Genomic DNA, 54,715 nt, shown 5'->3' with positions numbered 1-54,715 from the left:
ACCGCGCTCGCCGGCCAATTGCGCACTGAACAAACTGGAGCCGAGCAGCCAGATCGGCACATTGGTGCCGGTGCCCGGCATCGCGATCACCCGCTGATCCGGGGTGCGCGGGCCGAGGAAGCGCACCAGCTCTGCCACGTCCTCGGGGAAGTCATCGGCACTGCCGGAGCGCTCACGGCGCAGGGCACGTGCGGTCATCTGATCAGAACCCGGCGCACGGCCCAGACCGAGGTCGATCCGCCCCGGGTACAGGCTTTCGAGGGTGCCGAACTGCTCGGCGATCACCAGCGGCGCGTGGTTGGGCAGCATCACGCCACCAGAACCGACCCGGATAGTCGACGTGCCGCCGGCCAGGTAGCCCAGCAACACCGAGGTGGCGGAACTGGCGATGCCATCCATGTTGTGGTGCTCGGCGACCCAGAACCGCGTGTAGCCAAACTTCTCGACATGCTGCGCCAGATCCAGCGAATTGCGCAGCGACTGCGCCGGGCTGCCGTTCTCGCGCACCGGCACCAGATCGAGGGTGGAAAATTTTACGTCGGACAGTTGCTTCATAAACCTGCATCTCCGATTGAGGGCGCAGGTGTGTTCTTGGCGAACGCAAACCTGCCCAATTCATAAGCGTGTTCTGTGCAATAAGGGCATATACCCGAGTTTCAATAGCCGATCCGAAATTTCCTACTAAAAAAGTCAACGATTCACTTGGGCTGAACTTTGTTCCGGCGTCTATCCTCAGAAGCCTTGCAGGTAAAAACCACGACGGCGCGGCGTTTCGCGCCCGAATTGAAGGAGGCACACATGGCTATCGTGAAGAAGGCATCCGCGCATTGGGAAGGTGACCTGAAAACCGGCATCGGCTCGATTTCCACCGAAACCGGCGTCCTGCGTGAAGCGCCCTACGGCTTCAAGGCACGCTTTGAGGGCGGCAAGGGCACCAATCCGGAAGAACTGATCGGCGCCGCCCATGCGGGCTGTTTCTCCATGGCGTTCTCGATGATTCTCGGCGACGCCGGGCTCAAGGCCGACAGCATCGACACCCAGGCCGAGGTCACGCTGGATCAGGTGGATGGCGGCTTCGCGATCACCGCGGTAAAACTGATCCTCAAGGCAAAAATTCCGGGAGCGACCCAGGCGCAGTTCGAAGAGCTGAGCAACAAGGCCAAGGAAGGTTGCCCGGTGTCCAAGGTGCTGAATGCGAAGATCAGTCTCGACGCGTCGCTGGTTGGCTGACGGATTGAGCCGGATCAGAACCCGCCAGGCAAAAATGTGGTCGAATAAATGACAGCAGCTTTCGCGCATCTTCGTGCGCGCTGCTTCGATGGAGCTTCAACCATGAAACGTTTTGCCTTGGCGGTTATCTGTGGCGTGCTGGCAACGTCGGCCTTCGCAGCGCCCAAAGACTGCGAAGAACTCAAGCAAGAGATCGAAATCAAGATTCAGGCGAAAGCCGTGCCCTCCTACACCCTGGAGATAGTCTCGAAGGAAGAGGCTAAAAAACACGACATCGCCATGATCGTCGGCACCTGTGACAACGGCACAAAAAAGATCATTTATCAGAAGAACGACCGCTGATACGCCTCAGATGATGCAGTTGACTTCGCGGTCCTCGGCGACGATTTCCCGCTTGTCGTTGTACAGGCGGGCACTCGGGGTAAACGCCAGCGAACGGCCTTCGAGCAAGTAACGCTGGCCCGCCTCGAAATGATCGTAGCGGATGGTCAGATAGCACAACCGCTCAACGGGGCCGGTCATCAGGCTGCCACCTCCGCCGAACACTTCAAAGTCGAAGCGCACCCGCAGTTCGTGGCTGCCGGGCGTGACCTGAAAGAAGCGCCCGTCAGTCAGCCGCCTGTTGTCGAGACGCTCGGCCATCAGCAGTTTCCCACCGGGGGTTGGCGTGGAGAATTCGACCCAGGCCATGTTCGGGTCGACGGGGGGCAACGGTGTCTGGCAACCGGCGAGTACGCCTGCGGCCAGCAACAGCATCAACGTGCGCATGATGGATGTCCGTGAGTTCGGACATCCAGCATAACGCCGATCAGGTTCGCTGGCAGCCCGCCGGCGTGCCTTGGCCCACCACGTTGCGTTGTTGGTCATAGAGCTTGGCCCACGGACGGAAACCGATGCTTCCCGCCTGCAACTGATAACGCTGGCCGGCGTTGAAATCCTTGAATTTCACGTTCAACTGACAATCGCGCCACAGCGGCTCAGCATCCGGGCCGATGTTGGTCGCCTCGACCGGGAATTGATAACGCACCGTCAGCTCATGACTGCCGGGCTGCACTTCGAAGTAACGATGATCGACGGCAGCCTTTTTGTCGACTTCCAGCGCCTGCAACGCCGTGTCCTGTTGCCGTGCATCCAGATCGATCCAGGCTTGCGAGGGGTCAGGGGTCGGCATTCCGAATCCGGCACAACCGGCCAGCGTCAGCACGCTTCCTGTCAGTATCAACATGCGCATAGCGGAGCTCCAATGGGCGGGATAGTCTTGGGCAGACTTTCCGGGGGGATTTCTTATTTTGATCAGGCCGCTTCCAAGCCATGGGTTACTTGATCGCGTTTTGCGGATTTTGTTTCCGGGTGTGATGATTTTGTTGCTCAACGGTTGCTCAAGCCTGAGCTATTACAGCCAGCTGGCCAGCGGTCAGCTGCAGCTTTTGCGGGCGCGGGAGCCGGTGGCCAAGGTGATCGCCGACCCGGCTCGCGATGCCAAACTGCGCACTCATCTCGCCCAGTCACAAAAAGCCCGGGCTTTCGCCAGCGAACACCTGCATCTGCCGGACAACCAAAGCTATCGCCTCTATGCCGACATCGGTCGGCCGTTTGTCGTGTGGAATGTGTTCGCCACTCCGGAGTTTTCCCTGAGCCCACAGAACCATTGCTTCCCGATTGCCGGTTGCGTGGCCTATCGCGGCTATTACAGCCAGAGCGCGGCGCGGGGTGAAGCCGCGATTCAACGCCTGCAAGGCATGGACGTGTCGATCGGCGGCGTCGAGGCCTACTCCACCCTGGGCTGGTTCAACGACCCGATCCTCAATTCGATGATGGGCTGGGGCGACGAGCGTCTGGCGACGCTGATCTTCCATGAGCTGGCCCACCAGCGTTTCTATGTGAAGGACGACACCGAGTTCAACGAGTCTTTCGCCACCTTCGTCGAGCAGGAGGGTACGCGGCAGTGGCGAGCGTTTCGTGGCTTGCCCCCGGAAAACGACTCGAAGCTGAAGCAGCGGGATCAGTTCATTCAGCTGATCCTCGATACCCGTTCACGCCTCGAAAAACTCTATGCACGACCACTCGCAACGGCGCAGATGCGCGAGCGCAAGGCGGCGGAGTTCGAACGGTTTCGACAGGATTATCGAGCGATGCGCGATGGCCAGTGGTCCGGCGACAAACGCTATGACGCCTGGGTCAATGCGCCGTTGAACAACGCACGGCTGTTGCCGTTCGGGCTGTATGACCAGTGGGTGCCGGCGTTTGCGGCGTTGTTCGGGCAGGTGAAGGGAGATTGGCCGCAGTTTTATGCGCGGGTCGAACATCTGGGCGGATTACCGGCGGACAAGCGCAAGACAGCGCTGCGTGAGCTGGCTGCCCTTCGCCCGGATTGATGATCAGCGCTGCAAAAACGCCTGATGCAACTCCGCCAGCGTCTCGAAGTGATACGCCGGCGCTTCGGCGCTCAGCTCTTCATGGCTGCCAAAACCGTAACCCACGGCCGCCGCATCCAGACCGTTGCTGCGAGCACCGATCAGGTCGTGCTTGCGGTCACCGATCATCAGCGTATTGGCCGGATCCAGCCCTTCCTCGGCCACCAGGTGGGCAATCAGCTCGACCTTGTTGGTGCGGGTGCCATCCAGTTCGCTGCCGTAGATCACCTTGAAGTGTCTGGCGAAATCAAAGTGCCGGGCGATTTCCCGGGCGAACACCCAAGGCTTCGACGTCGCGATATACAGCTGACGGCCCTGGCCGCTCAGGGTTTCCAGCAACGGTGTGACGCCGTCGAACACCCGGTTCTCGTACAGGCCGGTGACCTTGAAGCGCTCGCGGTAGAAATTCACCGCCTCCCACGCCTTGGCTTCATCAAAACCATAAAACTGCATGAACGCCTGCAACAGCGGCGGGCCGATGAAGTGTTCCAGTTTGGTCAGGTCCGGCTCGTCGATGCCGAGTTTGCTCAAGGCGAACTGGATGGAGCGGGTGATGCCCTCACGCGGATCGGTGAGAGTGCCGTCGAGGTCGAATAGAACGGTCTGGTAATGCATGAAAAATCCCGGGCAATAGAGAGAAAAATCAGAGCTGGTCGTAGCCTTCAGCCAGATGCAGGTCCTTGAGCTTCACGTAGTTCGCCGCGCTGTAGGTGAAAAAGGCGTTTTCCTTGTCGGTCAGCGGACGAACCTGTTTCACCGGGCTGCCCACGTACAGAAAACCGCTTTCCAGACGCTTGCCCGGTGGCACCAGGCTGCCGGCGCCGATGATCACGTCGTCCTCGACCACCGCGCCGTCCATGACGATGCTGCCCATGCCGATCAACACGCGGCTGCCGACCGTGCAGCCATGCAGCATGACCTTGTGGGCGATGGTCACGTCATCGCCGATCAGCAGCGGGAAGCCATCGGGATTGAACGGCCCGGCGTGGGTGATGTGCAACACGCAGCCGTCCTGCACGCTGGTGCGCGCGCCGATGCGGATGCGGTGCATGTCGCCACGGATCACGGTCAGCGGCCACACGGAGCTGTCTTCACCGATTTCGACGTCGCCGATCACCACCGCGGAGCCGTCGACAAAAGCGCCTTGGCTCAAACGTGGGGTGTGATTCTGGTACTTGCGAAGGGACACGATTAGTTCTCTCTCTGTCGCCGATAGCTGCGGTGGGTGTCGATTGTAATTAAGATGGGCGCATGTTTCTTCCAGCCAAGGTGCCAACCGTGAGCGTGAACAACCCTCTTCTGCAGTCCTACGACCTGCCGCCGTTCTCCGCGATCCGTGCCGAACACGTGCAGCCGGCCATCGAAACCATCCTGGCCGACAACCGCGCCGCCATTGCCGAAATCCTCAAGACCCAGGGCCAGAACCCGACCTGGGCCGGGCTGGTGCTGGCGATGGACGAACTCAATGATCGCCTGGGCGCAGCCTGGAGCCCGGTCAGCCACCTCAATGCCGTGTGCAACAGCGCCGAACTGCGTGAAGCCTACGAGTCGTGCCTGCCGGCATTGAGCGCCTATTCCACCGAAATGGGCCAGAACCGCGAACTGTTCCAGGCCTATGAAGCTTTGGCCAACAGCCCGGAAGCCGCCGGTTTCGACGTGGCTCAGAAAACCATTCTGGAGCATGCCCTGCGCGATTTCCGTCTGTCGGGCATCGACCTGCCGGAAGCCGAACAGAAGCGCTACGCCGAAGTGCAGAGCAAGCTGTCCGAGCTGGGCAGCCGCTTCTCCAACCAGTTGCTCGACGCCACCCAGGCCTGGACCAAGCACCTGACCGACGAAGCCGCCCTCGCCGGCCTGACCGATTCGGCCAAGGCGCAAATGGCCGCTGCCGCACAGGCCAAAGGCCTCGACGGCTGGCTGATCACCCTGGAATTCCCGAGCTACTACGCGGTAATGACCTACGCCCAGGACCGTGCGCTGCGTGAAGAAGTCTACGCCGCCTACTGCACCCGTGCGTCGGATCAAGGCCCGAACGCCGGCCAGAACGACAACGGCCCGGTGATGGGCGAAATCCTCGACCTGCGTCAGGAGCTGGCCAAACTGCTCGGTTTCTCCAGCTTCTCCGAGCTGAGCCTGGCCACCAAAATGGCCGAGTCCAGCGATCAGGTGCTGAGCTTCCTGCGCGATCTGGCCAAACGCAGCAAACCGTTTGCCGCCCAGGATCTGCAACAGCTCAAGGCTTACGCCGCCGAGCAGGGCTGCGCCGATCTGCAAAGCTGGGACAGCGGTTTCTACGGTGAAAAACTCCGTGAACAACGCTACAGCGTCGCCCAGGAAACCCTGCGCGCCTACTTCCCGATCGACAAGGTGCTGGGCGGCCTGTTCGCCATCGTTCAGCGCCTGTACGGCATCGAAATCGCCGAACTGAAAGGCTTCGACACCTGGCACCCGGATGTACGCCTGTTCGAGATCAAGGAAAACGGCCAGCACGTCGGGCGCTTCTTCTTCGACCTCTACGCCCGTGCCAACAAGCGCGGCGGCGCCTGGATGGACGGCGCCCGCGACCGTCGCCGCACCCTCGACGGCGTACTGCAAAGCCCGGTGGCCAACCTGGTGTGCAACTTCACCCCGGCCGACAGCGGCAAGCCTGCGCTGCTGACCCACGATGAAGTGACCACCCTGTTCCACGAATTCGGCCACGGCCTGCATCACCTGCTGACCCGCGTCGAGCATGCCGGCGTGTCCGGTATCAACGGCGTGGCGTGGGACGCGGTCGAGCTGCCGAGCCAGTTCATGGAAAACTGGTGCTGGGAGCCGGAAGGCCTCGCGCTGATTTCCGGCCACTACGAAACCGGCGAGCCGCTGCCGCAGGATCTGCTGGAAAAAATGCTCGCAGCGAAGAACTTCCAGTCCGGCCTGATGATGGTGCGTCAACTGGAGTTCTCGCTGTTCGACTTCGAACTGCACGCCACCCACGGTGACGGCCGCAGCGTTGCGCAGGTGCTCGAAGGCGTGCGCAACGAAGTCTCGGTAATGCGTCCTCCGGCCTACAACCGCTTCCCTAACAGCTTCGCGCACATCTTCGCCGGCGGTTACGCGGCGGGTTACTACAGCTACAAGTGGGCGGAAGTGTTGTCGGCGGATGCCTTCTCGAAGTTCGAAGAAGACGGCGTGCTGAATGCCGACACCGGTCGCGCCTTCCGCGAGGCAATCCTGGCCCGTGGCGGCTCGCAGGAACCGATGGTGCTGTTCGTCGACTTCCGTGGCCGTGAGCCGTCGATTGACGCACTCTTGCGCCACAGCGGCCTGAGTGAGGACGCGGCAGCATGAGTGAGGCACCCGTGAAGACCAAAAAACGCTTTATCGCCGGGGCGGTCTGCCCGGCGTGCAGCGAGCCGGACAAACTGATGATGTGGAGCGAGGACGATGTCCCGCACCGCGAATGCGTGGCGTGCGGCTACAGCGATACGCTGAATGCCCAAGGGCTTTCGGTACCGAAAGAACTGGGCACGAGGGTCAACACCAGCGCGCTCAAGCCGGCACCGGACAAAACGGTTCAGGCGGTGCAATTCTTCCCGAATCCGAAGCTGAAGAAAAAGCCCGACGAGCAGCACTGATCCAGAACCACCTTCCCCGATTCGTCGGTGGAAGGTGGTATTGGCTTAACACCTGTCCCCCGCACTTGCTTCGTAGGCTGGCCCTTTGTGCCACGCCTCGAAGGAAGCTGCCATGCCCGACACCAATCCCCTCCTGCAACACTGGACGCTGCCACCGTGGCCAGCGATTCGAGCCGAGCACCTGCTGCCGGCCGTCAACGGCATCATTGCCGACAACCAGCGAGTCATCGCCCAAGTGATCGCCAGTCAGACCGAACATCCCGGCTGGGATGATCTGGTGCTGAGCATCGACGAGGCCGACGCGCGCCTCGGTGAACTCCGCTCGATTCTCGAAACGTTGTCGATGGTCAGATCCGACGATGCCACCTGGCTCGTGGAAAGCGCCAAGGCGCATCTGGCGATCAATCAGTATCGCTCCGAAAAAGCCCGAAATCGCCCGTTGTACGAGGCTTACCAGCGTTTGGCGCAGAGTTCGATCGCCGGCAGTTTCGATGAGTCGCGCAACATTGCACTGTCGCGGATTCTGCGCCGATTCAAGCAGTCGGGCATCGAGCTTCCTGCTGAACAGCAACAGGAACTGGCGCGGTTGAACCGCGAGATCGGCGGGCTGGAGTACGTGTTTCTCGACAACCTCGAGCGCTGGACCGAGGCGTGGAGCAAACGTGTAGACGATATTGCGCTGCTTGCGGGCCTGTCGTCGGCGATGACGAATCGGCTGGCACTCGCCGCACGCGAGGCCGGCCATGACGGCTGGCTGATCCGGCTGGACCAGAACACCTGCCAGCACATCCTCAAGTACGCCGAGAACCGCGCCTTGCGAGAGGAATGCTACGTTGCCTACATGACCCGCGCCTCCGATCGGGGCCCACTGGCCGGCCGCTTCGATAACGGCCCGGTGCTGAAGAAGCTGCTCGCCCTGCGCCAGCAGAAAGCCCGTTTGCTCGGCCATGAAAACGCCGCGCAACTGAGTCTGGCCAAAAACAGCACCCGGACGACGGAATGGGTCAGTGGCTTTCTCAAGCGTCAGGCGGCGCAGCTGACACCCACCCTCGCGCAGGATGCAGAACAACTGGCGGCCTTCGCGCAGCAACGCGGAATCGACCGGGTCCAGCCGTGGGACGAAGATTTCCTCGCCGAACAATGGCGCCAGCAGCAGTTTCCCGGTGCGCTGGAAAACCTGCGGGATTACTTCCCGCTCGAAGGCACCCTGCGCAGGCTCTTTCTGTTCTGCGAACGGATGTTCGGGATCCGCATCGTCGAGCGGTCCGGTGGCGGCCACTGGCATGACGATGTGCGCCTGCTGGAAATCAGCGAGCATGAACAGGTCATCGGCTACATCTACCTCGATCCGTTTCACCGCGACAACGCGGTGGACTTCCCCGGCACCTCCACGCTGCGCAATCGCCGGATCAACGCCGAAGGCCGCCCGGCGCTGCCGATTGCCCTGCTCTACAGCAATTTCACACCGGCCACCGATACCCATCCGTGCCGGCTCGAAATCGACGATCTGCGGGTGCTGTTTCATGAGTTTGGCCATTGCCTCCAGCACGTGCTGACGCGCTCGCCCCATCACAGCCTGTCCGGCATTCTGCAACTCGGGCATGAAGCGGCGGAGTTTTCCGGACAATTGTTCGAGCAGTGGTGTTTGTCGCAGGAGTTTGTGCTGTGGCTCGGCGCGCATTTTCAAACCGGCGAGCGCTTGAGCCCCGCACGGGTCGACGCGGTACTGTCAACTGCTCAGGCCCACTCCAGCCGCCAGCAGGCCCTGTTACTGATGGGGGCGATGATCGACTTCGAACTGCACCTGACCCACGGCGATGGGCGCTCGGTCGAGGAGGTTTGCACCGATGCGCAGCGCAGTCTGGCTCCTCTGCAACTGCCGGACGATCACCGGTTCGCCAATGGTTTCGATTACATGGTGACCCAGTACGACGCCTCGGTTTACGCCTACGTCTGGTCGGGCGTGCTGGCTGAGGAAGCGTTCAAGCGCTTCAGCCGGGACTGGGTGTTCAACGCGCAAACCGGCCGTGAGTTTCGTGCAACGTTCTTTGCGCCGGGTGCGGGGCGTCCATTGCTGGACGCGGTGGAAGCGTTCATCGGCCGGCCGGTCGCCGGCCTCGTTGACGGAGAGGCCGGACGAGTTACTTCAGATTGACCGTCTGAAACCAGCTCTTCATCGAGCACGTGGCAAACGCGCTGGTGCTGCAATCGCCATTGGCCAGCGCGGTACGCAATTTATCGACATCGGCCTGCATCACGTAGCGCACGCTGTCCCGGAAGTGCCCACTCTCACCAAAGCCGCCCTGGGTCATTTCGTTCAGGGCGTCTTCCTTGCTCCAGCCCTGCACGACGATTCGGTACATAGCCGCCATCAGGCCGGTGCGATCGGAGCCGTGCTTGCAGTGCATCAACACCGGGCCATCGGCTTCGGCGGACTGGATGGCACGCAGGGTCTTGAGCACATCACTGTCGTCCACATGATTGGTGCGATAGGGCAATTGCACCTGATGGATACCGGGGGCTTTCAGCCAGCTGGAATCCGCTTCCGGCAGGAAGTTGATGACCGTGGCCACCTTCAGGTTGTTCAGCAACGGCACCGCGCCGTCATCCGGGAGCGCGCTGCGATACAGCGTGGGCGACATCTGGAAGAGGTTGTATTGCACTTCTACCGGTTGCGCCCACTCGACGGGACGGGAAGCCGGAGTTTCCGCGGCCTGAGCGGGAATCCAGCTGAACAGCGCAAACAGCGACAAACAGAATGCGGAGGAAAAACGCGTCAGGAACATGCTTTACGGCGACCGTGTGGGTTTCGTCAGTGAAGGCCGCAGCTTGCGAGCCTCGCAGTCAAATCCCTGTGAGGCGCTTGTAAAAGAATCGTGAAGACACCGGTTCCCTTGGTCGAAAAGCGGTCTTTTTTTGGCTGAATCGGTTCATCTGGTTGCTTAGCCTGCTACCATTTGTCACATCATGTTGCAGACGCGTCCCCCTTCTCCCGGTCATTCCGGCCACGTCGCAGCCAGAAAATTCTTGAGCCGTTCGCAGAAACGGCTGACAACCATCAATGCCTGATGAGGTGCATCCCCATGTCTGATGAAGATCGAGACAACCCGCGGCGTGAGTTTTTGCGCAAATCCCTGACCCTTATTCCGGTCGTCACCCTCGCCGGCAGCGGTCTCGGCAGCACGGTGCTGCAAGCAGCGCCCGAAAGCGCGCCTGCTACCGCCCCGGCAAAATCGGCCGCGGTTGAAGCCAGCCCTTATCAGCCGAGCTACTTCACTGCCGAAGAGTGGGCGTTCATCAATGCCGCCGTCGCGCAATTGATCCCCAACGATTCGCAAGGTCCAGGTGCACTCGAAGCTGGCGTGCCGGAATACATCGACCGTCAGATGAACACCCCGTACGCCGCCGGTGCGCTTTGGTACATGCAGGGCCCGTTCAATGCCGACGCCGCGCCGGAGATGGGCTGGCAGAGCAAACTGGTGCCAAAAGAGATCTATCGCCTCGGCATCGCCGCCACGGATCAGTGGGCAAAATCCATCAACGGTAAAACATTTGCCGAGCAAGACAGCGCTACCCGAGACGATCTGCTCAAGCAGCTTGAAGCCGGAAAACCGCAATTCGACGCGGTTCCGTCGAAGATTTTCTTCAGTCTGCTGCTGCAAAACACCAAGGAAGGGTTCTTCTGCGACCCGATCCACGGCGGCAACAAAGGCATGGTCGGCTGGACCATGATCGGCTTCCCCGGCGCCCGCGCCGATTTCATGGATTGGGTGGAACGCAACGAGCAGTACCCCTTCCCGGCAGTTTCGATTCGCGGCGAGAGGGCGTGAGCATGGCAACGGTAATGAAGAAGGTCGACGCAGTGATCGTCGGTTTCGGCTGGACGGGCGCGATCATGGCCAAGGAGCTGACCGAAGCCGGGCTCAACGTGCTGGCGCTGGAACGCGGGCCGATGCAGGACACCTACCCGGACGGCAACTATCCCCAGGTGATCGACGAACTCACCTACAGCGTGCGGAAAAAACTCTTCCAGGACGTTTCCAAGGAAACCGTCACCATCCGCCACAGCGTCAACGACATCGCCCTGCCGAACCGTCAGTTGGGCGCGTTCCTGCCGGGCAATGGCGTGGGCGGCGCCGGGCTGCACTGGTCGGGTGTGCACTTTCGGGTCGACCCGATCGAGTTGCGCATGCGCAGCCACTACGAAGAGCGCTACGGCAAGAGTTTCATCCCCAAGGACATGACCATCCAGGACTTCGGCGTCAGCTATGAAGAGCTGGAGCCGTTCTTCGATTTCGCCGAAAAAGTCTTCGGCACCTCCGGTCAGGCCTGGACCGTGAAAGGCCAACTGGTCGGTCAGGGCAAGGGCGGCAACCCATACGCCCCGGATCGCTCGAACCCGTTCCCGCTGGAAGCGCAGAAGAACACGGTTTCCGCACAGCTGTTCGGCAAAGCGGCTACGGAGGTTGGCTACAAACCCTACAACCTGCCTTCCGCGAATACTTCAGGGCCGTACACCAACCCTTACGGCGCGCAGATGGGCCCGTGCAATTTCTGCGGTTTCTGCAGTGGTTACGTTTGCTACATGTATTCCAAGGCGTCGCCGAACGTGAACATTCTGCCGGCGCTGAAGCCGCTGCCGAATTTCGAACTGCGGCCTAACGCTCATGTGCTGCGGGTCAACCTCGACAGCACGAAAACCAAGGCCACCGGCGTCACCTACATCGACGGTCAGGGTCGCGAGATCGAGCAACCGGCGGATCTGGTGATCCTCGGCGCGTTCCAGTTGCACAACGTGCGCCTGATGCTGCTCTCCGGCATCGGCAAACCGTACGACCCGGTCAGTGGTGAAGGCGTGGTCGGGCGTAACTTCGCCTACCAGAACATGGCCACGATCAAGGCGTTCTTCGACAAGGACACTCACACCAACAACTTCATCGGCGCCGGCGGCAACGGTGTGGCGGTGGATGACTTCAACGCCGACAACTTCGATCACGGGCCGCATGGCTTCGTCGGTGGCTCGCCGATGTGGGTCAACCAGGCCGGCAGCCGACCGATCGCCGGCACCTCCAACCCGCCGGGCACTCCGGCCTGGGGCAGTGCGTGGAAACGCGCGACCGCCGATTACTACACCCACCAGGTGTCGATGGATGCCCACGGCGCGCATCAGTCCTACCGTGGCAACTACCTCGATCTGGACCCGGTGTACCGCGATGCCTACGGCATGCCGCTGCTGCGGATGACGTTCGACTGGCAGGAAAACGACATCAAGATGAACCGCTTCATGGTCGAGAAAATGGGCAAGATCGCCGAGGCCATGGGCCCGAAAGCCATCGCCGTGATCGGCAAGAAAGTCGGCGACCACTTCAACACCGCGTCGTACCAGACCACCCACCTCAACGGTGGCGCGATCATGGGCACCGATCCGAAGACCAGCGCGCTCAACCGCTACCTGCAGAGTTGGGACGTGCACAACGTATTCGTCCCGGGCGCCTCGGCATTCCCGCAAGGCCTGGGTTACAACCCGACCGGCCTGGTCGCTGCGCTGACCTACTGGTCGGCGAAAGCGATCCGCGAGCAGTACCTGAAAAACCCCGGCCCGCTGGTTCAGGCTTAAGGAGCGATGACCATGAAGACTCTCGTTATCGCGACCCTGGCGCTGCTCGGCAGCACTGCCGTTCATGGCGCCGAAATTGATCAATCCTTGATCAAACAAGGCGAATACCTCGCCCGCGCCGGCGACTGCGTAGCCTGCCACACGGCCAAGGACGGCAAGCCGTTCGCCGGTGGCCTGCCGATGGAAACCCCGATCGGCACGATCTACTCGACCAACATCACCCCGGATAAAACCGGCATCGGTGACTACAGTTTCGAGGACTTCGACCAGGCCGTGCGCCAGGGCGTGGCCAAAAACGGCAGTACCTTGTACCCGGCGATGCCGTACCCGTCCTACGCCCGCGTCAGCGAAACCGACATGCAGGCGCTTTACGCCTACTTCATGCACGGCGTGGAACCGGTGGCGCAGGAGAACAAGGCCAGCGACATCCCTTGGCCATTGAGCATGCGCTGGCCGCTGATGGGCTGGCGCTGGCTGTTCGCGCCGAAGGTCGAGGACTACAAACCGGCGTCGGACGATGCCGTCGTCAGCCGTGGGGCGTATCTGGTGGAAGGCCTCGGACATTGCGGCGCCTGCCATACGCCACGGGCCCTGACCATGCAGGAAAAATCCCTGAGCGCGGCCGAAGGCAGCAGTTTTCTGTCAGGCAGTGCGCCGCTGGAAGGCTGGATCGCCAAGAGCCTGCGCGGCGACCACAAGGACGGCCTCGGCAGCTGGACCGAGGAACAACTGGTGCAGTTCCTCAAGACCGGTCGCAGCGACCGCAGCGCGGTGTTCGGCGGCATGAGCGACGTGGTCACCCACAGCATGCAGTACATGACCGACGCCGACCTGACCGCGATTGCCCGTTACCTGAAATCGCTGCCGGCCAATGACCCTGCCGACCAGCCGCACCAGTACGACGAAAAAGCCGCCAAGGCGTTGTGGAACGGTGACGACAGTCAGCGCGGTGCGGCGGTGTACATCGACAACTGCGCGGCGTGCCACCGCACGGACGGCCACGGCTACACCCGGGTGTTCCCGGCGCTGGCAGGCAATCCGGTGCTGCAATCGGACGACCCGACTTCGCTTATTCACATCGTGCTCAAGGGCGGCACCCTGCCTGCGACGCACACGGCGCCGTCCACCTTCACCATGCCGGGTTTCGCCTGGCGTCTGTCGGATCAGGAAGTGGCGGATGTCGTGAGCTTTATTCGTGGTAGTTGGGGCAACAAGGGCGCGCCGGTCAAGGCCGCTGATGTGGCCGAGTTGCGCAAGGAAGGCATGACGCACACCTCGACCGATGACCTCGGCCAGGTGACACAACACAACTGACTGTTCGCCCAACGGCACTAGTCAGATCGACAGTGCCTCGATACTGTATATACACACAGTATCGAGGCGCTGCCATGTCCATCCCTCTTCCTCCGCGCGGTCGCGGCACCGCCACCAACCCGCACAACCGCTTCGCGCCGAGTCGTTCGGTGGCCGAAGATGACGGCTGGTTTCAGGAAGTGCCTTTGACCCAGGGCACCGAAGTCAGCTTCGAAACCGCGAAGACCATCATCACCCGCAACACCTCGCCGGACTTGCCCTTCGACCGCTCGATCAATCCCTATCGCGGCTGTGAGCATGGCTGCATTTATTGCTACGCACGGCCCAGCCACGCTTATTGGGACATGTCGCCGGGGCTGGATTTCGAAACCAAACTGATCGCCAAGACCAACGCCGCCCAGGTGCTGGAAGAACAGCTGGGGAAAAAAGGCTATCAATGCGCGCCGATCAACCTTGGCTCCAATACCGATCCCTATCAGCCGATCGAACGCGAACACCGGATCACCCGCCAGACCCTCGAAGTGCTGCTGCGCTACCGGCATCCGGTGACCATTGTCACCAAAGGCTCGCTGATCCTGCGCGATCTCGACCTGCTCACCGAACTGGCACAACAGCGGCTGGTGGCGGTGATGATCAGCCTCACCACCCTGGACGACGAGCTCAAACGCATCCTCGAACCCCGCGCCGCCGCGCCCAAGGCCCGGTTGCGGGCGATCCGGGTGATGCGCGAGGCGGGGATTCCGGTGGGTGTGCTGTGTTCGCCGATGATTCCGATGATCAACGACAGCGAGATCGAAAGCCTGCTGACCGAAGCCCACGCCGCCGGTGCCCAGAGCGCAGCCTACATGATGCTGCGCCTGCCGCTGGAAGTAGCGCCGCTGTTCGAGGAATGGCTTGAGGCGCACTACCCGCAGCGTGCGGCGCATGTGCTGAGCCTGATCCGCCAGAGCCGGGGCGGCGAGCTGTACGACAGCCGTTTCGGTGTCCGAATGCGCGGCGAGGGGCCATTTGCCGACCTGCTCGCCCAACGCTTCGCCAAAGCACTCAAACGCCTTGGGCTCAATCACCGTGAAGGCTTCAATCTCGATTGCACGGCCTTCTGTCCGCCGGGTCGCCAGATGGCGCTGATTTAGGGACAATTGGCCTATGGTTGAGAGGAAGGAATGCTTGGCCCGGTTTACGCCGGTCACGTTTTTTGTGACCTGGAACACACGTTCTAGAGCGCTTGATTCAGTTTGAGTTAAGTTTCGGCGGTTACCTTGTTCATCGAGTGACTGACGGGTCGGGATGACCCGGATGTTCTAAACAGCCACTGGCTTCACACCGGAATACACGGGAACGACTCCCCGAATCCGCCAATGAGGATGAATCATGAGTGACAAGGATAAACAGCCGTTGGCTGCGTCGGCGCAAGCCGCCCCTGTGGCGGAATCCGCCGATGCAGCGTTGAAGCATATCGTTGACGGCTTTTTGCATTTTCATCATGAGGTCTTTCCGCAGCAGGAAGAACTCTTCAAGAAACTCGCCACGGCCCAGTCGCCACGGGCGATGTTCATCACCTGCGCCGACTCGCGCATCGTGCCCGAACTGATCACCCAGAGTTCGCCCGGCGATCTGTTCGTGACCCGTAACGTCGGCAACGTGGTGCCACCCTATGGCCAGATGAACGGTGGCGTTTCCACCGCCATCGAATACGCGGTTCTGGCCCTTGGCGTGCAGCACATCATCATCTGCGGCCACTCCGATTGCGGCGCCATGCGTGCGGTGCTCAACCCGGACAGCCTGGAAAAAATGCCGACGGTCAAAGCCTGGCTGCGCCATGCCGAAGTCGCGAAAACCATGGTGCATGACAACTGCAACTGTACCGACGAAAAAGAAAGCATGCCGATCCTCACCGAGGAAAACGTCATCGCCCAACTGCAGCACTTGCGTACCCATCCTTCGGTAGCCTCGCGCATGGCGAACGGTCATCTGTTCATCCATGGCTGGGTCTACAACATCGAAACCAGCGAAATCAAAGCTTACGACGCGGATCAGGGTTGCTTCCTGCCGCTCGACGGCAGCCATCCGATCCCGGTGGCGACGCCCAAAGCGCGCTTCTAAATCCTCCTAAAAATCTGTGTGGTTTGACGCCGGCCGCTGTTTCAGCGGCCAGGCCTCGCCACGCCTGAAGAAAACTTCGGGAGTATCGCCATGCGTGCGGCTCAATTGAAAGCTGTGTTGCCACGGGAGCTGCTCGCTTCAGTGGTTGTGTTTCTGGTCGCCCTGCCGCTGTGCATGGGCATTGCCATTGCGTCAGGGCTGCCACCGGCCAAAGGCCTGATCACCGGGATCATCGGCGGTCTGGTGGTGGGCTGGCTGGCGGGTTCGCCGTTGCAGGTCAGCGGGCCGGCGGCGGGTCTGGCGGTGCTGGTGTTCGAGCTGGTGCGCCAGCACGGCATCGAAATGCTCGGGCCGATCCTGCTGCTCGCCGGTTTTCTGCAACTGGTGGCCGGACGGCTGAAGCTCGGTTGCTGGTTCCGGGTCACGGCGCCAGCGGTGGTGTACGGCATGCTGGCGGGGATTGGCGTGCTGATTGTGCTGTCGCAGGTACATGTGATGCTGGATGCCGCGCCGAAACCGTCTGGTCTGGACAACCTCACGGCATTCCCCGGCGCGGTGGCGCAGGCCTTGCCGTCCCTTGGCTGGCAGGCCGGGTTGCTCGGGCTTTCGACCATCGCCGTGATGTGGCTGTGGGAGAAATTCCGCCCGCATTCGCTGCGCTTCATTCCGGGCGCGCTGCTCGGGGTCGGGCTGGCAACCGGCGCCAGCCTGTTGTTGGCGCTGCAAGTGAAACGGGTTGAAGTGCCAGAGAATCTGGCCGAAGCCATCGACTGGCTGAAACCGGCGGATCTGCTCAGCCTGGCCGACCCGACGCTGCTGATCGCCGCGTTCGCTGTGGCCTTCATCGCCAGCGCCGAAACCCTGCTGTCCGCCGCCGCGGTGGATCGCATGCACAGCGGCCCACGTTCGGATTTCGACCGTGAGCTGTCGGCGCAAGGTGTCGGCAACATGCTTTGCGGTCTGGTGGGCGCGCTGCCGATGACCGGGGTGATCGTGCGCAGTTCGGCCAACGTCCAGGCTGGCGCCACCACGCGCTACTCGACGATTTTCCATGGCCTGTGGCTGCTGGCGTTCGTGCTGTTGCTGTCGAGCGTGTTGCAGAGCATTCCTGTGGCGAGTCTGGCGGGCGTGCTGGTCTACACCGGTTTCAAACTGGTCGACTTGAAAGCATTCCGTGGTCTGGGCCGCTATGGCCGGATGCCGATGTTCACCTACGCCGCCACGGCGCTGGCGATCATCTTCACCGACCTGTTGACCGGCGTGCTGATTGGTTTCGGCCTGACCCTGGTGAAACTGGCGTTCAAAGCCTCGCGCCTGAAAATCAGCCTGATCGATCTGCCGCAGGACGGGGAAATGGAGTTGCGTCTGGTGGGCGCGGCCACGTTCCTCAAAGTGCCGGCACTGACGCAGGTGCTGGGCAGCATTCCGCCGGGCACGACGGTGCATGTGCCGCTCAATAACCTGAGCTACATCGACCATTCGTGTCTGGAACTGCTCGAAGAGTGGGGCCGGGCGAATGCGGCCAAGGGGGCGAAACTGTTGATCGAGTCGCGCGGGTTGAAACGACGGCTCGAGGGGCGGATCCGCACCACCACCGGGATCGGTGCGGCGGGCTGAAAACATTTGGGGGAACAGAGCAATCTGTTCCCCCAATCGTTTGCGCCGAGATCAAGCCGCAGGCTGATCCAGCTCCAGGCCCACGCCCAGACGGCGACTCATGCACGGCCAGCGTTTCCACGCCGCACCGGTGTCCGGGCTGCTGAGTTTCTCGCGGTAGGCTTCCACCGACTCCAGCGCAAAGCTGTCGTCGTCGAGCATGCTGTCCACCGCGTGATGCACCACTTCGTCGAGTTGGTTGGCAAATTCCTCACCGATCAACTGGTGAGCAATCAGATTGGCGACCGTCATGTCCAAGGGGATCAGTGGCTGGCCGAAATGCTTGATGTACAGGTCGTTGACCTCTTCGACAAAACGGTGCGCCAGATAGGCTTCGTCCAGCAGACTGTCCAAGCCCACGGGCGGCTGGAGGAAGTACTGCTCGGCGATTTTCAGCACCGGTTTGATCTGCGACTCGATTCCCGCTTCCCTGGCGACTTCATTGGCTGCATCCAGCAGGTCTGGCACTTCGTCGATGTAGGCGGCGACAAAACGCGTCAGCACGCCGTTGGCGTCGGTTTCCGGCAACTGGATGGCCGGGTGCAGGTGTTGCAGTTGGGCTTCCAGCTGACGGGTCAGCTTTCCGGTTTCAATCTCGTGTTGTCGGGCTATGTGGATCTGCTCGCGCAATGCGGCGGTGTTCATGAAAACTCCAGGAAACAAGGCAATGAAATAGGGAAGACATAACTTAGCTGGCTTACGAAAAATGCTAAGACGCATTTGTCATAATTATTTCATCCTTGATGCAACGGCGTTATATCGGTTTGCCACCACTCGTCTGCATCCTTCTCCATTCGTGCCCTGGAACGCAAGTGCCAGCTGTTTCATTCGATTTACGTCCGCACATTGCATTTTTCAGCCGCTGTCTATACTCGCCAGTGAATGGAGTTAGCTGATGACGCCCGACTGCACCCGCAGCAAGGCCCGGCGATTCAAGTTCGTAGTCTGATGCAGCCGATCCCTTGCCGCAGGCGAAAGCCGGCGGGATAACAAGAACGATAAGGGGAACCCGCAATGATGCGACATCCACACGTCTGGATGGGCCTCCTGTTGTGGTCGATTTTCAGCCCGGCGCACGCTGCCTGGACTGTGAATATGGCGCCTGGAGCGACTGAAATCAGTCACGCAGTATTCGACCTGCACATGACCATTTTCTGGATCTGTGTGGTGATCGGGATCATCGTCTTCGGCGCCATGTTCTGGTCGATGATGGTGCACCGCCGTTCTACCGGGCAGGTCGCCGCAAAATTCCACGAAAGCACCACCGTCGAAATTCTCTGGACCGTCGTCCCGCTGCTGATTCTGGTGGCGATGGCCGTTCCGGCGACCGCGACCCTGATCAAGATGTACGACACCAGTGAGCCGGATATCGATATCCAGATCACCGGGTATCAGTGGAAGTGGCACTACAAATACCTGGGCCAGGACGTCGAGTTCTTCAGCAACCTGGCCACGCCCGCCGAGCAGATCCACAACAAGGAAGCCAAGGGCGAGCATTACCTGCTCGAGGTCGACAAACCGCTGGTGCTGCCGACCGGCGCCAAGGTGCGCTTCCTCGTGACCTCCGCCGACGTGATCCACTCCTGGTGGGTGCCGGCCTTCGCGGTCAAGCGCGATGCGATTCCCGGGTTCGTCAACGAAGCCTGGACGCGCATCGACAAGCCCGGCCTCTACCGTGGCCAGTGCGCCGAACTGTGCGGCAAGGATCACGGCTTCATGCCGATCGTGGTCGACGTCAAGGAGAAGGCCGACTACGAAAAATGGCTCGCCGAGCGCAAGGCCGAAGCGTTGCAGCTCAAGGAGCTGACCAGCAAGGAATGGACCCTCGACGAACTCAAGGAGCGCGGCGACAAGATCTACCACACCACCTGCGTCGCCTGTCACCAGGCTGAAGGCCAGGGCCTGCCGCCGATGTTCCCGGCCCTCAAGGGCTCGAAAATCGCCACCGGCCCGAAAGACGCGCACCTGAGCATTGTCTTCCACGGCAAGCCCGGCACCGCCATGGCGGCGTTCGGCAAGCAGCTGTCGGAAGTCGATATCGCAGCGGTCGTGACCTACGAACGTAACGCCTGGGGCAACAACAAGGGCGACATGGTCACGCCAAAAGAAGTGCTGGAGCTGAAACAGGCGGAAAGCAAATGAGCCGGTCTATTGCGTACTTCGTGAACCGGTCGGGGCCTTGCGCCTCGGCTTGCCCAGTCCACTCACTTGAAGGAGACCGGCCATGAGCGCTGTCATCGATGACCACGGTCATGCCGACCACGACCACGCCCACGGCCCCGCCAAAGGCCTGATGCGCTGGGTGCTGACCACCAACCACAAGGACATCGGCACGCTGTACCTGTGGTTTGCGTTCTGCATGTTCCTGCTCGGCGGCTCGTTTGCCATGGTGATTCGCGCCGAGCTGTTCCAGCCCGGCCTGCAGATCGTCGAGCCTGCGTTCTTCAACCAGATGACCACCATGCACGGCCTGGTGATGGTGTTCGGCGCGGTGATGCCGGCGTTCGTCGGCCTCGCCAACTGGATGATCCCGTTGATGGTCGGCGCGCCGGACATGGCCCTGCCGCGGATGAACAACTTCAGCTTCTGGCTGCTGCCGGCGGCGTTCCTGCTGCTGGTCTCGACCCTGTTCACCCCCGGTGGCGGGCCGAACTTCGGCTGGACGTTCTACGCACCGCTGTCCACCACCTATGCGCCGGAAAGCGTGACGTTCTTCATCTTCGCCATCCACCTGATGGGGATCAGTTCGATCATGGGCGCGATCAACGTGATCGCCACCATCCTCAACCTGCGCGCCCCCGGCATGACCCTGATGAAAATGCCGCTGTTCGTCTGGACCTGGCTGATCACCGCGTTCCTGCTGATCGCGGTGATGCCGGTGCTGGCCGGGTGCGTGACGATGATGTTGATGGACATCCACTTCGGCACCAGCTTCTTCAGTGCCGCCGGTGGCGGTGACCCGGTGCTGTTCCAGCATGTGTTCTGGTTCTTCGGCCACCCCGAGGTGTACATCATGATCCTGCCGGCCTTCGGTGCCGTCAGCCAGATCATCCCGACCTTCTCGCGCAAACCGCTGTTCGGCTACACCTCGATGGTCTACGCCACGGCGAGCATCGCGTTCCTGTCGTTCATCGTCTGGGCGCACCACATGTTCGTGGTGGGCATCCCGCTGGTGGGCGAGTTGTTCTTCATGTACGCGACGATGCTGATCGCGGTGCCGACCGGGGTGAAGGTGTTCAACTGGGCCAGCACCATGTGGCAAGGCTCGATGACCTTCGAGACGCCGATGCTGTTTGCCGTGGCGTTCGTGATCCTGTTCTCGATCGGCGGTTTCTCCGGGCTGATGCTGGCCATCGCCCCGGCGGACTTCCAGTACCAGGACACCTACTTCGTGGTCGCGCACTTCCACTACGTGCTGGTGCCGGGGGCGATCTTCGGGATCTTCGCGTCGGCCTACTACTGGCTGCCGAAATGGACCGGCCACATGTACGACGAAACCCTGGGCAAGCTGCACTTCTGGCTGTCCTTCGTCGGCATGAACCTGACGTTCTTCCCGATGCACTTCGTGGGTCTGGCAGGCATGCCCCGGCGGATTCCGGACTACAACCTGCAGTTCGCCGACTTCAACATGGTCTCGTCGATTGGCGCGTTCATGTTCGGTGCCACGCAGATCTTCTTCCTGTTCATCGTGATCAAGACCATCCGTGGCGGCGAGCCGGCTCCGGCCAAACCGTGGGATGGCGCCGAAGGTCTGGAATGGAGCGTGCCGTCACCGGCGCCGTATCACACCTTCACCACGCCACCGGAAGTGAAATGAACCCTGTAGCCGTTGAGGGCCGCCACCATGGCTGACTCGATTTCGATGAAGAAGCTGGTCACCCGACTGCTCGGCGTGGTGGTGGCGATGTTCGTCTTCGGTTTTGCCCTGGTGCCGATCTACGACGTGATGTGCAAGGCGTTCGGCATCAACGGCAAGACCGCCGGGCAGTACGAGGGCGAGCAGACCGTCGATGCCTCGCGGCAGGTGCGGGTGCAGTTTCTGTCGACCAACACCGCCGACATGCCGTGGGATTTCTATCCCAAGCATGACGAACTGACGGCCAACCCCGGCGCGGTGAACGAGATGATCTTCATCGCGCGCAATCCCACCGACAAACCGATGAGCGCGCAAGCGGTGCCGAGCATCGCGCCGAGCAATGCGGCGGCGTATTTCCACAAGACCGAATGCTTTTGTTTTACCCAGCAGGTGCTGCAGCCCGGTCAGCAGATCGAGATGCCGGTGCGTTTCATCGTTGACCGCGACATGCCCAAGGACGTGAAGCACCTGACGCTGTCCTACACGCTGTTCGATATCACCGCCCGACATCCTCCGGTGGCTGCAAACACTGGCGGTTAAGCGTGCCCGATAAGGAGAACAATAAATGGCAACTCATGAGCACTATTACGTCCCGGCCCAGAGCAAGTGGCCGATCGTGGCCACGGTGGGGATGTTCGTCACCGTGTACGGTCTGGCGACCTGGTTCAACGATCTGAAGGCTGCGCGTCCGGAATCCCACGGCCCGCTGATCTTTTTCGTCGGCGGCCTGTTGCTGGCGTACATGCTGTTCGGCTGGTTCGGTACGGTGATCAAGGAAAGCCGCGCGGGGTTGTACAGCCCGCAGCTGGACCGCTCGTTCCGCTGGGGCATGAGCTGGTTCATCTTCTCCGAGGTGATGTTCTTCGTCGCCTTCTTCGGTGCGCTGTTCTACGTGCGGCACATTTCCGGCCCGGCGCTGGGTGGCGAAGGCACCAAAGGCATCGCCCACATGCTCTGGCCGAACTTCCAGTTCACCTGGCCGCTGTTGCACACGCCGGATCCGAAACTGTTCCCGCCGCCAAAGGAAGTCATCAGCCCCTGGGGCCTGCCGCTGATCAACACCATCCTGCTGGTGAGCTCCAGCGTGACCATCACCATCGCTCACCACGCGCTGAAGAAAGGTCATCGCGGCGCGCTGAAACTGTGGCTGGCGATCACCGTGCTGCTGGGCTGCGCGTTCCTCGGCTTCCAGGCTGAAGAATACATCCACGCCTACCACGAACTGGGGCTGACCCTCGGCTCGGGCATCTACGGCGCGACGTTCTTCATGCTCACCGGTTTCCACGGCGCCCACGTGACCATCGGCACGATCATTCTGTTCGTGATGCTGATGCGCATCATGAAGGGCCACTTCGACAACGAACATCAGTTCGGCTTTGAAGCGGCGAGCTGGTATTGGCACTTCGTCGATGTGGTGTGGATCGGCTTGTTCATCTTCGTTTACGTGCTCTGAGGAACAGAGCTACCAAGGCGCGTGCGACACCAGTTGGCCGCTGTAGAAACCCCAGGCGATCAGGCCGACGGTGCAAGCGGCCAATGCCACCCGAACACTCAAGGCGATCACCAGCCGATTCGAGCTGCTGTCGTCCTTGACCAGGAAAAACAGGCCGCTGAACAGGCTGACCACCGTGGCAATCAGCATCAGGACGATGGCTGCTTTGAGCATGGGAAGAACTCCGGGGGAACAAGCGATGCAGTTGAGTATAGCGATCGCACTCACTGATTTTCTGGCGCGGCCATGAAGCGCTTCCGGCCGGGCGTGGTGCCGACATTGGTGGTCGGCCTGCTGCTGCCGTTGCTGATTTCGCTGGGCTTCTGGCAACTGGGCCGGGGCGCTGAGAAAACCGCCCTGCTCGCCAGCTACGCCGAACGCCGCGCCGCCGAACCGATGGCCAGCACCGAGTTGCTGCACAGCGCCGATCCGGCCTTTCGCCGGGTGCATCTGCACGGCCAGTTCGACGCCGCCCACAGCCTGTTGCTGGACAACCGTCAGCGCAACGGCAAGGTTGGCGTCGAATTGCTGCAACCATTCCAGGATCAACGCAGCGGCCAGTGGCTGCTGGTCAATCGCGGCTGGCTGCCGTGGCCGGACCGGCGCACGGCACCGCAATTCAACACGCCGGCCGACGCCGTGAATGTCGATGCCTGGGTGTATGTCGCCCCCGGCGCCACCTTCCAGCTGCATGCCGATCCGGTCAGCAGCAGTTGGCCGCAAACCGTCACCGCCATCGAACCCGCGAAGTTGTGGAAAACCCTCGAACGCGATGGCTTCGCCTACGAATTACGCGCCGAACCCGGCCCGGCCAGCTATCAGGCCGACTGGCCGGTAGTCGCGATGGGCCCGGAAAAACACCTCGGTTACGCCGTGCAGTGGTTTGCCATGGCCACCGCCCTGCTCGGTCTTTACCTCTATCTCGGCTGGCACAACGCAAAGGAGAAACACCATGGGAGCGGCCATGAATCCACCCAGCATGTCTGAAGCAAAAGCCCCGGCCAGTCGCCGCCGCGGACGCATCCAGCTGCTGCTGATCGTGCTTGGCGTGGTCGGGCCGATGATCCTCGCCACCGGCATGTACAAGTTGCAGTTCTGGGTGCCGGAAGGTCGCAGCTATCACGGCGAACTGATCGGCAACGGCCAGACCCGCGCCGACCTCGGCATCCAGGCTGACGAAACGCGCTGGCAGATGCTGGTCACCGCGCCGAAGGATTGCGCGGTGGACTGCCAGCAACTGGTGTACCTGGCGCGGCAGATCCAGATCGGCCTGGGCCGCGAAGCCGGGCGCGCCAGTCACGCACTGGCCGCTGCGCAACCACTGGGCGCCGACTACGAAGCCAAGCTGACCCGCGAGTACCCGCAGCTGCAACGCTACCCGCTGGACGCAGCCACCTTCAGCAAGGCCACGGGCGACAAGGCCACGCCGCAACTGTGGATCATCGATCCCCACGGCAACCTCGTGCTGCGCTACGACCCAAGCGTGAAAGGCAAGGATCTGCTCAACGACCTGCGCCACCTGCTGAAACTGTCGAACATCGGATAAGGGCATCGTCATGGCCAAACCTGGATTTCGTCTCGCGCTGTTTGCCACCCTGCTGGCGCTGATCGTGGTGCTGCTCGGCGCCTACACCCGCCTGACCCACGCCGGCCTCGGCTGTCCGGACTGGCCGGGCTGCTACGGGTTCATCAGCGTGCCGAAAAGCGAAGCCCAACTGGCCCATGCCGAACTGCATTACCCCGACTCGCCAGTGGAGGCGCATAAAGGCTGGAACGAGATGATCCACCGCTACTTCGCCGGCACCCTCGGCATGCTGATCTCGGTACTGGCAGGGCGCGCGTGGGTCAATCGTCGTCATCCCGGGCAACCGCTGAAACTGCCGCTGTTTCTGCTGGCGGTGGTGTTCGCCCAAGCCGCGTTCGGCATGTGGACGGTGACGCTCAAGCTCTGGCCGCAAGTGGTGACCGGGCATTTGCTTGGTGGCTTCGCGACGTTGAGCCTGCTGTTTCTGCTGACGTTAAGACTGTCCGGCGTGCTGCCGGCGCTGACCGTACCCAAGCGCCTGCAATATTGGGCGACTGCCGGATTACTGCTGGTGATCGGCCAGATTGCGCTGGGTGGCTGGGTCAGTTCCAACTATGCGGCGGTGGCCTGCATCGACTTTCCGACCTGCCATGGCCAATGGCTGCCGCCGGCGGATTTCGCCAACGGCTTCCACCTGACCCAACACATCGGCCCGAATTACCTCGGCGGGCAACTCGACAGCGATGCACGCACGGCGATTCATCTGACCCACCGCATTGGCGCGTTGCTGGTGACGGTCGTTCTGCTCGGCCTGGCCTGGCAACTGAAAGTGGTCGGCATGACGCGACTGGCCGGGCTGGTGCTGATCGCCCTCGGCGCGCAGATCACCCTCGGCATCAGCAACGTGCTGTTCCATCTGCCGCTGCCGGTGGCCGTGGCGCATAACGCTGGCGGCGCAGCGCTGCTACTGACGATGGTGCTGGTCAACTACCACGCGCGGACCAGCCTGGTTCGGGTCAAACAGCCGATGATCGCGCGCTGGCGCCTTAGCCCGCGCAAACACTCGGCGGCGCCCATCACTATTAAAGGAGAGACGCCATGGCGATTCTGATCGGCGAACGTCCGGCGCAGGCGCTGTGGCGTGATTACCTGGAGCTGACCAAACCGAAAGTTGTGGTGTTGATGCTGATCACCTCGCTGGTGGGCATGTTCCTCGCGACCCGCGCCGGGGTGCCATGGACGGTGCTGGTGTTCGGCAATCTGGGGATCGCGTTGTGTGCCGGTGGCGCGGCGGCGGTCAATCATGTGGTGGACCGGCGCATCGATGCGGTCATGGCCCGCACCCATAAACGGCCGTTGGCCGAGGGCCGGGTTTCGCCCACGGCGGCACTGACCTTTGCGCTGGTGCTGGCGCTGCTCGGCCAGGCCTTGCTGCTGACCTTCACCAATCCGCTGACCGCATGGCTGACCCTGGCTTCGCTGCTCGGCTACGCGGTGATCTACACCGGTTTCCTCAAGCGCGCGACGCCGCAAAACATCGTCATCGGCGGTCTTGCCGGCGCTGCCCCGCCACTGCTCGGCTGGACCGCCGCCACCGGCCACGTCAGCGCCGAACCGCTGCTGCTGGTGCTGATCATCTTCGCCTGGACCCCGCCGCACTTCTGGGCGCTGGCGATCCATCGCAAGGAGGAATACGCCAAGGCCGACATTCCGATGCTGCCGGTCACCCACGGCGAGCACTACACCAAGGTGCACATTCTGCTGTACACCTTCGCCCTGCTGGCGGTCAGCCTGTTGCCGTATGTGATCCACATGAGCGGCCTGCTGTACCTGATCTGCGCGCTCGGGCTGGGCGCGAGGTTTCTGCAATGGGCCGTGGTGCTGTACCGTGGCACTCGGCCGCACGCGGCGATCAACACCTTCAAGTACTCTATCTGGTACTTGTTTCTGCTGTTCATCGCCCTGCTCGTAGACCACTACTTACTGTTGAACCTATGACTCGAACCCAGAAAACCGTCTTCATCCTCGTCGCCGTGATCGCGCTGATCCTCGGCCTGACCGTCAACAAAGTGCTGAGCGGCAAGGGCCAGGGCGACCCGACCGCACTGATCGACGCCGGCATCATCCTGCTGCCGCAGAGCCGCAATCTGCCGGACGTGACGATGACCAATCAGGACGGCCAGCCGGTCACGGTCAACGAGCTCAAGGGCAAGTGGAGCCTGCTGTTCTTCGGCTACACCTTCTGCCCGGACATCTGCCCGACCACCCTCGCCCAGCTGCGCCAGATCAAAAGCGAACTGCCGAAGGATGCTGTGGATAAATTGCAGATCGTGCTGGTCAGCGTCGATCCGAACCGCGACAACCCCGCGCAGTTGAAGCAGTACCTGGGTTATTTCGATCCACAGTTCATCGGCCTGACGCCGAAGTCGATCGACGAGCTGCAGAAGGTGGCGAACGCGGTGAGCATTCCGTTCATTCCGGCGGATACCAGCAAGCCGAATTACACGGTGGATCACAGTGGGAACCTGGCGGTGATCGGGCCTGATGGTACGCAGCGCGGGTTTATTCGGGCGCCTTTGAATAATGCCAAGCTGGTTGCGCAGTTGCCGGTGATGCTTAACCGCAAGTAAAAATGAACGCACAAAAAAGGGGACGCCACTGGCGTCCCCTTTTCGTTTTGATCGTTCCCACGCAGAGCATGGGCACGATCAAATCAGAACGCCGGCAACACCGCGCCTTTGTACTTCTCGGTAATGAATTTCTTCACTTCCGGGCTGTGCAGGGCGGCGGCCAGTTTCTTCATGGCGTCGCTGTCCTTGTTGTCCGCGCGGGACACGAGGATGTTCACGTAAGGCGAGTCGTTGCCTTCGATGACCAGCGCATCCTTGGACGGATCGAGCTTGGCTTCCAGCGCGTAGTTGGTGTTGATCAGCGCCAGGTCGACCTGGGTCAGCACGCGCGGGATGGTCGCGGCTTCCAGTTCACGGATCTTCAGGTCTTTCGGGTTCTGGGCGATGTCCTTGACGGTCGACAGGATGTTGGTCGGATCCTTCAGGGTGATCACGCCGGCCTTGGCCAGCAGCAACAGCGCACGGCCGCCGTTGGTGGCGTCGTTCGGGATCACCACGTTGGCGCCGCTTGGCAGCTCTTCGATTTTCTTGAACTTGCTGGAGTAGGCGCCCAGCGGCTCCAGGTGCACGCCGGTCACGGAAACCAGGCTGGTGCCCTTGGCCTTGTTGAACTCATCGAGGTACGGCTGGTGCTGGAAGAAGTTGGCGTCCAGACGCTTCTCGGCCACCTGGACGTTTGGCTGAACGTAGTCGGTGAAGACCTTGACCTTCAGATCCACGCCTTCTTTGGCCAGTACCGGCTTCACGAACTCGAGGATTTCCGCGTGCGGCACCGGGGTGGCAGCAACGGTCAGGGTTTCGTCGGCGTGGGCCGAGAACGCTGCAACGGCAGCCAGGGCAACGATCAGTTTTTTCATTCAGCTAACTCCTTTTTACGGCGCCCGTCTGGCGCCTGCCAGCGAATGGCCGGCTCATGTCATTACAAAACCGGTTATTTGCGCGAGAAGTGCACGACCAGTCGGTCGCCTACCATTTGCAGCACTTGCACCAGAATCAGCAGCAACACCACGGTCACGATCATCACGTCGGTCTGGAACCGTTGATAGCCGAAACGGATCGCCAGGTCACCGAGGCCACCGGCGCCGACCACACCGGCCATCGCCGTGTAGGAAACCAGTGTAATCGCCGTCACCGTAATCGCTGCGAAGATGCCCGGACGGGCCTCCGGCAGCAAGGCGTTCATGATGATCTGGCGAGTGGTCGCGCCCATCGACTGGGTCGCTTCGATGATGCCGCGATCGACTTCACGCAGGGCGGTTTCCACCAGCCGCGCGAAGAACGGCGTTGCACCCACTACCAGCGGCGGAATCGCACCGGCCACGCCCAGCGAGGTGCCGGTGATCAGCACGGTGAACGGGATCATCACGATCAACAGAATGATGAACGGCAGCGAACGCAAGATGTTCACCACCAGCGACAGCAAGGCGTACACGCCTTTGGCTTCGAGCAACTGACGCGGGCTGCACAGGAACAGCAGCACGCCCAGCGGCAGGCCGAGCAGCACGGTGAACAGCAGCGAACCGCCGAGCATCATCATGGTGTCGCCGGTGGCGAGCCAGATTTCGTACCAGTCGATATTGGTGAAGAAACTCATCAGGTCTTCCATTAGCGCAACACCTCCATATGAACGTCAGCGGCGGTGAAGCGGGCGAACGCCGCTTCCATGTCGCCACCGGTGACGGCGAGGGTCAATTGCCCGTAAGGAATGTCTTTGATGCGGTCGATACGACCGGCCAGGATGCTGTAGTCCACACCGGTTTCCCGGGCGACTGTACCGAGCAACGGCGCGTAGGTCGCTTCGCCCTGGAAGGTCAGACGCACGATGCGGCCCGGCACGTGAGCGAAGTCATCGCGCTGCTCGCTTTCGTCGATCTGCTCGCTTTCCTGAACAAAGCGCTTGGTGGTCGGGTGCTTCGGATGCAGGAACACATCGGCCACCGAACCTTGCTCGACGATCACGCCGGCATCCATCACGCCGACCTGATCGCACACGCGGCGGATCACATCCATCTCGTGAGTAATCAGGACGATGGTCAGTTTCAGTTCGCGGTTGATCTCGGCCAGCAGTTGCAGGACCGACGCCGTGGTCTGCGGGTCGAGGGCGCTGGTGGCCTCGTCGCACAACAGGATTTTCGGCTTGGTCGCCAGAGCGCGGGCGATGCCGACGCGCTGCTTCTGACCGCCGGACAGCTGTGCCGGGTACTTTTTGGCGTGATCGGACAGACCGACCCGCGCCAGCAACTCGGCCACACGCTGGTCGATCTCGGCGCGGGACAGTTCACCGGCCAGGGTCAGCGGCAGCGCGACGTTGTCGGCCACGGTCTTGGACGCCAGCAGGTTGAAGTGCTGGAAGATCATCCCGACCTGCTGACGGAAACGGCGCAGGCCGTTGGCGTCCAGCGCGGTGACTTCTTCGCCGTCGACGATGATCTTGCCGCCACTGGATTGCTCCAGGCGATTGATCAGACGCAGCAGGGTACTTTTTCCCGCACCGGAATGGCCAATCAGGCCGAACACCTGACCGTTCTCGATGGAGAAGCTGGTCGGGTGCAGCGCGGTGATGTCCTTACCGGCGACGCGGTAAGTCTTATGGACGTTTTGAAACTCGATCACGTAGCGAACCTTGTGGGGCGCGTTGGAAAAGGATCAGCGGTTAGCCGGGCGCGCATTTTAGCCTGTCCGTATAGAGGTTATTAGCATTTATTCCGCATTCAACCTTTCATTTGGCAATAACGCGATCAAAGGTCATAAAAAAGGAACGGCCAAAACCCTCATCAGTCACTAAGTAAGCGACTTGAAACTCCGGGCACCGTGCCCGGGAACCACTCAAGAGCCTCGGCAACACCGGGGTCAAACGAGGAGTTTACGTCTGATGAGCAGCAAAAAACCTGTCCCATCCAAAAGTGAGCTGGCCGGAACCGACACTCCGGATCGCGCCAACACCAACGCCAAACTCGACAGCCTGGAAAAATTTCGCTCCGACGCCACCGGCCAGGCCCTGCGCACCAATCAGGGCGTGAAGGTCGCAGACAACCAGAACACCCTCAAGGCCGGTGCTCGCGGGCCGTCGCTGCTGGAAGACTTCATCATGCGTGAAAAGATCACGCACTTTGACCATGAGCGGATTCCCGAGCGCATCGTCCACGCTCGCGGCACCGGCGCTCATGGTTTCTTTCAGAGCTACGAGAACCATTCGACGCTGACCAAGGCCGGTTTCCTACAGGATCCGGGGAAGAAAACCCCGGTGTTCGTGCGTTTTTCCACAGTGCAGGGGCCACGCGGTTCCGGCGACACCGTGCGTGACGTGCGTGGTTTTGCCGTGAAGTTCTTCACCGACGAAGGCAACTTCGATCTGGTCGGCAACAACATGCCGGTATTTTTCATACAGGACGCGATCAAGTTTCCCGACTTCGTTCACGCGGTAAAACCCGAGCCGCATAACGAGATCCCCACCGGCGGCTCGGCCCACGACACCTTCTGGGACTTCGTGTCGCTGGTGCCGGAATCGGCGCACATGGTCATCTGGGCCATGTCCGACCGGGCCATCCCGAAAAGCCTGCGCAGCATGCAGGGCTTCGGCGTGCACACCTTCCGGCTGATCAACGCCGAGGGCAAATCGCGCTTCGTCAAATTCCACTGGCGCCCTACCGCCGGCACCTGTTCGCTGGTGTGGGACGAAGCGCAGAAGCTTGCGGGTAAAGACACCGACTACCACCGGCGCGATCTCTGGGAAGCCATCGAGATGGGTGATTACCCGGAATGGGAACTCGGCGTACAGGTCATCGAGGAAGAAAACGAGCACGACTTCGATTTCGACATCCTCGACCCGACCAAGCTGATTCCCGAGGAAATCGTTCCGATCACGCCGCTGGGCAAGATGACCCTCAATCGCAACCCGGACAACTTCTTCGCCGAGACCGAGCAGGTTGCGTTCTGCCCCGGTCATATCGTGCCGGGGATCGACTTCTCCAATGACCCGCTGCTGCAAGGTCGGCTGTTTTCCTACACCGACACGCAGATCAGCCGACTCGGCGGGCCGAACTTCCATGAGCTGCCGATCAATCGCCCGGTCGCACCGTTCCACAACGGCCAGCGCGACGCCCAGCACCGCACGGTGATCGACAAGGGCCGCGCGTCATACGAGCCGAACTCCATCGATGGCGGCTGGCCGAAAGAAACCCCACCGGCGGCGCAGGACGGTGGGTTCGAGAGCTATCCGGAGCGTATCGACGCCAACAAGATCCGTCAGCGCAGCGAGTCGTTCAGCGACCACTTTTCCCAGGCGCGACTGTTCTTCAAGAGCATGAGCAAGCACGAGCAGGAACACATCATCTCGGCTTACAGCTTCGAACTGGGCAAGGTTGAACGCGAGCACATTCGGGCGCGGGAAGTGAACGAGATCCTGGCCAACATCGATCTGGAACTGGCCAAGCGCGTGGCGCAAAACCTGGGGTTGCCAGCACCGGCCAAAGGCACGGTCGACGTGCCGAAAACATCACTGGATCGCTCGCCATCGCTGAGTCAGGCCAACCTGCTGCCGGAGAATATCAAGACGCGAAAAGTCGCAATCCTTGCGGCCAACGGCGTCGATGGTGCGGCCATCGATGCGATGAAGAAAGCGCTGTCGGCAGAAGGTGCGCACGCCAAATTGCTCGGCCCGACCTCAGCGCCGGTGAAAACCGCCGATGGCAAAAGCCTGGCGGTGGATGCGTCGATGGAAGGTTTGCCTTCGGTGGCGTTCGACGCGGTGTTCGTGCCGGGTGGCGCGGCGTCGGTCAAGGCATTGAGCGGTGACGGCGTGGCGTTGCATTACCTGCTGGAGGCGTACAAACACTTGAAGGCGATTGCGCTGCATGGCGAGGCCAAACAGTTGCTAGATGTGCTGAAGCTGGAGGCGGATGCGGGGTTGCTAGAAGGCAAGGATGTTGGCGCGCTGACCAAGCCATTCTTTGCTGCGATCGGGCAGCATCGGGTTTGGGATAGGGAAGCCAAGGCCAAGGCGATTCCGGCCTGATAGTTTTGTAATGCCTGAAATAGTCATCGCGAGCAGGCTCGCTCCCACAGGAATCATGTTGTACCTGTGGGAGCGAGCCTGCTCGCGATTTCTTATGGCTTGCGAGGACTCAAGACTACTTGAGCAGGAACGCTGCGCAGAATCTGCTTTTTGATTTGCAGATCGAAATCCGGATCGAGCTTCTTCACGCGCTTGGTGATCAACGTCGCCAGCCAAGGGTAATCATTGGTGCGCGGAGCCTGAATGCTCACCGCACAGTCGTAATTCACCACATCGGCGGCGATCGCATCCAGTTGACGGCGAAGTTTGCGGCTATCGGTGATGTTCAACGCAACCGTGGTGCTCTCGGCGGTCGGATCGATCACCTTGGCTTTCGGCTTGGCTTCAGCGGCTTGCAGCGCTGCTTCGGCTTTCTCCAGCTCGGCCTTGCGCGCTTCGGTGATGGCGCCATTGACGCCACCGGTCAGCGCCGGGGCCTTGGGCATCAGCACGCGGGCACGAGCCAATGCGGTTGCGGCCGCATTCACATCACCCTTCTGCAGAACGATCTGGCTACGACGCAGATAGGCTTCGGCCAACTGACGCTGGTATTGCTCAAGGGATTGATCGTTGGGTGTTTCGGCCTGCAAGGCTGCCAATTGGTCTTCGGCAGTGGCCAGTTCGCTGCTGGCCAGGCTTTGCTCCAGCTGTGCGAGGGCCGTAGCCCGCGCATCGGGGACTTCGGCCACCGGCGGCGTGCTTTGGCAGGCGCCCAGCAGCACTGAAAAGGCCACAAGGAGCAGATAACGGGAGGCGAACGGCTTCATTCCTGCGACTCTCTATTTGCGCAAAAAACGAGCAAGTCTACACCCCTCGACGGGGCAGAACAAAACTCAGCAGAAACAGTGCGGCCGCCGTCACAACGATTGACGGGCCCGCCGGGGTGTCCTTGAACCAGGACAGCGCCAGCCCGCCACACACGGCGAGCATGCCCAGCACGCTCGCGCCCAGTGCCATCTGCTCCGGCGAACGGGCGTGACGTTGTGCCGCAGCCGCCGGGATGATCAACAGCGAAGTAATCAGCAACACACCGACGATTTTCATCGCCACCGCGATCACCACTGCGATCAACAGCATCAGCGCCATGCGCAGACCGGCCACCGGCAGGCCTTCGACTTTGGCCAGTTCTTCGTGCACGGTGATCGCCAGCAGCGGGCGCCACAGCGTCACCAGCAATATCAGCACCGCCGCGCTGCCGCCGAGGATCCACGCCAGATCGGTCGGGCTGATCGCCAGCAGGTCGCCGAACAGATAGGCCATCAGGTCGATCCGCACTTCATGCATGAAGCTTAGTACCACCAGCCCGAGAGAGAGCGTGCTCGGTGCAAGAATGCCCAACAGCGTGTCGGAGGCCAGCGGCTGACGCTGCTGCAAGGTCACCAGCAGCACCGCCAGCAACAGGCAGCCAACGGTCACCGCCACGGTCGGGCTGACATCCAGCAGAAAACCCAGCGCCACGCCGAGCAATGCGGCGTGAGACAGCGTATCGCCGAAATAGGCCATGCGCCGCCAGACTACGAACGAGCCCAGCGGCCCCGCGACCACCGCCAGCGCCAGACCTGCAAGCAGGGCGTAGAACAGAAAATCAGCCATGCTTGCAGCTATCTCCGTGAACGTGAGGTTGAGCCGACAGGGGCCCTTTGACCACCGAACCGTGCAGGTCGTGGGCGTGGTCATGATGGTGGTGATAGATCGCCAGGCTCGGCGCATTGTTGCCGAACAGCTCGACGAAGGCCGGATCGCCACTGACCTGCTCGGGATGCCCGGAGCAGCAGACGTGACGGTTGAGGCACACCACCTGATCGGTAGTGCTCATCACCAGATGCAGATCGTGAGACACCATCAGCACGCCGCAGCCGTGACGGTCACGCAGACGGGTGATCAGGCTGTACAGTTCGGCTTGCCCGGCGACATCGACGCCTTGCACCGGCTCGTCGAGCACCAGCAGCTCCGGCTCGCGCAACAAGGCACGGGCCAGCAGCACTCGCTGCATTTCACCGCCGGAAACGCTTTGCACCGGGCTGTCGATGACGTGCTCGGCGCCGACTTCCTTGAGTGCCGCCAGCGCACGCGGGCGATCGACGCCCGGCACCAGGCGCAGAAAGCGCAGCACCGAAAGCGGCAAGGTTGGATCGACGTGGAGTTTTTGCGGCATGTAACCGACGCGCAGTTTCGGCTTGCGCCAGACGCTGCCGCTGTCGGGCTTCAACAGCCCGAGCACGGCGCGCACCAGCGTGGTCTTGCCGGCGCCGTTGGGGCCGATCAGGGTGACGATCTGCCCCGGTTCGACGCTCAGGTGAATGTTGTCCAGCACGTTCTGCCCGGCAAACCGGACAGCCACCTGCTCCAGACGGATCAGCGCATCGCTCATCAAGCCCCCCGGCAACCGGAGCAGAGGCCGACCACTTCCACGGTCTGGGCCTCGACGATGAAGCCGACATCCTTGGCGCTGTGAACGATGGCGTCGCTGATGGTTTTTTGCTCAAGCTCGATGGCGGCATGGCATTCGCGGCAGATCAGGAATTGGCCCTGGTGCGAATGTTTCGGGTGAACGCAGCCGACGAAGGCGTTCAGCGAGGAGATGCGGTGCACCAGACCGTTTTCCAGCAGGAAATCAAGCGCCCGGTACACGGTCGGCGGCGCAGCGCGGCGGCCGTCCTGCTCGCTGAGCACCGCCAGAATGTCGTAGGCACCCAGCGGCTTGTGGCTCTGCCAGACCAGTTCCAGCACCCGCCGGCGCAACGCGGTCAGGCGCAGACCTTTCTGTGCACACAGGGCATCGGCCTCGGACAGCGCGCTGTGAACGCAGTGCGAGTGGTCGTGGGGACGGCTGGCAATCGGTGTAATAGGCATGAGCGGCGACGAGTTTGGTTAGAGACGTTATTATGTTACCCGTTCTCGCCTCATTGAGTGGTCATCGTGTCCCGACTTTTTTCTGTTTTTGTCGTATTCATCACCGGTTTTCTGCTGATCGGTCCGGCTCAGGCCGAGGTCAGAGTCCTCACCAGCATCAAGCCCCTGCAACTGATTGCCGCTGCGGTGCAGGACGGCGTGGCGATTCCGGAAGTGCTGCTGCCACCGGGGGCTTCGCCGCATAACTACGCGTTGCGTCCGTCCGACGTGCGCAAGGTGCAATCGGTGGACCTGCTGTACTGGATCGGCCCGGACATGGAAGGATTCCTGCCTCGCGTGCTGAACGGTCGTACGCTGCCGAGCGTTGCCGTGCAGGATCTGCCGGGCATGAAACTGCGCCGCTTCGCCGCAGACAGCCATTCCCATGCCGAAGAAGCCGACGAACACGATCACGACCATCGCCCGGGCAGCCTCGATGCGCATTTGTGGCTATCGCCGGTGAACGCGCGGGTTATTGCCGACAAAATGGCCGCTGACCTGAGCGCCGCCGACCCGGCCAATGCCGAGCGCTATCAGAGCAATGCCAAAGCGTTCGATGAGCGTCTGGATGCACTGGATCAGCGTTTGAAGAAACGCCTGGCCAGTGTTGAAGGCAAACCCTACTTCGTCTTCCACGAAGCCTTCGACTACTTCGAAGACGCCTACGGCCTGAAACACACCGGCGTGTTCAGCGTCGCGGCGGAAGTGCAGCCCGGCGCCCAGCATGTGGCGGCGATGCGCGCGCGCTTGCAGGAAGTCGGCAAGACCTGCGTGTTCAGTGAGCCGCCGTTGCGCCCACGCTTGGCCGAAACCCTGGTGGCAGGCCTGCCGGTGAAGCTGGCGGAACTGGATGCGTTGGGCGGGTACACGCCAGCGACGGCTCAGGGTTACGAGCAAGTGCTGGAGAAGCTGGGGAATGATCTGGCGGGTTGTCTCGAATCGCTCTGATACAAAAAAACCGCAGCCTGCACAGGCTGCGGTTTTTTCTTTTACAGGGCGAAAGGTAGCGGCGTACTGACCGTCTGACGCTGCGCCAGACGATGCTCGAACTCTTTCGGATCGTGAATCAACACGTCCTGCCCGGCGAACGATTCCGCCGCAATCAGACGGGATAGCCAGAACCGCACGCACGCCACTCGCAGCATGGTCGGCCACAGCTCGGCTTCGGCTGCCGTGAACGGTCGCAGTGCCGCGTAGGCACCCAGGAACGCACGCGCACGCGGGCCGTCGATCAGGCCGTCATCGTCCGAACACCAGTCGTTCAGGGCAATCGCCACGTCATAGAGCATCGGCCCGGAGCAGGCGTTGTAGAAGTCGATCAGCCCGGTCAGGTGCGTGCCTTCGAACATCGCGTTGTCGCGGAACAGGTCGGCGTGGATGTTCGCCCGAGGCAGCGCGAGAATTTTCTCTTTCTGTTGAGTGATTTCGTCCAGCGCCTTCTGCAGCAGCGCCCGCGGCTCATCGCTCAGGTGCGAAAGAAACTGCGTGCCCTCTTCCAGCATCCAGTCCAGGCCACGATCGGTCTTGCGCTTGATCATGTTGTCGCCTTGGGTCGCCAAGTGCAGGTGCGCCTGCAACTCACCGACCTGCGCGCAATGCTGGGCGTTGGCCTGCTTGATGTGCTTGCCGGCCAGGCGCGGTTGCAGCAGCGCTGGCTTGCCTTTCAGCTCGCGCAGGGCCTCGCCGTCAGTGGTGCGCAGCGCGTAAGGCACCGGCAGGTCGGCTTCGTGGAGGACGTCGAGCAGGTCGATGAAGAACGGCATTTCCTGCACCGGGCCGCGCTCGACCAGGGTCAGGACGAACTCGCCCCTTTCCATGCTGATGAAGAAATTGGTGTTTTCGCTGCCGGCGGCGATCCCCTGGAAATCGAGCAGACGGCCGAGCCCGTAAGGGGCGAGAAAGGTTTCCAGCTCGGGCCGAGCCAGGGGGGTGAACACAGACATGGTTAAAAACTGCTCAGTTCTGGCGCCGCCATCAAACGGCGCCGATTAAAAGTCAGGAAACTTACTTCCAGGTAAAGATTTCCCACGACGGAATCAGCATATCCGGCTGGTCGGACCGGATGTAGTTCGCGTCCGTACCATCGGCGCGCACCAGGAAATAGGGCTTGCCGCCCTTCGGTGTGACCTTGATCGCATACACGAATCCACTCCGGCTGTATTCCTGAATGACCTTGTCGCCTTCCGTGTGCGTGCTAATGGTAACTTCCGGCTCCGACGACGGCGCATCATCCGCCGCGATCGCGGCCAGCGGTGAGACAGCAATCAGACTGACCAGCAGCAAGCGATTTAACGTACGCATGATAACCTTGTCCCTTTGTCGTCAACGGTCCCGCTATTCTAGCGCCGGGCCCGCCGAAAAGGTTGATTCTGCTCATGAGCCAAGCCCCCCTCGTCCTGGTGGACGGTTCGTCTTACCTGTACCGCGCCTTTCACGCGCTGCCACCGCTGACCACCTCCAAAGGCCTGCCGACCGGTGCGGTCAAAGGCGTGCTGAACATGCTCAAGAGCCTGCGCAAGCAGTATCCGGACAGCCCGTTCGCCGTGGTGTTCGACGCCAAGGGTGGGACATTTCGCGATGAGATGTACGCCGAATACAAGGCCAACCGCCCAAGCATGCCCGACGACATGCGCGTGCAGATCGAGCCGCTGCACCAGAGCGTGATCGCCCTCGGTTTCCCGCTGCTGTGCGTCGAAGGCGTCGAGGCCGATGACGTGATCGGCACCCTGGCCCGCAGCAGCGCGGCCGCCGACCGCCCGGTGATCATCTCCACCGGCGACAAGGACATGGCGCAACTGGTCGATGGCCACATTACCTTGGTCAACACCATGTCCGGTAGTTCGATGGACGTGGAAGGCGTGAAGGAGAAATTCGGCGTCGCTCCGGAGCAGATCATCGATTATCTGGCCCTTATGGGCGATTCTTCCGACAACATCCCCGGCGTTCCCGGCATCGGCCCGAAAACCGCTTCCGGCCTGCTGGTGGGCGTCAACGGCGGCCTGACCGAGCTGTATGCGCAGCTCGACATCGTGCCGACCCTGCCGATTCGCGGCGCCAAGACCCTGCCGGCCAAGCTCGAAGAGCACAAGGAGATGGCCTTCCTCTCCTATCAACTGGCGACCATCAAGGTCGACGTGCCGCTGGATATCGGCCTCGACGACCTGCAAATGGGCCCGGAAGATTCGGCCAAACTCTACGAGCTCTACACCCTGCTGGAGTTCAAGAGCTGGATCAACGATCTGGAGCGAGACGCCAAGCGTCTGGAGCTGAGCGCTGCCACCGAGCCTGCGCCGGCCGGCGATCTGTTCAGCGCGCCAGCCGAAGAAGAAGCGCCTGCCGCTCCGGCTGAAGCCGCGTACGAAACCATCCTCGATCAGGCGCGATTCGACGTCTGGCTGGAAAAACTGAAGAACGCCAAGCTGTTCGCCTTCGACACCGAAACCACCGGGATCGATGCGCAGCAGGCGCAACTGGTCGGCTTGTCCTTCGCGGTGCAGGCCAACGAAGCGGCCTACATCCCGCTGACCCACTCCTACATCGGCGTGCCGGAGCAACTGGATCGCGACACCGTGCTGCGCGCACTCAAGCCGATCCTTGAAGACCCGAACAAGCTCAAGGTCGGACAGCACGCCAAGTTCGACATGAACATCCTGGCCAACTGCGCCATCGGTGGCGATCTGAACGAAGGCATCACCGTGCGCGGAATTGCCTTCGACACGATGCTTGAGTCCTACGTGCTCAACTCCACCGCCACCCGTCACGACATGGACAGCCTGGCGCAAAAGTACCTGGATCACACCACCGTGAGCTTCCAGGACATCGCCGGCAAAGGCGCCAAGCAACTGACCTTCGACCAGATCGCCCTGGAACAGGCTGGCCCATACGCCGCCGAAGATGCCGACGTGACCCTGCGCCTGCACCAGACGCTGTTCGAGAAGCTGAGCGCCATCCCGAGCCTGGCCAGCGTACTGACCGATATCGAGATCCCGCTGGTGCCGGTGCTTGCTCGCATCGAGCGCCAGGGCGCGTTCGTCGACGCTGAGCTGCTCGGCATCCAGAGCATTGAACTGGGCAACAAGATGGTCGCGTTGGAGCGTGAAGCGTTCGAGATCGCCGGTGAAGAATTCAACCTCGGTTCGCCGAAGCAACTGGGCGTGATCCTCTACGAAAAACTCGGCCTGCCGGTGCTGAAGAAGACCGCCAAGGGCCAGCCGTCCACCGCCGAAGAAGTGTTGGCGAAACTGGCCGAAGACGATCACCGCTTGCCGAAAGTGCTGATGGAACACCGCTCCATGAGCAAGCTGAAAAGCACCTACACCGATCGCCTGCCGGAGCAGATCAACCCGCGTACCGGGCGTATCCACACTTCGTACCATCAGGCTGTGGCATCGACCGGTCGCCTGTCGTCGAGCGATCCGAACCTGCAGAACATTCCTGTGCGCACTGCTGAAGGCCGACGCATCCGCCAGGCGTTCGTCGCGCCGAAAGGCTACAAGCTGCTGGCAGCGGACTACTCGCAGATCGAACTGCGGATCATGGCCCACCTGTCTCGCGACGAAGGCTTGATGAACGCGTTCCGCAACAATCTGGACGTGCACACCGCCACCGCGGCCGAAGTGTTCAAGGTCGAACTGAACGAAGTGTCGTCCGACCAGCGCCGTGGCGCCAAGGCAATCAACTTCGGCCTGATCTACGGCATGGGCGCGCAGAAGCTGGGCAAGGACATCGGCGTCGACACCAAGACCGCCAAGGCCTACATCGACACCTACTTCGCGCGTTATCCGGGCGTTCGTGAATACATGGATCGCACCCGCGCCCAGGCAGCAGACCAAGGCTTTGTGGAAACGATCTTCGGTCGTCGCCTGTATCTGCCAGACATCAACTCCAACAAGCCGCAGGAACGCGCTGCCGCCGAACGTACGGCGATCAACGCGCCGATGCAGGGCACCGCAGCAGACATCATCAAGAAAGCCATGGTGGCGGTGGATAACTGGCTGAGCGCTTCCGGGCTGGACGCCAAAGTCATCCTGCAGGTGCACGACGAACTGGTGCTGGAGGTTCGCGAGGATCTTGTCGATCAGGTTCGCGAAGAAATTCGTGTGCACATGAGCGAAGCGGCAAAACTGGACGTGCCGTTGCTGGTGGAAGTGGGAGTTGGCAACAACTGGGACGAGGCGCACTGAGGCGTCTGGGACGGGGCTTTGCCGCGACGGAGCGTCGCGGCAAGGGCATCGAAAAGCGCTTAGGCCTGATCGTTCTTGAGCTTATTCCAAAGTTTTTTGAAAAGATTCTGAACTAATCTTGCGACAGGACACTCAGAGATAGTGAATGGCTGGTGAAGCCCTTCGATGCTCCTATGTTGTGTTAAGTGTTGGCAGATATCTGAACCCCGCCCTAGCGGTTCGGAACTTAAACCCCGGAACTTCTCCCTCCCCATATGAAGTCCGGGGCTTTTTTTTGCCTCAAAACTGCCTGTGGCGCCGCCAGACTGCGTTAAAAGCATCGCTAAAAATGCTCATTTAGGTCCCCTAAACTCCGCTTTTTAGCGATGCTTTTGCCTTGCCTGACAGCAACACAGACAGTTTTGAAATCCCCTTATTCTGCCTCTGTCGCCGCTTCGGCGCCTTTGTCCGCCAGTTCCATCCAGCCCGCCAACACAGTGTAGGCCTCTTCCAGGCCCATGCGTTTTGGTGCGGAGAAGAGCTGGATCGTCACCAGATCGCCCCAACCCTTACGGATTTCCGACTGCACCTTGAGCAGCGTGTTCTTGGCTGCGCCGTAGGTCAGTTTGTCGGCCTTGGTCAGCAGGATGTGCATCGGCATGCCGGCCGCGACGGCCCAGTCGAGCATCAGCAGGTCGAAGTCGGTCATTGGATGACGGATGTCCATCATCAGAATCAAACCCTTCAAACTCTCGCGGCCACCGAGGTAGGCCTCAAGGTGACGCTGCCAGTGTTGCTTGAGCGGGATCGGTACTTTTGCATAACCGTAGCCCGGGAGGTCGACCAGACGCCGTTCATCGTCTAGCTTGAAGAAGTTCAACAGCTGTGTGCGACCCGGGGTTTTCGAGGTGCGCGCCAGGCTGGCGTGAGTCAGAGTGTTCAGCGCGCTGGATTTACCGGCGTTGGAACGACCGGCGAACGCCACTTCGAAGCCTTCGTCGTCGGGGCACTGATCGACTTTGGCGGCACTGAGCATGAACGTGGACTGTTGGCACAGGCCGAGGATGGGATTCTTGAGTTGCATGGGATTTCCGATGTGGGCGGCGCCGGGATTAGGCGCGGAACGCGGTGTCGCTTCCGTTTCAGTGACGCCAGTATATAATGCCGCAGATTTTGTGTGTGCTTTGTCCCAGCGAAGGATGAAGTTCACGAGAGCGACAGACCTTGATTGCGCATTAGAACGCAGAACGCTCTCAACCCTGAAAAGGTCGTTTTATGACGAAATGGCTGCTGGCTGCCGGAGTCTTGATGCCGCTTTACAGCGCACAGGCTACACAGGATCCGGAAGCCGTGTACAACCGTGTTTGTGGAGCCTGTCATTCCGGCCAACTACCCATGGCGCCCAAAAGAGGCGATCAGGAAGCTTGGACGCCGAGGTTGGCGAAAGGTATGGAGACGCTGGTGCAACACGTGACCCAGGGTTTCAAGGCGATGCCGCCGCGTGGTTTGTGCATGGACTGCAGTGCCGAGGATTACCAGGCCCTCATCCTCTGGATGAGCGAGAGTAAGCCCGGTCCATAACTCTTAACCCTTAGCCGTAGTTGGATTAGCTGATGAACAAACTGATCGTGAGTCTGCTGTTGACCGTGGGAATCTCAGGCTTCGCCCATGCTGCCGGTGATGCAGCCGCAGGCCAGGCAAAAGCCGCCGTATGCGGCGCCTGCCATGGCCCGGATGGCAACAGCATGGCGCCAAACTTTCCAAAGCTGGCCGGACAGGGTGAACGCTACCTGACCAAGCAATTGCATGACATCAAGTCGGGCAAGCGCACCGTTCTGGAAATGACCGGCCTGCTGACCAACCTGAGCGATCAGGACCTGGCCGACATCGCCGCTTACTTCGCCAGCCAGAAAGGCAGCGTCGGCGCCGCCGATCCGAAGATCGTCGCTCGCGGTGAAGCCCTGTTCCGTGGTGGCAACCTCGAGAAAGGCCTGCCAGCCTGCACCGGTTGCCACTCGCCTAACGGCGCCGGCAATGCAGCCGCCGGCTTCCCGCACCTGGGTGGCCAACACGCTCAGTACATCGCCAAGCAACTGACCGATTTCCGCAAGGAAGAAGCCGGCCGCAGCAACGACGGCGACGCGATGACCATGCGCACCATCGCCCGCAAGCTGAGCGACGAAGACATCGCGGCAGTCTCCAGCTACATTCAGGGCCTGCACTAAGACGCGCGATTCGAGCGTTGTGTGCAATGGCCAACGCCTGTCACGTTAACGCTCGATTAATCCGTCGCGGCAAGTATAAAAAGGGTGGCTTTGGCCGCCCTTTTTTGTGGCCGCTGCCGTTACACTACAGAACTCATGCCCGCCAGGATCTGTCTGAAAACAGGTCGCGCGAGGCGACCAAAATTGTCCAGGAGTAAAGCATGCGTAATCTGATCATCAGCGCCGCCCTCGTCGCTGCCAGCCTGTTCGGCGTGACCGCCCAGGCCGCCGAAGCCCCTGCTGCCCCTTACGTCGAACTGAGCAACCCGGTACCGGTCGCCGTGCCTGGCAAGATCGAAGTGGTCGAGCTGTTCTGGTATGGCTGCCCGCACTGCTACGCGTTCGAGCCTGTGATCAATCCGTGGGTTGAAAAACTGCCGTCCGACGTCAACTTCGTACGCATTCCTGCGATGTTCGGTGGCCCGTGGGACGCTCACGGCCAGATGTTCCTGACCCTGGAAGCCATGGGCGTCGAGCACAACGTGCACGCTGCCGTATTCAACGCGATCCAGAAAGAACACAAGAAACTGACCGACAAGAACGACATGGCCGACTTCCTCGCCACTCAAGGCGTGGACAAGGACAAGTTCCTGGCGACCTTCGATTCGTTCGCCATCAAGGGGCAGATCGTGAAAGCCCGCGAACTGGCCAAGAAGTATGAAATCTCCGGTGTTCCAACCATGATCGTCAACGGTAAGTACCGCTTCGACATCGGCTCTGCCGGCGGTGCCGAACAGGCGCTGAAACTGGCTGACCAACTGGTGGCCAAAGAGCGAGCGACCAACAAGGCAGCCGCCAACTAAGCGCGGCAATCGCCATGCGCCGCTGGGGAACCGAACGCGTCGTTGGCCTGCATGATCCGCAGGTCAACGAGCATCACCTGGAATCGACGGGCCTGCCCGCAGACAGCCGTCTGCGCTTGCTCAGCTTCAATATTCAGGTCGGCATCAGCACCGAGCGCTATCGGCACTACCTGACCCGCAGCTGGCAGCATCTGCTGCCGCACCCCGGGCGCTCCAGCAATCTGCAAAAGATCGGCAATCTGCTCGGCGACTTCGATCTGGTCGCCCTGCAGGAAGCCGATGGCGGCAGCCTGCGTTCAGGCTACGTCAATCAGGTCGAACACCTGGCTCAGCTCGGTGCCTTCCCCTACTGGTATCAACAACTCAATCGCAACCTTGGCCGACTGGCCCAGCACAGCAATGGCGTGCTCAGTCGCCTGCGGCCGTGGGCGATCGAAGACCATCCGCTGCCGGGTCCGAAGGGACGCGGAGCGATTCTGGTGCGCTTCGGCGAAGGCCCGGAAGCGCTGGTGGTGGTGATGATGCACCTGGCGCTCGGCGCTCGCGTGCGCAGCATGCAACTGGCCTACATCCGCGAACTGATCGGAGGCTACAAGCATCAGGTGCTGATGGGCGACATGAACACCCACGCCAGCGATCTGCTGCAACACTCGCCGTTGCGCGACCTCGGCCTGCTGGCCCCGCAACTCGAAGCGACATTCCCCAGCTGGCGCCCCCAGCGCTGCCTGGACCATATTCTGCTCAGCCCGACCCTGACCCTGGAAAAGGTCGAAGTGCTGGCACAACCGATTTCCGATCACCTGCCGGTCGCGGTAGAGATTCGTCTGCCGGGTTCGCTCACGGCCGATGCATTGCCCGCGTTGAGCACTGCCCTTCGCGGAACCCCTGAATGAGCGACGAAGCCCAGCGCTGGAAAGAGAAATACCTCAAAAGCATCGAACAACAGGAAAAGCTCGAACGTCGATGGGACGCCCGGCTCGACCTGCTGCGCCGTGGTCTGGTACGCAGCACCCTGGCGGCGGAAGGCACTGATCGCGTGGTCGATCAGTGCATGAAAGAGATGCGCGACGTAGTGCGCACCGATGACATGGACGCTGGACTCGCCGCCCTGCTGCCGCGCCTGGAAAAGGCCGTGCTCGATTCCGAGCAGCGCCGGGAAACCCGGATCGAACAGGTCAGCACTGCACTGACTGCGCTGGTCACTCAGTTGCAATCCCTGCCCCTGCCCCGCGATGTGGCCCAGCCGCTGAAGAAATTCGCCAAGCAGCTGGACGGCCGGGTGAGCCAGGCCAGGGAGATGCCGCTGCTGCTCAGCGAACTCAGCGGCTTGCAGGGCAAGGCCTTGAGCCAGCTGGAGGCCCCGACAGAAACGGGACGCCCCGGATTGTTACAGCGTCTGTTCGGCAGCCGCGACAACGAGGAAACGCCTGCGACGGCGACCCAGCCTGCCGTGGCCGCACCGCCCGCACAGCCAGAGCAACTGCCCGCCACGCACGAAACCGCGCCCTTGCAGGAAGCGCCTGTCACGACCGCCGAACCAGTCGCCACTGCGCCCGTCAGCCAAGCACCGGTCGCCGCCCCCGTGGCCGAACCAGCGAAAATTCCGGAGCCAACCCCCGAGTATCATGCGGAGCCGGAGGTGGTGGCCTTCGAGGCGGCCAGAATCCTCACCGAATCACCCTCCGCCCCCAGCGAGCCAGAACCCGCCGAGCCTGAACCGGAGCCCCAAGCCTTCACGCCTCCTCCGGTTTTCGCGCCGGCAGTGCCAACAGCCATCAACCCGGACGAACTGATCCACCCCGGCGATACCCCGCCGCCCGTGATCCTCGACAGCCTGCCCCTGCCCGAGCCCATCGCCCAGGCATTGGCCGCAATCGATCCCGAGCAATCCGAGCACGACATCCTTTACGCCCTGCCGGACTCGCCGGAACCGTCCTACAGCTCGGTCGCCAAACACATCGAAGACACGCTGATCGGGTTGCTGGACGACCTGACCCTGCCGGAGCGCCACCGCCCGCAAGCCGAAGCCATGCGCGATCGCCTGAAAAACGGTCTGAACTGGTACGAACTGCTGCCGATCCTCGACGATCTGGCGACCTTGATGCTGGCGATTACCGACAGCGGCCAGCACGAATTCGAAGCTTATTTGCAGCAACTCAACGAACGCCTCGAAGCGTTCCAGAGCAACTTGCAGGCCGCCAGCGAAGGCCACGCCGACAACAGCTCCGCGGCGCGGGCGATGGACACGCAGATCCGCGAACAGGTCGACGGCTTGCAGAACAGCGTGCAGGAAGCGGCCGATCTGGATGATCTCAAGCAAGTGCTGGAAAACCACCTCGAAGGCCTGCTCGGCACGATGGATCAGCACCAGAAGCAGCGTGACGCCCGAGAACAGGAAGTCGCCGGACGCCTGAAAAGCCTGGCCGAGCGCGTCGCGCACATGGAGCAGGAAGCGCTGGGCTATCGCGAACACCTTGAAGAGCAGCGCCAGAAAGCCCTGATCGATCCGCTCACCGGCCTGCCCAACCGCGCCGCCTGGACCGAACGGCTCGAACATGAAATCGCCCAATGGCAGCAGCACGGCAACACCCTGAGCCTGGCCATGCTCGACCTCGATCACTTCAAACGGATCAACGATAACTACGGCCACCTCGCCGGCGACAAGGTGTTGAAGATCATCGCGACGGTGCTGCGCAAACGCCTGCGTGGCAGCGACTTCATTGCCCGATTCGGTGGAGAGGAATTTGTATTGCTGCTGCCGGCCACTCCGCCGGCCGTCGGTGCCAAACTCCTGGAAAGCCTGCGCGCCTCCATCGAAGCCTGCCCGTTTCACTTCAAGGGCGAGCGCGTCACGATCACGGTTTCCATGGGTCTGGCAGCGTTCCGGCCGGGAGAACACAGCGATCTGGTGCTCAAAAGAGCCGATCAGGCGCTTTACCGGGCGAAAAACGCAGGGCGTAACCGGGTGGAGCTGGGCTGAGGCAATTGTTCCATATTGTTTAAATCAGCCCTTTAAGCGTCGAAGCGCAAGGCGATACGTTACACTGTTGCATTATCGTCTTGCGTGTACTGCCCTCTGCCATGAAATTTTTTACCCTGCTCGCGTCGCTGATCCTCCTGGCCGGTTGTGCCAGCGGCCCGCGTTTTGACACCAGCCATCCTTCGGTCAATCACGACAGTCGCGTGCAGTTCGTGATCGTGCACTACACCTCCGCCTCGCTCGAACGCTCATTGCAGTTGTTGACCCACGGCGAAGTCAGCAGTCATTACCTGATCGGCGACGACAAGAACGCCACCATCTACAAACTGATGGACGAAAACCTGCGGGCCTGGCACGCCGGCGAAAGCGAATGGCAAGGCCGTACCTGGCTCAACTCCAGTTCGATCGGCATCGAGATCGTCAATCCGGGCTTCAAGGACACTCCGACCGGTCGCCTCTGGTATCCCTACAGCGAAGCCCAGGTGCAATCGCTGATTGTTCTGCTCACGGACATCAGCAAACGCCAGGGCATCAGCCCGCGCCACATCATCGGCCATAGCGACATCGCCCCGCTGCGCAAGCTCGACCCGGGACCGCTGTTCCCCTGGAAGCGTCTGGCGGCCGAAGGGCTGGGGCTCTGGCCCAACGAACAAGCGGTGACACGCCAGCAGGCGCAGTTCGACGCCGAGCTACCGAGCATCACCTGGTTCCAGAGCCAACTGGCGCGCCTGGGCTACTCGACGCCGCAGACCGGCGAGCTGGATGTGGCGACCCGCCATGTGCTCGCGGCCTTCCAGATGCACTACCGTCCTACGCGCTTTGACGGCACGCCGGATGCGCAAACAGCAGCGTTGCTGCTGGTGTTGAATCAGACAAAATAATGACGCCCGCCCGACGGTCAGGGCGAAAGTGCAATCAGCAGCTATAACTCATTGGTAATTCTTCGGATATCCATGATGGTTGCTACCCGAGAGACGCTGCGTAGCTGGTTTTATCGCCCCTGGTTTCTGGCGATGATCGCGGCTGTCCTCAGTGCGAGCCTGCTGATCACCGGCGGGTTGTTCGTGGCCATGCGCCAGGTCGAACAAAGCGAGAGCCAGGAAATGAACGCCCAGGGCGAGCGGTTCCTGGCGCGTCTGGAGCAACTGTTCGGCCAGCTGCGCGAAAGCCTCGACGACCTCGAAGCCCAACCCTTGCGCAGCTGCGACGACGAAATGATCGCCACGTTGCAGCAAGTGACGTTCAACTACCGCTTCGTCTATGAAGCGGCCTACATGGACGCCACGCGGATCTGCTCCAACCGCCCCCGCCAGGAAGGCCTGTCGGTGATCCGCCCGCCGGACATCAAAGGCCCGACCTACAGCTATTGGCTGAACACCACCACCGAACCCGATGAAAACCGCGCGGCGCTGATGCTCGGACGCGGCAACTTTCGCGTCGCCACCTCGCGCGGGCATTTGACCGACATGGTCGACCTGTCGCCCGGCAGCAGCCTGTTGGTGGTGCTGGATCACGGGTCCCGGGCGATTCCGGTACTCGGTATTCCGCAAGCTTGGCCACCGACTGAACCCTGGCCGCCGAAAACCCCTGATGCGCTGCAAGTTACCCAGTCGCACCTGATCTACCGCATGCCCACCGATAACCCGGAATACCAACTGGTACTGATCAGCCCGCGCTCGGGCATGCACATTCCGGAGCTCTGGTGGTGGATGGTGCCGTTCTGTCTGGTGCTCGGTGCGCTGGTGGGGGTTCTGGTGTTCTGGATCGTGCGCCAGCGCCAGTCGCTGGATGCCGAGCTGCACGGCGCGATCCGCCGGGGCGAGCTGCAGGTGTTGTATCAACCGATCTTCGATCTCGACAGCCGCAACTGCGTCGGCGCCGAAGCCCTGCTGCGCTGGCGCCGGCCGGACGGCACGCTGACCAGTCCCGACCTTTTCATCCCGATGGCCGAGAACACCGGGCAGATTCGCCAGATGACCGACTTCGTCCTGCAACGCTTGCTTGAGCAGTTGGGCCAGTTGCTGCGAGCCAATCCGCAGCTGTACATCTCGGTGAACCTGGCCGCCTGCGACGTGATGGTGCCGCGCATCGGCCAGGTCATGGCGCGGCTGCTGACCCTGCACCGGGTGGCGGCGCGGCAGATTGCTTTCGAGGTGACCGAACGCGGCCTGATCGATGTGGTGGTGGCCCGGGAAAACCTGCAAGCACTGCGGGATGTCGGCCATCAGGTGCTGATCGACGACTTCGGCACCGGCTATTGCAGCCTGGCGTACCTGCAAACCTTGCCGGTGGACTGCCTGAAGATCGACAAGGCCTTCATCGACGCCCTCGGCCATGACGCTGCCAGCAGCGGTGTCGCACCGCACATCATTCACATGGCTCAGGCGCTGGACCTGAAGGTGATCGCCGAAGGGATCGAATATGAATCCCAGGCCGAGCTGCTGAGCAGCGAAGGGGTGAAGTTCGGTCAGGGCTGGCTGTTCGCCCACGCTTTGAGCGCGGTGCAGTTCATCGAACTGATCACCCGTGGTCGGCGGCTAGCCGGCCGCCGGATTGACGACGAAGCCTAGACCGCCAGCGCCATGTAGAACTGCGTGCCCTGCCCCGGCCGTGAGTAAACACCCATCCGCCCACCGTGCAACTGGACGATTTCCTTGCACAGCGCCAGACCCAGCCCGGCTCCGCCCTTTTTCCTGCCGACCTGGACGAACGGTTCGAAGATCCGCCCTTGCTGACCGTAAGCAATCCCTTCGCCGTTGTCTTCGACGCTGATGATCACCCGCTCGCCATGGCGCCGGGCCTGCAAGCGGATCAGCCCGTCGCGCGCCGTATGGCGCAAGGCATTGTCGATCAGGTTGTCGAGAACTCGATCGAGCTGCGCCTGATCCGCCTGCAAGCGTGGCAGCGGGCCTTGCGCTTCGACCTGCAGGGTAACGCCCTTCTGCGCTGCCGAATCGGCGAAACGCAAACGCGCCTGCTCCAGCAGATCCTCGATGGAACACGGCGCCAGCGTGAGCTTCTGCAAACCGCTCTGATAGCGCGAGAAGTTCAGCAGATCGTTGATCAACTGCATCAGGCGCTGCATTTCTTCGTTAACCGTGTCGAGCAGATCGGACTCGCGCGACTCCTGAGGAAACTTCGCCCGCTCGCGAAACAGCCCGAACGCCATGTGCATGCCCGTGACCGGTGTGCGCAATTCGTGGGAGGCGCGCAGCACGAACTCGCTGCGCACCCGCTCGAAGGCGCGCTGTTCGGTGACGTCATGCAAGACCATCACGGCGCCGAGGATATGCCCTTGAGTGTGGCTGACCGGCGTCAGGCTGTAGGTCAGCAGGCGCGATTCGCCATCGACCTCGATGCTCAAATCTTCCGGCGCGCGCTCGAGCGTGCCGCCGCGCAACACCAGTTGCAGTTGTGCATCCAGTTCCGGACGCTGAAGCGCTGTGCCCAATCCCTCGCCGAAACGGTCGCTGTCCCAGCCCAATTGCCGCTGGGCTACCGGGTTCAAGTGTTCCAGATGCCCCTGACGGTCGATCATCAGCAAGCCGTCATCGATGCTGTCGAGTACCGCTTGCAGGCGCTGCTGGCCGGCGAGCAGTTCATCGACGTTGGTCGCCTGGTGTTCGCGCAGGGCTTCGGCCATTAGCCCGAAGCGCCGGGTCAGCAGATTGATTTCCATCGCCGAGGACACCGGCAGGGTCACTTCGAAATTGCCTTGGCCGATGTTGTCCGCCGCTTTGGCCAGCGCTTCGATCGGCGCGCCAAAACGCCGGGCAATCCCTTGAGCCGTAATAAAACCGATGATCAGCACCGCCAGCCCCACCAGCCCGAGCAAGCCGGAAATCAGCAGTGCACGGTCACGGGCGGCGTGCTGGACAGCGTTGATGTTATCCAGCGCGTGCTTGTGCTCGGTGATCAAACCGTTACGCAGGGTGTTGAATCGTTCGCGCAAGTCGCCACTACCACTCAGGGCGGCGCCCGGATCGCGGGAGATATCGAACGCCTCAAGGAAGGTCAGGTAATCGCTCTTCGCCTGACTGAACCCGTATTGGCGATTGTCGTTTTTCTGCTCTTGGGCGATGCCCTCGTCGAGCAATTCGAAATAACGTTGTTTGGACGCTTCGAACGCCACGGGATCGGGCTTCTCGGCAAGCATCATGATCAGTTGATCGCCGAGGGTCTGCCGCAGCTTGAGCCCCAGATCGAGGGTGACGAAGTTGTTGCGGATCAGCGCCTCCTGGGTGCCGGCCATCTGCATCACGCTGACTAGCCCGAGCATCAGCCCGAGCAAGGCCACGGTGATCAGCGCGGAAATGCTCAGGAACAAGCGGGTCCGCAACTTCATCGCCAGTTTCATCGGCGGGCGCTCACAGGTTGTACTGCTTGCGCTTGCGATACAGGGTCGAGGCGTCGATCCCCAGAGTCTTGGCGGCCTGATCGAGGGTGCCGGCAGTCGCCAGTACTGCGCCGATGTGGGCTTTCTCCAGCTCGTCGAGGCTCAGTGCCGCGCCAACCCGTGGCGCATTGTTGGCCGGTTGTTCGGCCATGCCGAGGTGGCTGATTTCCACCCGCTCCTGCGGGCAAATGATGCTCGCCCGCTCTACCACGTTGCGCAGCTCGCGGATGTTGCCGGGCCAGCGATAGCCCAGCAGCGCTTCGCGAGCCTCGTCGCTGAAACCCCGCGCAGGGCGCGCGTATTCCTTCACAAAACGAGCGAGGAAACGGTCGGCCAGGGTCAGGATGTCTTCGGCCCGCTCGCGCAGCGGCGGCAAATGCAGGGTGATGACGTTCAGGCGATAGAGCAGGTCTTCACGGAAACGCCCGTCTCGCACCATGTCTTCAAGATTGAGGTTGGTGGCGGCGAGAATGCGCACATCGGCGCGGCGGGTGACCGGATCGCCTACCCGCTCGTATTCCTTGTCCTGAATGAAACGCAGCAACTTGGGTTGCAATGTCAGCGGAAAATCGCCGATCTCGTCGAGAAACAGCGTGCCGCCATCGGCCTGATTGACTCGCCCCAGTGTGCTTTCGCTAGCCCCGGTAAACGCGCCACGGCTGTGACCGAACAGCTCGCTCTCCATCAGTTCGGCGGTCAGCGACGGGCAATTGATGGTCACGCAGGATTTCTTCTCGCGCTTGCTCCAGCCGTGAATGGCTCGGGCCAGTTCACCTTTACCGGTGCCGGACTCGCCGAGGATCAGAATGTTGGCGTCGGTGCCCGCCACTTGCCGCGCAGTTTCCAGTACGACTTTCATCGCCGGGCTGTGGGAATCGAGACCGTCCTTGGGTTTGCGGATCTCGCCTTCGAGGGCTTCCAGACGCGCCGATAGCTGACGTACTTCCAGTTGCTTGGCGGTCGCCAGGCGCAATTGATCCGGGCTGCACGGCTTGACCAGATAATCGGCAGCGCCGGCCTGAATCGCGTCTACCGCGGTATCGACGGCCGAATGGGCGGTGACGATCACCACCCGCATCCACGGCGCCTGAATGCGCATCTGCGCCAATACATCCAGGCCGTTGTCTTCACCCAGGCGCAAATCAAGGAAGCACAGGTCGAACACCTGGCGTTGCAGCAGCGCGTCAGCCTGAGCCGCGCTGTTGGCGGTGGCGACGGTATAACCTTCGTCTTCGAGGCAATAACGAAAGGTTCGCAGGATGGCGGATTCATCGTCCACCAGCAGAATGCGGCCTTGGTGCTCAGTGGCTGATTCCATTTTTCCTACGCTCCATAAGTGAATGTCTTGGGTTAGTCCCGGAAAAATCGGGCAAGTTGCATGGTTGATTCTGATCGATTCGAGTCATTGCAGGGTAGCTCTCTCCTGCCCTAACGGCTAATCAACTGATTTCATTGGTTTTTTAAACATCGCACAGTTTCAGGTCGGTTTCCTGCCTACTTTTCTGACATCCGTACCCTGTCCTCAATTCAAAAATAATGATTTCTCCTACGAAATAATCGTGCATTACGCACGACCCTATGCGGACCATCGTGCAGGATGCGTCGTCAGGAATTTTCATACCGTTTGTAACTAGCTGATTTTATTGGTTTTTTTCAATCAAAAAAGCTGGCACGCAGGCTGCAATACCTCTTTCAGCCCGGGCAGATATGCACTGCCCCAATCGAACAAGAGTGAGGAACCCAGGATGACTCGCCCACGTGCCGCCCAAATGCGTATCTCGCCACTGCACTTGCAGCAGGCCCTGTTTGGCGCACTTGCGCTGTTGATCACGCTGATAGCCTGCCAGCAATACCTGCGCTGGGAGCAGAGTCAGCAACCTGAGCCCCTGATTTCCATGCAACACGCGACGCAGACGCACTTCAGCGCAGTCAGCAGCAGCCAGGCCGACAACGGCGCGATGCGCATGATGGACGTCGACCAGCCACAGCCACTGGGCGACATGCCCCGTGAAGAACGCTGGGTTTTCTGATCAACGAATCTGGGCGCCCCCGCGCCGAGACCGGCAACACCCCTAAATAGAAGCAAGGAGAATCACCATGTTGAGCTGGGCAATCACATTCCTGATCATTGCCATCATCGCTGCAGTACTGGGCTTCGGTGGTATCGCGGGCACCGCCACGGGTATCGCCAAGATTCTCTTTGTCGTGTTCCTGGTGATGTTCATCGCTTCCTTCTTCTTTGGCCGTCGCGGTCGAGGTTGAACATGAAGGGTTTAAAGACACTGGCAGCCGCCCTGCTCCTGGGCGGTAGTGCCATGGCGATGGCGGCCAATGACGGCCAGGCGCGGGTCAACGAACTGTTGAGTTCCGACCCGCAATACAGGGAAACCTGGGAAGGCGTGGTGAAGAAGGAAGAACGCCTGCCGGAATGGGTGATGAACCTCTCCGGCGCGCCGGACCAACAGATGAATGCCGTGACTGAAGATGGCGATCAGTATCTGGTGGGGCCGCTCTGCGAATCGCAGGACAAATGCCTCAACCACCGCCTGATCGTCGCCTTCAGCTTCGACAAGAAACACGCTTACGCCATGCTGGTCGATGTGCCCGAAGGGCTGCCGGCGGACAAGTCGCCAACGCGACATGCCACCTACCGCTTCCTCGGCAAGCCCGACCAGGGCATGCAGGATCTTTTGATGGAAACGCTGAAGAAAGATCCGAACTGGTATTGAACATGAGGACAGCTGAAAGGCTGTCCTCCATTGCACCCGCCCGAGGAAGGCCGGTGCATGACCAAGGGGCCGGGACGTTCTGACTGTTGCAGGGTCGGAGTGACCTACGGGTACAGGGAGTGCCTGCGATGAGGGCCGGGTCAGGGTAAAAGCTGCGACGCAAGTTCGCCAACCGGAGCGGTTCGACGGACTTGCGCTGAGCTTTCAACGTGACAAAACGTTGATCCAGAGCGTTCTGCTCGTCTTTTTTATCGCTCACACTGCGTGCGAAAGCATTTCGCGGTGTTTCTTCGCGACCGTATATCGAGAAAGAGTCGATCGAGTAAGTCGGACTTTTAGTTTCCGAACGTAGGCTTTTTCCTAAATTTTTCGTCGAAATCACTCGTTCAAAAAATAACCAACCTACGCTGTAATGGCCGGTTCACGGCACTTATGCCTGCCGAAATGTCGTATTCGAACCGGTTGGGACGCCAGTTTCATTTAAAAAAGCTCATGCCGATTCGGCATAGGGTAGGCGTTTACGGCATTAGACGGCGCAACCTTGCATCGGAATAGTTGCGCCTTTTTTCGCCTGCCGGAGAGCCGTAAACACGCGCTTCGGGGCACCTTATACGGAGGCAGATGCACAGACTTTTCCGCTAAAGAGCGTTCCAGTTCCTGCATGTGCCTGAGTCAAACGCAAGTAAGGGTAAAGATAATGAAGAAGGCAAAGCTTAGCCTCGCCTGGCAGATCCTCATCGGTCTGGTGTTGGGGATTGCAATCGGTGCGTTGCTCAACCATTTCAGTGCCGAGAAGGCCTGGTGGATCAGCAACGTCCTGCAACCGGCAGGCGATATCTTTATCCGTCTGATCAAGATGATCGTGATCCCGATCGTCATCTCTTCCCTGATCGTCGGCATCGCCGGCGTGGGCGACGCCAAGAAGCTCGGGCGCATCGGCCTGAAGACCATCATCTACTTCGAAATCGTCACCACCATCGCC

Annotated in this window: 55 protein-coding genes (2 of these 55 cut by a window edge); 35 read left to right on the top strand and 20 right to left on the bottom strand. The window is 61.2% G+C overall.

Annotated features, from left to right (window positions below; all coding sequences use genetic code 11):
- Window positions 1-555 carry the 5' portion of an LLM class flavin-dependent oxidoreductase gene (locus AC0R79_RS01555; RefSeq protein ID WP_065260633.1) on the bottom strand. It extends 447 nt beyond the left edge of the window, so 555 of the gene's 1,002 nt are visible here — the first part of the coding sequence; it begins with the start codon at window positions 553-555; the stop codon falls past the left edge of the window.
- A 243-nt stretch (window positions 556-798) separates the two neighbouring features.
- Here AC0R79_RS01555 and AC0R79_RS01550 point away from each other — a divergent pair, with 243 nt between their 5' ends.
- Window positions 799-1,230, top strand: coding sequence for an OsmC family protein (locus AC0R79_RS01550; RefSeq protein WP_007953923.1), 432 nt, complete (start codon window positions 799-801; stop codon window positions 1,228-1,230).
- Between the two features lie 102 nt (window positions 1,231-1,332).
- A complete protein-coding gene (locus AC0R79_RS01545; protein ID WP_127796522.1) occupies window positions 1,333-1,572 on the top strand; it encodes a DUF1161 domain-containing protein in 240 nt (79 codons plus the stop codon).
- 6 nt (window positions 1,573-1,578) lie between these two features.
- Here the strand turns inward: AC0R79_RS01545 and AC0R79_RS01540 are convergent, their stop codons facing one another.
- Window positions 1,579-1,998, bottom strand: a complete 420-nt coding sequence (locus AC0R79_RS01540) for a PA0061/PA0062 family lipoprotein (RefSeq protein WP_007953944.1) — start codon at window positions 1,996-1,998, stop codon at window positions 1,579-1,581.
- Window positions 1,999-2,038: 40 nt separating this feature from the next.
- A complete protein-coding gene (locus AC0R79_RS01535; protein ID WP_127796521.1) occupies window positions 2,039-2,461 on the bottom strand; it encodes a PA0061/PA0062 family lipoprotein in 423 nt (140 codons plus the stop codon).
- A 58-nt stretch (window positions 2,462-2,519) separates the two neighbouring features.
- Here AC0R79_RS01535 and AC0R79_RS01530 point away from each other — a divergent pair, with 58 nt between their 5' ends.
- Window positions 2,520-3,605, top strand: a complete 1,086-nt coding sequence (locus AC0R79_RS01530; RefSeq protein WP_474732902.1) for an aminopeptidase — start codon at window positions 2,520-2,522, stop codon at window positions 3,603-3,605.
- 3 nt (window positions 3,606-3,608) lie between these two features.
- Here AC0R79_RS01530 and AC0R79_RS01525 read toward each other — a convergent pair whose 3' ends face one another.
- Together AC0R79_RS01525 and AC0R79_RS01520 are read right to left on the bottom strand one after the other, a co-directional pair.
- Window positions 3,609-4,259, bottom strand: coding sequence for an HAD family hydrolase (locus AC0R79_RS01525; RefSeq protein WP_127796519.1), 651 nt, complete (start codon window positions 4,257-4,259; stop codon window positions 3,609-3,611).
- Window positions 4,260-4,287: 28 nt separating this feature from the next.
- Window positions 4,288-4,833 (bottom strand): gamma carbonic anhydrase family protein, encoded by a 546-nt coding sequence (locus AC0R79_RS01520; protein ID WP_064379538.1) that lies wholly within the window; start codon window positions 4,831-4,833, stop codon window positions 4,288-4,290.
- A gap of 62 nt (window positions 4,834-4,895) precedes the next feature.
- Between AC0R79_RS01520 and prlC the strand changes: the two genes are divergently transcribed.
- From prlC to AC0R79_RS01505, 3 genes are all read left to right on the top strand, one after another.
- On the top strand, window positions 4,896-6,974 hold the full coding sequence (prlC, locus tag AC0R79_RS01515) for an oligopeptidase A (RefSeq protein WP_170929373.1): 2,079 nt from the start codon (window positions 4,896-4,898) through the stop codon (window positions 6,972-6,974).
- Window positions 6,971-7,261, top strand: a complete 291-nt coding sequence (locus AC0R79_RS01510; protein WP_007953955.1) for a YheV family putative zinc ribbon protein — start codon at window positions 6,971-6,973, stop codon at window positions 7,259-7,261. Before prlC ends, AC0R79_RS01510 begins: the two co-directional genes overlap by 4 nt.
- A gap of 112 nt (window positions 7,262-7,373) precedes the next feature.
- Window positions 7,374-9,416 carry a M3 family metallopeptidase gene (locus AC0R79_RS01505; RefSeq protein ID WP_474732899.1) on the top strand — a complete coding sequence of 681 codons (2,043 nt, stop codon included), beginning with the start codon at window positions 7,374-7,376 and terminating at the stop codon, window positions 9,414-9,416.
- Here the strand turns inward: AC0R79_RS01505 and AC0R79_RS01500 are convergent.
- Window positions 9,403-10,047: a phosphatase domain-containing protein gene (locus AC0R79_RS01500; protein WP_474732897.1), complete on the bottom strand. Its 645-nt coding sequence runs from the start codon at window positions 10,045-10,047 to the stop codon at window positions 9,403-9,405. The two genes, AC0R79_RS01505 and AC0R79_RS01500, sit on opposite strands and share 14 nt — an antisense overlap.
- Window positions 10,048-10,344: 297 nt before the next feature.
- On the opposite strand from AC0R79_RS01500, the gene AC0R79_RS01495 reads away from it, so the two are divergent.
- The 6 genes from AC0R79_RS01495 (at window position 10,345) to AC0R79_RS01470 (ending at window position 17,912) form a co-directional block, all read left to right on the top strand.
- On the top strand, window positions 10,345-11,091 hold the full coding sequence (locus AC0R79_RS01495; protein ID WP_127796515.1) for a gluconate 2-dehydrogenase subunit 3 family protein: 747 nt from the start codon (window positions 10,345-10,347) through the stop codon (window positions 11,089-11,091).
- Between the two features lie 2 nt (window positions 11,092-11,093).
- On the top strand, window positions 11,094-12,878 hold the full coding sequence (locus AC0R79_RS01490) for a GMC family oxidoreductase (RefSeq protein ID WP_007953975.1): 1,785 nt from the start codon (window positions 11,094-11,096) through the stop codon (window positions 12,876-12,878).
- A gap of 12 nt (window positions 12,879-12,890) precedes the next feature.
- Window positions 12,891-14,192, top strand: a complete 1,302-nt coding sequence (locus tag AC0R79_RS01485) for a c-type cytochrome (protein ID WP_474732895.1) — start codon at window positions 12,891-12,893, stop codon at window positions 14,190-14,192.
- A gap of 74 nt (window positions 14,193-14,266) precedes the next feature.
- Window positions 14,267-15,325: a PA0069 family radical SAM protein gene (locus AC0R79_RS01480; RefSeq protein WP_375744723.1), complete on the top strand. Its 1,059-nt coding sequence runs from the start codon at window positions 14,267-14,269 to the stop codon at window positions 15,323-15,325.
- Between the two features lie 238 nt (window positions 15,326-15,563).
- A complete protein-coding gene (locus tag AC0R79_RS01475; protein WP_127796512.1) occupies window positions 15,564-16,295 on the top strand; it encodes a carbonic anhydrase in 732 nt (243 codons plus the stop codon).
- 90 nt (window positions 16,296-16,385) lie between these two features.
- Window positions 16,386-17,912, top strand: coding sequence for a SulP family inorganic anion transporter (locus AC0R79_RS01470; protein WP_085606418.1), 1,527 nt, complete (start codon window positions 16,386-16,388; stop codon window positions 17,910-17,912).
- A 51-nt stretch (window positions 17,913-17,963) separates the two neighbouring features.
- Here AC0R79_RS01470 and AC0R79_RS01465 read toward each other — a convergent pair whose 3' ends face one another.
- Window positions 17,964-18,596, bottom strand: a complete 633-nt coding sequence (locus tag AC0R79_RS01465; RefSeq protein ID WP_129973324.1) for a hypothetical protein — start codon at window positions 18,594-18,596, stop codon at window positions 17,964-17,966.
- Window positions 18,597-18,965: 369 nt separating this feature from the next.
- Between AC0R79_RS01465 and coxB the strand changes: the two genes are divergently transcribed.
- From coxB to AC0R79_RS01445, 4 genes are all read left to right on the top strand, one after another.
- A complete protein-coding gene (coxB, locus tag AC0R79_RS01460) occupies window positions 18,966-20,093 on the top strand; it encodes a cytochrome c oxidase subunit II (protein ID WP_085606416.1) in 1,128 nt (375 codons plus the stop codon).
- A gap of 82 nt (window positions 20,094-20,175) precedes the next feature.
- Window positions 20,176-21,768 carry a cytochrome c oxidase subunit I gene (ctaD, locus tag AC0R79_RS01455; RefSeq protein WP_007953983.1) on the top strand — a complete coding sequence of 531 codons (1,593 nt, stop codon included), beginning with the start codon at window positions 20,176-20,178 and terminating at the stop codon, window positions 21,766-21,768.
- 27 nt (window positions 21,769-21,795) lie between these two features.
- On the top strand, window positions 21,796-22,347 hold the full coding sequence (locus AC0R79_RS01450) for a cytochrome c oxidase assembly protein (protein ID WP_011331799.1): 552 nt from the start codon (window positions 21,796-21,798) through the stop codon (window positions 22,345-22,347).
- A 25-nt stretch (window positions 22,348-22,372) separates the two neighbouring features.
- Window positions 22,373-23,260, top strand: coding sequence for a cytochrome c oxidase subunit 3 (locus AC0R79_RS01445; protein WP_007953985.1), 888 nt, complete (start codon window positions 22,373-22,375; stop codon window positions 23,258-23,260).
- Between the two features lie 9 nt (window positions 23,261-23,269).
- Here the strand turns inward: AC0R79_RS01445 and AC0R79_RS01440 are convergent, their stop codons facing one another.
- Window positions 23,270-23,473, bottom strand: coding sequence for a twin transmembrane helix small protein (locus AC0R79_RS01440; protein WP_064379555.1), 204 nt, complete (start codon window positions 23,471-23,473; stop codon window positions 23,270-23,272).
- Between the two features lie 72 nt (window positions 23,474-23,545).
- Here AC0R79_RS01440 and AC0R79_RS01435 point away from each other — a divergent pair, with 72 nt between their 5' ends.
- From AC0R79_RS01435 to AC0R79_RS01415, 5 genes are read left to right on the top strand one after another with little or no spacing between them, the layout of a single operon-like run.
- A complete protein-coding gene (locus AC0R79_RS01435; RefSeq protein ID WP_474732890.1) occupies window positions 23,546-24,286 on the top strand; it encodes an SURF1 family protein in 741 nt (246 codons plus the stop codon).
- Window positions 24,252-24,845 carry a hypothetical protein gene (locus tag AC0R79_RS01430; RefSeq protein ID WP_007953988.1) on the top strand — a complete coding sequence of 198 codons (594 nt, stop codon included), beginning with the start codon at window positions 24,252-24,254 and terminating at the stop codon, window positions 24,843-24,845. Before AC0R79_RS01435 ends, AC0R79_RS01430 begins: the two co-directional genes overlap by 35 nt.
- Window positions 24,846-24,855: 10 nt before the next feature.
- Window positions 24,856-25,935 carry a COX15/CtaA family protein gene (locus tag AC0R79_RS01425; RefSeq protein WP_127796509.1) on the top strand — a complete coding sequence of 360 codons (1,080 nt, stop codon included), beginning with the start codon at window positions 24,856-24,858 and terminating at the stop codon, window positions 25,933-25,935.
- Window positions 25,923-26,822 carry a heme o synthase gene (gene cyoE, locus AC0R79_RS01420; protein WP_085606403.1) on the top strand — a complete coding sequence of 300 codons (900 nt, stop codon included), beginning with the start codon at window positions 25,923-25,925 and terminating at the stop codon, window positions 26,820-26,822. Before AC0R79_RS01425 ends, cyoE begins: the two co-directional genes overlap by 13 nt.
- Window positions 26,819-27,454: an SCO family protein gene (locus AC0R79_RS01415; protein ID WP_007953994.1), complete on the top strand. Its 636-nt coding sequence runs from the start codon at window positions 26,819-26,821 to the stop codon at window positions 27,452-27,454. Before cyoE ends, AC0R79_RS01415 begins: the two co-directional genes overlap by 4 nt.
- Before the next feature lie 83 nt (window positions 27,455-27,537).
- Here the strand turns inward: AC0R79_RS01415 and AC0R79_RS01410 are convergent, their stop codons facing one another.
- The 3 genes from AC0R79_RS01410 to AC0R79_RS01400 all read right to left on the bottom strand — a co-directional run bounded on the left by AC0R79_RS01410 (window position 27,538) and on the right by AC0R79_RS01400 (window position 30,067).
- The gene (locus AC0R79_RS01410; protein ID WP_474732887.1) at window positions 27,538-28,311 is read right to left on the bottom strand and encodes a MetQ/NlpA family ABC transporter substrate-binding protein; all 774 of its coding nucleotides are present in this window, start codon (window positions 28,309-28,311) and stop codon (window positions 27,538-27,540) included.
- 74 nt (window positions 28,312-28,385) lie between these two features.
- Complete coding sequence (locus tag AC0R79_RS01405) at window positions 28,386-29,060, bottom strand: methionine ABC transporter permease (RefSeq protein ID WP_007953997.1); 675 nt, start codon at window positions 29,058-29,060, stop codon at window positions 28,386-28,388.
- Window positions 29,060-30,067: a methionine ABC transporter ATP-binding protein gene (locus AC0R79_RS01400; RefSeq protein ID WP_007953999.1), complete on the bottom strand. Its 1,008-nt coding sequence runs from the start codon at window positions 30,065-30,067 to the stop codon at window positions 29,060-29,062. The genes AC0R79_RS01405 and AC0R79_RS01400 overlap by 1 nt, the downstream gene beginning before the upstream one ends.
- Before the next feature lie 259 nt (window positions 30,068-30,326).
- Between AC0R79_RS01400 and katE the strand changes: the two genes are divergently transcribed.
- Complete coding sequence (katE, locus tag AC0R79_RS01395; protein ID WP_474732884.1) at window positions 30,327-32,468, top strand: catalase HPII; 2,142 nt, start codon at window positions 30,327-30,329, stop codon at window positions 32,466-32,468.
- 92 nt (window positions 32,469-32,560) lie between these two features.
- On the opposite strand, the gene AC0R79_RS01390 is transcribed toward katE, so the two are convergent.
- The 4 genes from AC0R79_RS01390 to zur are packed head-to-tail and all read right to left on the bottom strand — an operon-like array spanning window position 32,561 to window position 35,360.
- Window positions 32,561-33,274, bottom strand: a complete 714-nt coding sequence (locus AC0R79_RS01390) for a PA5502 family lipoprotein (protein ID WP_474732882.1) — start codon at window positions 33,272-33,274, stop codon at window positions 32,561-32,563.
- Between the two features lie 37 nt (window positions 33,275-33,311).
- A complete protein-coding gene (gene znuB / locus AC0R79_RS01385) occupies window positions 33,312-34,100 on the bottom strand; it encodes a zinc ABC transporter permease subunit ZnuB (protein WP_207984530.1) in 789 nt (262 codons plus the stop codon).
- A complete protein-coding gene (gene znuC / locus AC0R79_RS01380) occupies window positions 34,093-34,878 on the bottom strand; it encodes a zinc ABC transporter ATP-binding protein ZnuC (RefSeq protein ID WP_085690422.1) in 786 nt (261 codons plus the stop codon). The genes znuB and znuC overlap by 8 nt, the downstream gene beginning before the upstream one ends.
- Entirely contained in the window at window positions 34,878-35,360 is a 483-nt protein-coding gene (zur, locus tag AC0R79_RS01375) for a zinc uptake transcriptional repressor Zur (protein WP_011331783.1), read from the bottom strand. Before zur ends, znuC begins: the two co-directional genes overlap by 1 nt.
- Before the next feature lie 57 nt (window positions 35,361-35,417).
- Here zur and AC0R79_RS01370 point away from each other — a divergent pair, with 57 nt between their 5' ends.
- Window positions 35,418-36,347: a zinc ABC transporter substrate-binding protein gene (locus AC0R79_RS01370; RefSeq protein WP_011331782.1), complete on the top strand. Its 930-nt coding sequence runs from the start codon at window positions 35,418-35,420 to the stop codon at window positions 36,345-36,347.
- 41 nt (window positions 36,348-36,388) lie between these two features.
- Here the strand turns inward: AC0R79_RS01370 and AC0R79_RS01365 are convergent, their stop codons facing one another.
- Window positions 36,389-37,342, bottom strand: a complete 954-nt coding sequence (locus tag AC0R79_RS01365) for a homoserine kinase (protein ID WP_474732879.1) — start codon at window positions 37,340-37,342, stop codon at window positions 36,389-36,391.
- Window positions 37,343-37,403: 61 nt separating this feature from the next.
- Window positions 37,404-37,700 (bottom strand): DUF2782 domain-containing protein, encoded by a 297-nt coding sequence (locus AC0R79_RS01360; RefSeq protein ID WP_011331780.1) that lies wholly within the window; start codon window positions 37,698-37,700, stop codon window positions 37,404-37,406.
- 74 nt (window positions 37,701-37,774) lie between these two features.
- On the opposite strand from AC0R79_RS01360, the gene polA reads away from it, so the two are divergent.
- On the top strand, window positions 37,775-40,582 hold the full coding sequence (polA, locus tag AC0R79_RS01355) for a DNA polymerase I (RefSeq protein ID WP_474732877.1): 2,808 nt from the start codon (window positions 37,775-37,777) through the stop codon (window positions 40,580-40,582).
- Window positions 40,583-40,994: 412 nt separating this feature from the next.
- On the opposite strand, the gene yihA is transcribed toward polA, so the two are convergent.
- Entirely contained in the window at window positions 40,995-41,645 is a 651-nt protein-coding gene (gene yihA / locus AC0R79_RS01350) for a ribosome biogenesis GTP-binding protein YihA/YsxC (protein WP_003220309.1), read from the bottom strand.
- Between the two features lie 191 nt (window positions 41,646-41,836).
- Between yihA and AC0R79_RS01345 the strand changes: the two genes are divergently transcribed.
- The 7 genes from AC0R79_RS01345 (at window position 41,837) to AC0R79_RS01315 (ending at window position 49,178) form a co-directional block, all read left to right on the top strand.
- Window positions 41,837-42,142, top strand: a complete 306-nt coding sequence (locus tag AC0R79_RS01345; protein ID WP_085690419.1) for a c-type cytochrome — start codon at window positions 41,837-41,839, stop codon at window positions 42,140-42,142.
- 32 nt (window positions 42,143-42,174) lie between these two features.
- Window positions 42,175-42,786 (top strand): c-type cytochrome, encoded by a 612-nt coding sequence (locus AC0R79_RS01340; RefSeq protein WP_085606391.1) that lies wholly within the window; start codon window positions 42,175-42,177, stop codon window positions 42,784-42,786.
- 200 nt (window positions 42,787-42,986) lie between these two features.
- Entirely contained in the window at window positions 42,987-43,628 is a 642-nt protein-coding gene (locus AC0R79_RS01335; RefSeq protein ID WP_007954043.1) for a thiol:disulfide interchange protein DsbA/DsbL, read from the top strand.
- Between the two features lie 14 nt (window positions 43,629-43,642).
- On the top strand, window positions 43,643-44,521 hold the full coding sequence (locus AC0R79_RS01330; RefSeq protein ID WP_039764867.1) for an endonuclease/exonuclease/phosphatase family protein: 879 nt from the start codon (window positions 43,643-43,645) through the stop codon (window positions 44,519-44,521).
- Window positions 44,518-46,608, top strand: coding sequence for a GGDEF domain-containing protein (locus AC0R79_RS01325; protein WP_474732873.1), 2,091 nt, complete (start codon window positions 44,518-44,520; stop codon window positions 46,606-46,608). The genes AC0R79_RS01330 and AC0R79_RS01325 overlap by 4 nt, the downstream gene beginning before the upstream one ends.
- Window positions 46,609-46,709: 101 nt before the next feature.
- Window positions 46,710-47,489, top strand: coding sequence for an N-acetylmuramoyl-L-alanine amidase (locus tag AC0R79_RS01320; RefSeq protein ID WP_474732871.1), 780 nt, complete (start codon window positions 46,710-46,712; stop codon window positions 47,487-47,489).
- A 75-nt stretch (window positions 47,490-47,564) separates the two neighbouring features.
- The gene (locus AC0R79_RS01315; protein ID WP_177323245.1) at window positions 47,565-49,178 is read left to right on the top strand and encodes an EAL domain-containing protein; all 1,614 of its coding nucleotides are present in this window, start codon (window positions 47,565-47,567) and stop codon (window positions 49,176-49,178) included.
- On the opposite strand, the gene AC0R79_RS01310 is transcribed toward AC0R79_RS01315, so the two are convergent.
- Together AC0R79_RS01310 and algB are read right to left on the bottom strand one after the other, a co-directional pair.
- On the bottom strand, window positions 49,175-50,965 hold the full coding sequence (locus tag AC0R79_RS01310; RefSeq protein WP_127796497.1) for a KinB sensor domain-containing domain: 1,791 nt from the start codon (window positions 50,963-50,965) through the stop codon (window positions 49,175-49,177). The genes AC0R79_RS01315 and AC0R79_RS01310 overlap by 4 nt on opposite strands.
- A gap of 10 nt (window positions 50,966-50,975) precedes the next feature.
- Window positions 50,976-52,322 (bottom strand): sigma-54-dependent response regulator transcription factor AlgB, encoded by a 1,347-nt coding sequence (algB, locus tag AC0R79_RS01305; protein ID WP_007954049.1) that lies wholly within the window; start codon window positions 52,320-52,322, stop codon window positions 50,976-50,978.
- Between the two features lie 427 nt (window positions 52,323-52,749).
- Between algB and AC0R79_RS01300 the strand changes: the two genes are divergently transcribed.
- The 4 genes from AC0R79_RS01300 to gltP all read left to right on the top strand — a co-directional run.
- Entirely contained in the window at window positions 52,750-53,034 is a 285-nt protein-coding gene (locus AC0R79_RS01300) for a hypothetical protein (protein WP_007954051.1), read from the top strand.
- Window positions 53,035-53,101: 67 nt separating this feature from the next.
- Window positions 53,102-53,266, top strand: coding sequence for a DUF1328 domain-containing protein (locus tag AC0R79_RS01295; RefSeq protein ID WP_003177151.1), 165 nt, complete (start codon window positions 53,102-53,104; stop codon window positions 53,264-53,266).
- 2 nt (window positions 53,267-53,268) lie between these two features.
- The gene (locus AC0R79_RS01290) at window positions 53,269-53,733 is read left to right on the top strand and encodes an inhibitor of vertebrate lysozyme family protein (protein ID WP_007954053.1); all 465 of its coding nucleotides are present in this window, start codon (window positions 53,269-53,271) and stop codon (window positions 53,731-53,733) included.
- Window positions 53,734-54,430: 697 nt separating this feature from the next.
- Window positions 54,431-54,715: the start of a glutamate/aspartate:proton symporter GltP gene (gltP, locus tag AC0R79_RS01285; protein WP_007954055.1), read on the top strand. 1,047 nt of this gene lie beyond the right edge of the window; only the first 285 of its 1,332 coding nucleotides appear in the window; it begins with the start codon at window positions 54,431-54,433; its stop codon lies off the right edge, out of view.

The sequence above is a fragment of the Pseudomonas sp. HD57-3 genome, from assembly GCF_056113135.1.
Note: the sequence above shows the minus strand (reverse complement) of the source record. Positions and strands in the feature narration are given on the sequence as shown.

What these genes read in the sequence shown, in the direction of transcription:
- AC0R79_RS01550 (WP_007953923.1), top strand. Translation starts at nt 799, where the DNA reads ATGGCTATCGTGAAGAAGGCATCCGCGCATTGGGAAGGTGACCTGAAA.
- AC0R79_RS01545 (WP_127796522.1), top strand. Translation starts at nt 1,333, where the DNA reads ATGAAACGTTTTGCCTTGGCGGTTATCTGTGGCGTGCTGGCAACGTCG.
- AC0R79_RS01540 (WP_007953944.1), bottom strand. Translation starts at nt 1,998, where the DNA reads ATGCGCACGTTGATGCTGTTGCTGGCCGCAGGCGTACTCGCCGGTTGC.
- AC0R79_RS01535 (WP_127796521.1), bottom strand. Translation starts at nt 2,461, where the DNA reads ATGCGCATGTTGATACTGACAGGAAGCGTGCTGACGCTGGCCGGTTGT.
- AC0R79_RS01525 (WP_127796519.1), bottom strand. Translation starts at nt 4,259, where the DNA reads ATGCATTACCAGACCGTTCTATTCGACCTCGACGGCACTCTCACCGAT.
- prlC (WP_170929373.1), top strand. Translation starts at nt 4,896, where the DNA reads ATGTTTCTTCCAGCCAAGGTGCCAACCGTGAGCGTGAACAACCCTCTT.
- AC0R79_RS01510 (WP_007953955.1), top strand. Translation starts at nt 6,971, where the DNA reads ATGAGTGAGGCACCCGTGAAGACCAAAAAACGCTTTATCGCCGGGGCG.
- AC0R79_RS01505 (WP_474732899.1), top strand. Translation starts at nt 7,374, where the DNA reads ATGCCCGACACCAATCCCCTCCTGCAACACTGGACGCTGCCACCGTGG.
- AC0R79_RS01500 (WP_474732897.1), bottom strand. Translation starts at nt 10,047, where the DNA reads ATGTTCCTGACGCGTTTTTCCTCCGCATTCTGTTTGTCGCTGTTTGCG.
- AC0R79_RS01495 (WP_127796515.1), top strand. Translation starts at nt 10,345, where the DNA reads ATGTCTGATGAAGATCGAGACAACCCGCGGCGTGAGTTTTTGCGCAAA.
- AC0R79_RS01490 (WP_007953975.1), top strand. Translation starts at nt 11,094, where the DNA reads ATGGCAACGGTAATGAAGAAGGTCGACGCAGTGATCGTCGGTTTCGGC.
- AC0R79_RS01485 (WP_474732895.1), top strand. Translation starts at nt 12,891, where the DNA reads ATGAAGACTCTCGTTATCGCGACCCTGGCGCTGCTCGGCAGCACTGCC.
- AC0R79_RS01480 (WP_375744723.1), top strand. Translation starts at nt 14,267, where the DNA reads ATGTCCATCCCTCTTCCTCCGCGCGGTCGCGGCACCGCCACCAACCCG.
- AC0R79_RS01475 (WP_127796512.1), top strand. Translation starts at nt 15,564, where the DNA reads ATGAGTGACAAGGATAAACAGCCGTTGGCTGCGTCGGCGCAAGCCGCC.
- AC0R79_RS01470 (WP_085606418.1), top strand. Translation starts at nt 16,386, where the DNA reads ATGCGTGCGGCTCAATTGAAAGCTGTGTTGCCACGGGAGCTGCTCGCT.
- AC0R79_RS01465 (WP_129973324.1), bottom strand. Translation starts at nt 18,596, where the DNA reads ATGAACACCGCCGCATTGCGCGAGCAGATCCACATAGCCCGACAACAC.
- coxB (WP_085606416.1), top strand. Translation starts at nt 18,966, where the DNA reads ATGATGCGACATCCACACGTCTGGATGGGCCTCCTGTTGTGGTCGATT.
- ctaD (WP_007953983.1), top strand. Translation starts at nt 20,176, where the DNA reads ATGAGCGCTGTCATCGATGACCACGGTCATGCCGACCACGACCACGCC.
- AC0R79_RS01450 (WP_011331799.1), top strand. Translation starts at nt 21,796, where the DNA reads ATGGCTGACTCGATTTCGATGAAGAAGCTGGTCACCCGACTGCTCGGC.
- AC0R79_RS01445 (WP_007953985.1), top strand. Translation starts at nt 22,373, where the DNA reads ATGGCAACTCATGAGCACTATTACGTCCCGGCCCAGAGCAAGTGGCCG.
- AC0R79_RS01440 (WP_064379555.1), bottom strand. Translation starts at nt 23,473, where the DNA reads ATGCTCAAAGCAGCCATCGTCCTGATGCTGATTGCCACGGTGGTCAGC.
- AC0R79_RS01435 (WP_474732890.1), top strand. Translation starts at nt 23,546, where the DNA reads ATGAAGCGCTTCCGGCCGGGCGTGGTGCCGACATTGGTGGTCGGCCTG.
- AC0R79_RS01430 (WP_007953988.1), top strand. Translation starts at nt 24,252, where the DNA reads ATGGGAGCGGCCATGAATCCACCCAGCATGTCTGAAGCAAAAGCCCCG.
- AC0R79_RS01425 (WP_127796509.1), top strand. Translation starts at nt 24,856, where the DNA reads ATGGCCAAACCTGGATTTCGTCTCGCGCTGTTTGCCACCCTGCTGGCG.
- cyoE (WP_085606403.1), top strand. Translation starts at nt 25,923, where the DNA reads ATGGCGATTCTGATCGGCGAACGTCCGGCGCAGGCGCTGTGGCGTGAT.
- AC0R79_RS01415 (WP_007953994.1), top strand. Translation starts at nt 26,819, where the DNA reads ATGACTCGAACCCAGAAAACCGTCTTCATCCTCGTCGCCGTGATCGCG.
- AC0R79_RS01410 (WP_474732887.1), bottom strand. Translation starts at nt 28,311, where the DNA reads ATGAAAAAACTGATCGTTGCCCTGGCTGCCGTTGCAGCGTTCTCGGCC.
- AC0R79_RS01405 (WP_007953997.1), bottom strand. Translation starts at nt 29,060, where the DNA reads ATGGAAGACCTGATGAGTTTCTTCACCAATATCGACTGGTACGAAATC.
- katE (WP_474732884.1), top strand. Translation starts at nt 30,327, where the DNA reads ATGAGCAGCAAAAAACCTGTCCCATCCAAAAGTGAGCTGGCCGGAACC.
- AC0R79_RS01390 (WP_474732882.1), bottom strand. Translation starts at nt 33,274, where the DNA reads ATGAAGCCGTTCGCCTCCCGTTATCTGCTCCTTGTGGCCTTTTCAGTG.
- znuB (WP_207984530.1), bottom strand. Translation starts at nt 34,100, where the DNA reads ATGGCTGATTTTCTGTTCTACGCCCTGCTTGCAGGTCTGGCGCTGGCG.
- znuC (WP_085690422.1), bottom strand. Translation starts at nt 34,878, where the DNA reads ATGAGCGATGCGCTGATCCGTCTGGAGCAGGTGGCTGTCCGGTTTGCC.
- zur (WP_011331783.1), bottom strand. Translation starts at nt 35,360, where the DNA reads ATGCCTATTACACCGATTGCCAGCCGTCCCCACGACCACTCGCACTGC.
- AC0R79_RS01365 (WP_474732879.1), bottom strand. Translation starts at nt 37,342, where the DNA reads ATGTCTGTGTTCACCCCCCTGGCTCGGCCCGAGCTGGAAACCTTTCTC.
- AC0R79_RS01360 (WP_011331780.1), bottom strand. Translation starts at nt 37,700, where the DNA reads ATGCGTACGTTAAATCGCTTGCTGCTGGTCAGTCTGATTGCTGTCTCA.
- polA (WP_474732877.1), top strand. Translation starts at nt 37,775, where the DNA reads ATGAGCCAAGCCCCCCTCGTCCTGGTGGACGGTTCGTCTTACCTGTAC.
- yihA (WP_003220309.1), bottom strand. Translation starts at nt 41,645, where the DNA reads ATGCAACTCAAGAATCCCATCCTCGGCCTGTGCCAACAGTCCACGTTC.
- AC0R79_RS01345 (WP_085690419.1), top strand. Translation starts at nt 41,837, where the DNA reads ATGACGAAATGGCTGCTGGCTGCCGGAGTCTTGATGCCGCTTTACAGC.
- AC0R79_RS01340 (WP_085606391.1), top strand. Translation starts at nt 42,175, where the DNA reads ATGAACAAACTGATCGTGAGTCTGCTGTTGACCGTGGGAATCTCAGGC.
- AC0R79_RS01335 (WP_007954043.1), top strand. Translation starts at nt 42,987, where the DNA reads ATGCGTAATCTGATCATCAGCGCCGCCCTCGTCGCTGCCAGCCTGTTC.
- AC0R79_RS01330 (WP_039764867.1), top strand. Translation starts at nt 43,643, where the DNA reads ATGCGCCGCTGGGGAACCGAACGCGTCGTTGGCCTGCATGATCCGCAG.
- AC0R79_RS01325 (WP_474732873.1), top strand. Translation starts at nt 44,518, where the DNA reads ATGAGCGACGAAGCCCAGCGCTGGAAAGAGAAATACCTCAAAAGCATC.
- AC0R79_RS01320 (WP_474732871.1), top strand. Translation starts at nt 46,710, where the DNA reads ATGAAATTTTTTACCCTGCTCGCGTCGCTGATCCTCCTGGCCGGTTGT.
- AC0R79_RS01315 (WP_177323245.1), top strand. Translation starts at nt 47,565, where the DNA reads ATGGTTGCTACCCGAGAGACGCTGCGTAGCTGGTTTTATCGCCCCTGG.
- AC0R79_RS01310 (WP_127796497.1), bottom strand. Translation starts at nt 50,965, where the DNA reads ATGAAACTGGCGATGAAGTTGCGGACCCGCTTGTTCCTGAGCATTTCC.
- algB (WP_007954049.1), bottom strand. Translation starts at nt 52,322, where the DNA reads ATGGAATCAGCCACTGAGCACCAAGGCCGCATTCTGCTGGTGGACGAT.
- AC0R79_RS01300 (WP_007954051.1), top strand. Translation starts at nt 52,750, where the DNA reads ATGACTCGCCCACGTGCCGCCCAAATGCGTATCTCGCCACTGCACTTG.
- AC0R79_RS01295 (WP_003177151.1), top strand. Translation starts at nt 53,102, where the DNA reads ATGTTGAGCTGGGCAATCACATTCCTGATCATTGCCATCATCGCTGCA.
- AC0R79_RS01290 (WP_007954053.1), top strand. Translation starts at nt 53,269, where the DNA reads ATGAAGGGTTTAAAGACACTGGCAGCCGCCCTGCTCCTGGGCGGTAGT.